The following is a 45,189-nucleotide window of genomic DNA, read 5'->3' on the forward strand; positions in this document are numbered from 1 at the left end:
GGCTCCAATACGCCGATCATCGAGTGGCCCGATTGCGCCGATCATGCACTGGCTCGATTGCGGCGATCATCCGGTGGCTCGATTACGCCGATCCCGGAATGGCTCGAATATGCCGGTCAGTGACAGCAGCCTCGGTAGAGTCGTGTGCGACGAGAAACCCGGAGGCGATGACGCATAGGAAGACATGATGACATCCACGCTTAACACCTTGATCCGCGCTGAACGCAATCAGCTGGCAATCGTTAAAATATCTCCTGAGCATTTGTAGCTCACCGTCACGGCGAATATGCCAAGGCCCCGCATGGCCACGTATCGTCGGTAGCCAGACCATCAATCTGGTCCGAAGCAATCCGCGAAATCGCCACACTCCGCGCAGTTTGAAGACTTGCAGACAAGCAACGCCTCACGCTCGCACAGTTGCTTGTAGAGGAATTTCTTCCACTTCATACCGTGAACGTTTTTTTGCGCCAGCCGCGGAAACCAATAGCCCAACAGCACCGGCAATTCGCTACGCGAGCGAAGGCGCAGCTCCTGCCACAGGTGTTTGTGCCCCGCACAGGCGCAGGCGAGCGCATGCGAAACGCAATGGATTTCAATCGTCGTGCCTGCGAGCGGATCAGCATGTGCCTTCAACAGGTTTGCGAGGTCTCCGACCTCGTCGTCGCACGATCGCTGGCGCCACGCTGCAGGCGAGGCGGCCAGTTGCAAGAAAAGGGCGCTGTCGACGCCGGGAAACCAATGCGCGAGCAGCCAGTGGGTTTCATCCAGATTCAACCCGCGGATGGGCAGTGTGTGCACGCCGGCTTGGCCGAACGCCGCCGAGAGTACCCCTGCGAGGGCAAGAACCGTGGAATCGTTGCTGTCCACAGCGTGACGCATCAACGTCGTGTAGAAGTCCATCACCGTCCTTTGTGGTTCAGACCATGGCCACCGCGTGCGTGTAGCACTTTTTTGGGCATATCCTCGCGCATGCCGTGCAACCGATACACAACTCCCGGCGCGCAATAGTCATAACCTTCTTTTCGTACTCGTCGTCGTCATCCTCGCCTACCGGGGTAAGGTCGCCCCCCTCGTCTACACCGACGAGCTGCAGGACCCCACGAGAACACGACCGGAAGCATCGTCCGCAGCCGATACACTTCTCATCATCAAGGGCGGAGACAAAGGTAGGCGTCCACATCTCCCCGCTAGGTAGCTTTACGCAAAAAATCTCGCTCATCTCCGGCTCCCAGGCGCTTCGTCGAGAGCCGCTGCCGCGGCCTTGCGCGCGTCCATCAGCGCGGCGTGAGCTTCGTGACAGAGCTGCGCAACCGTCAATATCTCTTCCCACCTAGTCGGAAGATCCTCCGAAAGGTCGTGGAGATCCATCTTGGCCTGAATGGCCCGTGTATTGAGTGTCTTCAGGCGCACCTTCAGTTCATTCGGGTCACTCATGCCCCCTCCGGTGGTAAAAGGACGCGCCTCAGTTGTCGCTGTCCGCAAAGTGGCGGTCTTGTCAACAGTGGCTTTAGCCATGAGATACCTCGTCATCCTCGGCAAAGTCGAATGAGCGCACATTTCTGGTTAGCGCCTTGCGCAACCACGGCGGTGGCGTACCTTTCAGGACATCCCTAAGCTTGATAAGGATGTCCTCAATTGGCTCCAGCTGTGGCACCTTGACTGGATGCACCTTCAGCGCTACGACGCGCGCCGCTCCTGAACCACCGATTGCGGCAACGTATAGGATCGCGCAACCGCGGATCGCGTCCAGCTTCGGTGCAAGCTTATCTTCGTCGCCGTCCTCCTCTAACTTGCCGCCAAAATCGAAGGCTTCCACGAACGCGTACCCCTCCGCCGTCACATCGAAGATAACAATGCTTTTCGCCCAGCCAAAGTGCGCGTCGACATGCAGTTTGTCCTGCGTGGCAAATGCGATTTTCATGTAATGGTTCCCTCATGATTAGCATGCAATGGTCGCGACGACCGGAATTCCTTACTCCGCGTTAGCGACTGGCGCAGCGAGGTCGAGCGACGACTGCGGCAGAGCCCAGTCGGCCGGGCGGTGGTGCGTAACTCGATCGATTAATAGATTCGCGAGTTCGAAGACGAGGTTCATCGTTCCGCGATAGCCGACCTGGCATCGATGGGCATTGCCGACCCGGTCGAATACGGGGAAGCCTATGCGCAACAGAGGCTTGCCGAGACGCGCGGCCATCTGCCGGCCGTGCGAATGCGTAATAAGCAGGTCGCAATCCGCCGCGCCTCGTTCCATGTCCTCAAGGTCACCGAGCACGACCTCGCTCGCCGGCAGTAGCGCATGCGACGCCGATGTAGTCGTGCTGACGCAGACTGGCAACTCGGCGCCGATTTCGTGCAACAGCGAACCGATTGCAAGCAGCAAATCCGGTTCTGCGCCCAAGGCCACCTTAACGCCACCTATGTAAAAATGGCTGTCGAGCATTGCATCCAGCAGTTGGCTGCGCTGCCTCTGGTATTTGATCGGGACCTCCCGGTCTGACAATCGCGCAAGGCGATGCAAGAGCCGGTCGTTCGGTTCGAGCCCTGTGAGCCGCTCAAAAATTTCGAACGGGATGCCTGCGATAGTCTCCAGTGCCTGCGCACCGTCGCGCGTTTGCTCGCCCACGCCGATGGTGAATGTCGACGCACCTGCGGCGCGTATCTGGTCGAGAGAAGTTCCGCCCAGCGTGGTCCCGCGCCAGTCGGGAGCAATGTGGCCATCGAGCGAACCGGAGACGTCTGGCAATATGATCGGAACTAACCCGAATGCCTCAATGATCTCTCGCAACTCGTCGATATCACTGGGTGACAGATGACTGCCGGGCAGCACGTTGACCTGTCGCTGCACGGTTGGCAGCGGCTCGACAAGCGCCTTCACGATTGCAACGATGGCGCGCCTGTAGCCGTCCTCGAATGCGCCAATGTAGTCTGGCGTCGATACGTACACGAGTTCGGTATTGCTCAACTCTGGCTTGCGTTTGCGCACCATCGCGAGATGACCGGCGACATCTTCCCCGTTGGCCTCAGTCAGCCCTGTCGAGCAAAGCACGATGATTTTCGGCGCCGCGCGCTTGCAGATGTTCAGTAGCGCCGTTTCGACGTTTTCAAATCCGCCCAGAATGGTAGTGACCTCATTCATTGCAGTGGTCTGCAACGGGATAGCCTCCTTGAAATGGCGCACCAACAGGACGAGGCCGAACGACGTGCAGCCCTGCGAACCGTGCATCACCGGCATGCACGCATCGAGTCCCATGGCGGCATAACTCGCGCCAAGCGGCTGGCTCATTTTTAGCGGGTTGACCGTACAGGCTTTCCCTAGTTCGACGACGTTTGCCATTGTGTCCGCACTCCGCTATGCTCAGGCCGCGACGCTGGGTCGAAGGCCCTTCGGGCAATCCCGCGCGCTTGCACGCGGCGACTGTTCTGTCATGCGCTCTGAGAACTCCATTCGCTCGCCACAGAGCCCTTCGCCTTTGTCGTCCCACGGAGCTGGAATGCGCACCTGCTGCCAGACCGGGTTGCTGATTGCGCGGTCAATCTCGTGCACCAGCTCGACGATTCCCTCATACCCGGCATATGGATGATGGCGTTCCTGATTGACATCAAGCCAAGGCACTCGCGCCTTTAGCGCGACAAACTGCGAGCGCCCGCCGGACAGCATGATGTCGGCCTGCGACTCGCGGAGCATGCCGTACATTTCGCTTGCCGTCATATTGTCGACTATGCGCGCGTCATCGCCCATGATCTCCTTGATCCTTTCCTTGTCTTTCTCGGTGCTTTTCTTCACACTGGTGCCAACGATCTCGAGCCCCATCTCTTGCAACGCCGCAACAAGCGACCAGGATTTCACACCGCCTGTAATCAGCAGCACGCGCTTTCCATCGAGGCGCGCCCGGTATGGCGCAATGCGCGCCCACGCGCGCTCCTCTTCTGCTTCAATCAAGCGATCGGCGCGTTTGATCAGATCGTCGGGCGCACCCCTTTGCACCAGCAGCTTGGCGACTTGGCGCAACGCATCGCTCACATCGCCGATTCCGTAGAAAGAGCCCTCGAAATAGGGAATGTCATATTGCCGCTGCATCTTTGTGGCAATGTTAATCATCGACTTTGAGCACACCACCATATTTACCTTCGCGCGGTGAGCGCTCGCGATGTCACTGTAGCGAGCATCACCAGAGATGCAAGCCAAGATACGGATACCCAGCGCGTCGAAGAGCGGCTTCGTCTGCCACAACTCCCCCGAGAGGTTGTATTCGCCGATGATATTGATGTCGAACGGCGTTGTGTGAGCGGGCTCACGCGAGCCGATTACATGATCGAAAATCGCCTCCCCGCCGAGTTTATTGCCGAAGTTTTTCGACCCGGCGAAACCGGGCGCGTTGACCGGTATCACAGCTTTGCCGAATTTCTTTGACGCTTGCTTACACACTGCCTCTATGTTGTCACCGATCAGCGCGGTGACGCACGTCTGATAGACAAACACGGCAGGGGGATCATATTTTTGGATAATCTCGCGAATACTTCTGAACAGCCGTCTCTCGCCGCCATAGATTACATCGATCTCACTTAGATCAGTCGTGAACGCGGTCCGATAGAGCATCGACCCGGAGGATGCCGCAGGACGGTTATCCCACGAGTTGCCCTCGCACGCAATCGGCCCGTGCACAAGGTGCGCTACGTCAACCACGGGCTGAAGTGCAATCCGAGCTCCATCGAATGCACAACCCCCAGCAGTCGCTCCTGGCGGAAGTTGCTTGGCGCAGCCTTGTCTGCGCTCCGTCTCACTTTTCGCCCTATTCTTCGCGCAACCGGGTTCGTCGAAAATATCTGCAGTCCTAGCCTTGAACCACATTGGCGAATCCTGACAATATGAGGTCCACAACTAATTGCAAGTTCCATACCACCGCGCGAACCCGCAGGCATCCGCAGCGTGCGGTATCGGGCACTGTAGTAACAGCGTCAACTTAAACCAGTGCTTTGTCGGAGTTGAACGGATTGCGACACAACATACTTATCGACCTTCTTTCAGACCATGCGCGTGCTGTGTTCCACGCGCGTCGCTTTGCATACCGAGCAGACGAAATATCGGAGCCGCCCAGGGCGTGACCTCAAGCTTCGCTTTCTTAGAAGCGGCGTAGTTTGATTCCGTGCTTGCGCAGTGCATAGCCGATCTGCCGCGCCGTAATGCCGAGCAGGCGTGCCGCCTTTGCCTGCACCCAACCGCAGCGCTCCATGGCCCAGAGCAGCCGCTCACGCTCGTCCTCAGGGATGTGCTCACCAGAGTGCATGCCGAGACCGCGGGCATCGCGCTCCGGGGCGCCGAATTTCGCGGGAACGTTCAGCGCGTTACTGACTGTAACGTCCGACGAGCGTGCCGGACGTACTGCGTCTTCTCGCTCCACATGATGCAACACCTTCGTGAGGCACCGGTCGATCTCGCAGAGAAACGAAGAACGACCAATCGTGTCATGATGCGCCATTGTCGCAGTCCGCTCAATGCAGTTTTCGAGCTCGCGCACATTTCCGGGCCAGTAACAACTCGACAGCACGCGCAACGCTTCCTCGTTGAAATGCAGAGCGCGACCGTTCTCACGATTAAAGCGGCTAAGGAAGTATTGCGCCATCTCGGGGATGTCTTCCCGGCGCTCGCGCAGCGGCGGCAACACGATGCTCACCACGTTGATGCGGTAGTAAAGATCCGCTCGGAATTCGCCCTCTCTCACCATTTGTTCCAGACTGCGATTAGTTGCAACGATGAGCCTCACGTCAACTCTCACGGGCGTTGTCCCTCCTACCCGCTCGAACTCCCGCTCCTGCAGAACGCGCAGGAGTTTCGCTTGGAACGACGGCGATATATCACCTATCTCGTCGAGGAAAAGTGTTCCGCCGTGCGCCAATTCGAAGCGCCCCTTCCGCTGAGTTTGCGCGCCCGTGAACGCCCCCTTCTCGTGGCCAAACAGCTCGCTTTCCAGCAGTGTTTCCGTGAGTGCCGCACAATTCACCGAGACGAATGGCTGGTCCTTGCGCGGGGACAAACGATAGATTGCACGCGCGATCAACTCCTTGCCGGTGCCGCTCTCGCCGCGCAAGAGCACCGTCGTTCTCGCAGGTGCGACCTGATGGACCTGCGAGAATACGTGCTGCATCGACGCAGATCGGCCGATTGCCCATTCGACTTGAATAGGAGGGGCCGCGTTCCGTCGGCGACTAATCTCCTCCTGCACGCTTTTGCGGTTCGGATTCGCCTCACGCTCAAGCAGAAGTGCCCTGCCCATTGGCGCAGCAACAACTTCCAAAAGTTGGAGATCGTCTGCGAAAGCACGCTTCCCGCCCGGATTCTCACAAAGTGCTACGAGCACCCCGAGCGGCCGTCCTTCGTGCCGGATCGGTGTCCCAAGTAGAGCGACACGCTCGGCATTGGAAACACGAACAGCCCCCGTGCGGTCGTCGAACATTGGGTCACCATCCAACTCAGACACAACCACGGCGGACTCGCTTTCCTGTATCTGCCCTACGATCCCTTCACCGGAGGGAAAACGCATACCTTCTCGCCAGTCGTCTGACAGTCCCGTGCTACACAGGCCGCCTAGCTTTCCATCCGGCTGCTCGACGGCGATGAACGCGGACCGCCAGCCTCTCGCACGCGACAGAAACCACAGCGACCTCTTCAACGCGTGCTCCGCATTACGGGATGAGGCCAGCGTTTTTAGCACTTCGGCCACTACATCGAAATCGGGAGGGCTCTCGTTGATAAGAGAATGCGACATAGATTCGGGCTCCAGCGACAACTCGCCAACGCAGTGACGGAGACGGCTCGGCACAACGGCAGAGCCATAGTCGCGTTGGTGGCAGCCGAATTCGGGATGCCGCTGTGCTCAGGCATCGCCAAACTCGACAAAAATGACAAAATCGCAGCAATGGCGTCGGGAAGCTGCAAACAGAGGCAACGATGCCCCTCCGTTCGCGGCTAGCATACTAACCAAAAAAGACGTAGGTTTCACGACAAATTCGGGTCAACGGCAACCCGCACAGTCAGTCGAGGTTCCTAGTCTCGGTCGAACGCTGCCAGCGTTGAAGGAAGGCAGAAGCGGTTTCGTTATATGAAATTTAAATCGTAAGTGCCATAGGCCTCAAATGGCAGCTCAGGTTGCATTGCACGACACAGACGCAACTCCGCGCGAGTCCTTCCAAAATGCTGTGAGAGCTGTTCAGCAGCTTGTTCGAGTGCATCCGCCCAGTTGTTCGTCGTTTCTTTTTTAGCGCGCGATCCAATGCAACGTTACACGCCTGCAAACGGTCGACACCTGTGTCATTCCGCATCGAGGCCCGATGTTTCTCGACGACATAAGTCAAACGTCACTCAGTGGGCTCCTGAATTCCCAAAGCAACGCTGCCTGCCCGCGTCAGCGTCGGGGCTGTCCATCGAAAATACCCGCCAGCAACCGTTTTGACGCGCCGAAATATCATCTCTTCGACGCAGCCACGGCGCGACGTCACCTAAACCTGACCACGCGCTGGCATCGCCGGCTGCTCTGCCGTGAATATTCCGTGCTCTGCCGAGCTCAGCTGCAGCGAGCGAAAGAGGAACCGTTGAAGTGCGGTAGCTGCGGATGTTCGGTCGTTCCAGTTCTCTTGAGTGAACAGACCGAATTCCGCCACTGGCGGCATCGGCAACCCGACAGCTTGCGGATCGATCGCGTGCATGGTGTCGCGGCGCACGTGCCAGTCGAGCAGCACTGCAATACCGAGTCCTGCCTCAACGGCCGACTGCACCGCCGACAGGCTTGTGCTCGTACACGCAACACGCCACGCGATGCCGGCGTCGAGTAACGTCGCGAAAAAAATCTCCTGCCACCGGCATGCGCCCCCGAATGCAACAATCGGAAGCGGGCCCTCGCCAAGGTCCGTGTTCCGGGTACGTGCGGCTGCCCAGCGAAGCGGATGCCGCCATGTAACTATCGGCTCCGAGTGAATCAGCGCAGGGTCGCCGATCGCGAAATCTAGTGTGTTGCTTGCGAGCCGCTGCGATAACGCCGGGCTCGCATCGACAACAATCTCCAGCGCTACGTCCGGATAGAGAGCCGAGAACTGCCGCAATGCATGGCGAAGGTGGCTCATTGCGATGTCTTCCGGAATGCCGACCCTCACCGTGCCAGAAACGTCGCCCTCAGTCAGGGCGGCGCGAGCCGCGAGGCCAATGTCGAGGAGCTTGTGCGCATATGGCAGTAGCACGTTGCCCGCGTTGGTCGGCTTTACGCCGCGCGGTGAACGTTCGAGCAAGCGTTGGCCAACCTCATCTTCGAGCCGCCGAAGGGCCATGCTGACAGCAGCCTGTGTCCGATGGAGAGCCATCGCAGCATTGCTCACGCTACCGGCTTCTACAACCGTCACGAATGTACGCAGCAGCGTGCTGTCGAGATCGCGAATCATCAATTTCCCTCATGCAGACATAAAGATTATCAGCTTATACCACGCATACCCCTGCGGTTAATATCCTACCGTCACGAGTCAGGGAACATGGATGCGAAGAAAGTTGCACGAAAAACACGCCGAATACGCACTGCGGGGAATACCCGAGTCGCTGGCGCACCCGGCCCTTCGAGCTTCGCCGTGTACCTGATCGAACAGCCGCCACCGAACTGGCCAATGCTCCGTCCAGTGAAGGAGCGATACTGCAGAAAAGCACAGCTTGACGTTGTGGCCTCCAGTCATCTCGTGCCCACGTCATGGCGCTCCTCGATGAGGAGTTCTAGGCACGCCGGCCTATCTGAGCCCGGATACGTCCACTTAACTGCAATTAGCAAACAATAGGTTGAAGCGTTGCGTTCAGCAGGTTGCACGAACCCTCTCTCGCTATGCCAGCCGAAAAAAATGCCCAAGAATGTTTGACAGTGCTGCCCTCTCATCGCACGACCACCCAGTCGCGGTTCGAGTCTAGAAGCTCGCGGGACTCCCGCGAGCCTGATGTACGCATCGAAGTTTCCCGCAGGAACGCGTCAAGGTGCCCGGCTGATCTCCTCGACGCGTTTATAGCAGCCCGGTTCGCTCGTTTCTTTGCCTTTATCAATTTCTAACCGGAGGTCACATGAGTACAGCCAACGATCGCATTTATTTTGAGCAAGTTGCTCAACAAGCTGTGGAGCAGATGTTCGCAACTTCGCCCGAAACCGCAGCGTTCCACCGTGGCGATTGGATCGACAGTGAGTACTATCGCCGCCACCTCGTAGAAACTGTATTGCGAATCCGACTCAATAACGAGGTCGACGCGTTCGCACTCTACAAAATCGGCTCCAAGGACAACACGCTCGCACAGATCCTCGCGCAATACTTGGCAGAAGGATACGGGCATGAGGGGAAATTCCTCCACGACCTTAAGAAATTCGGCGTATCTGCCAATGACGTCGACCGGATTGCCCCCCTCCACAGCACCGACAAACTGATCGGCTACCTCTATCTGAGCATTGGTCGCAACGGTCCGCTACCGACGATGGTCTGGAACTGGCTGCTCGAATGGTATACCAATCGCTACAGCAAGAGCATTACAGAAGCCGCCGCGCGGGCGTTCGGCCACGATCACGTTAAAGGTTCGCTCGACCACATTCAGTACGCAGAATCGCACAAGCACTATGACATCATTTGGATTGCCCTTCAGCGGGCAATAGGCGGCTGGGGCAGCATTGAGAGCGCGGAAATGTATCTCCGCAACTTCGTCGGCCTGATCCACGAATATTTCGATGAGTTGCGTGTGACGACCGTGCCCCGGACGGAAAGCATAACGTCGCGGGAAGCAGCCACATGACCGCCGTCATCTTGGTTGCGCCTGCGTCATCCGGTACCGCAGTTTTCGCCGCCACAGCTCGTCAAGGTATCGCCGCCCTTGCATTTGCGCGTGCCGCGACCCTTCGACTGCGAGCGTCTGTTGCGTCCTTCGCGGTGGTGGGCGCTGCGCTCGGCGTCTTCCCATGCACAGGCGAGTCACCGTGGACAGTTCAGCGCTCGCGGAGATTGCCGGGCAGCAGCGAAATGGGCACATATACCCACTGGTTAAACTGAACAAGTCGATCTTGTTGTCGAAACTGATGATACGCGGCCATATTTGCAATCCAAATCCACGCAGCTCCGGCAATGCGAACGTGGCGATGCGACGTGCCTGACCATCGTACGGTTCGTCAAATCCATATCAGCGGACTTCGCCGGCGGCGCCGAAGTGGCGAGTGTGCGCCACAATCCGGCCTCAAAGGAGACGAAGCTCCCACGCCCACCCGCCCTCCACTATCGCGAGACTGACTGCTCTCTTAAACCCCTACCAGACATGTCCGGCTCACCGCCGCAGATCGCCCCGACGCCGGGGCCGGACATCGCCAAAACGGCTCTGTGCGCTCAAATTTGATCAAGCCGAAAAAAAATATCTGAACAAGTTGCTTCCACATGAAAGCCAATCATCCTGCTAAGGGTAACCGCATAGTCGTGCTTAACCGGTGGTCCGACGGCTTCGCCGCCTATCAGCGCTACATTGATCATGCGGCGAACAAGATCGCATACGTCTGCACGCCCAACAGTGTCGCCGCGCTTGACACCTCTCGCATTGCACACGTCGAACAGCTATCTGACATCCTCGATGAAGAAGCGCTGCATGCGGCCGTGCGCGCCTGTAGTTCAGCGCTCGGCGGTATCGACAGGCTAGTCGCCTTATCCGAATTCGACCTTTTAGCGGCCGCGCGACTGCGCAATTCGTTCAATATCTCCGGCGACCTTCCCGAGACAGTCGTGCGCTTTCGAAATAGGGCCGTTACGAAGAATACTATCGCCGCAGCTGGCCTGCGTGTACCGCGGTTTGCAGCCCTGGAAGATCTGATCGTTGCCAAGGCGGCGACTACCACTGTGATGCGTTTTCCGATAATCGTGAAACCGCGATCAGGTACGGCGAACATAGGGTCACGGCGCATCGAGACCCGTCCTGAGCTCGATGCACTGTGGCCGACACTACCGCTTGCCGAGTACGATTGCGAGGAGTACATCGACGGTCCGGTTTATCACGTTGACGGCTTCCTTCTGAATGGCACATTGGTTATCGCGCGCGCGTCTCGCTACATCAACACTTATGTCCAGTTCGCTCAAGGTAAACCACTCGGCTCGGTGATGCTCGACCCAGGTCCTCTAAATGAGGCGCTGACCGCATTCTCCGTAAAATGTCTGCGCGCCCTGGATTTCAGAAATGGGCCATTCCATCTTGAGATAGTCCGGGGCTGCGATGGATTGTATTTCCTTAAGGTTGGTGCCCGCGTCGGCGAAGGAGAAATCCCATTCCTCTTTCACGATCTGTACGGTGTTGACCTGTTCGCCCTCTGGGCCGCGCAGCAGTCAGGTGACAGGGCGCGGTTAGCCACTCAGGTGCAAGCAGCGCTAGACGCGTCGGCATCGTCCGCCCGCGGTGGATTCCTCATGTTGCCGGAGCCAGTGGGCAAAGTATTCGTCGATGCAAAATTGCTACGAGAGATCCCCGCGCTTTACGATGCGGTTTTCCCCAAGCCACATCATTTCTTCGACGGCACCGGCGGCTACGCCACCCTCCTCGCGCGCTTCCGCTACCGCGCTGCATCGGGGCACGAAATCGCCACAGCAATTCACACGACATTAGACAATTTCCAATACACGCTCGCCGAGATTGCCGCGCCCCCCTTCACTGCGGAGCCAGCGGCTCCAATGGTTCATCCCGGAAGGCATTCCCCGCCGCTTCTGCCTTGCTAGACGTAGTTTCGCGCCTCCTCCAGCAGGAGCTCACGCATCCAGATGCTCGCAGGATCACCGTTATGCAGGGAAGGCCATTGGATCGCTTCAGTGAAACAGGAAAGTGGCAATGGGACGTCGACGATCCGCAGCGGGGCGACTTCTGCGAAATACTTTGCCAACCTCAGAGGAATCGTAGCGATACGGTTAGTATGAAGCAGGACTCGCGGGATCAAGTCGAAGGTAGGCACGATAACCTCTTCGCGCCTCTTGAGACCTAGATCGAGTAAGAAGAACTCCTCGATCGAAGGTCTCCGTGCACGCCCAAACCTCACTGTTACGTGTCCCATCGACATATACTTCTCGAGTGGCAGGCGGCGGGACAACTGTTTGTTCGTCGGACAGCCTACACACACGAGCTTCTCCTCAAAGAGCGGTGCTTTAGGATGAGCATCAGCCAACAACAGCTCCGGCAGGATCAAAAAATCGGCGTCCCCACGCCGAAGCAGCTCACCCGGGTCGTCATCAGGGAAAAGCAATTCGAAACCAACCGAAGGAGCCTCGCGCGATACACGCTCAATGACATTCTGAAAATAGACCAGCGTCATAAAGTCGGACAGGCACACCCTGAAGCGGCGATTCGACTTGTCCGGTCGAAACACGTCCCGCGAGATGATCGAAAGCTGGATGTGCGATAAGGCTTCCCGAACAGGTCCAGCGAGCTCCGTCGCTCGCGCAGTGGGGACGAACTCACGACCTCTCAATACAAACAGGTCGTCGCCGAAATAATCGCGTAGTCGAGCGACGGCGGCGCTCATGGCAGGCTGGCTCAGATTGACGCTTTGCGCCGCAGCCGTCAAGTTGCGCTGCGTCATCAGCGCATCCAGCGCGACGAGAAGATTCAGATCAAGGCCTTTGAATCGCATGTTCCGGTATCCGCCTTATGGATGAGACATATCGAAACAATCGATTGTACAAATTATTTGCGATAACGCAAAGTTGCGACTATTCAAATTGAATAGGGAACGTCGCAGCCCGTCTGTCGTAGTACTGATTGATCCGCAAAATCCCGCATAGTGATCCGCAGTTGGCGATCGAACCTATCGGCAGATCGAACGATACAAGGCATGCGTCCGACGCGATGGAAAGGCTGTGAACCACCCAGACTATTTGACAGAAGTGCGCAGCGACAGTGATTGTGCCGATCTTCGCCCTAAGGTTTACCTTACATTTGATGACGGACCTCATCCAGTATGGACGCCGAAAATACTTGACATATTGGCATATGAGCAAGCGGCGGCAACTTTCTGTGTCATCGGCGCATACGCAGCGGAGTATCCAGAACTGATCAAACGGATCGCCGCAGAAGGTCATGAACTCGCTAACCACACCATGACACATCCAGACCTTTCGAAATGTGAGCCGGACATCGTTCGCCGTGAAATATGGGAGGCGGATGTGCTTATCAAGGAGACGTGTCCTGCGGCAAAAGTGACGTATTTCCGGGCGCCATACGGAATCTGGACGAAAGACGCAATCGGGGAAACGGGGAAGGCTGGATTGATCGCGCTTCACTGGTCAGTAGACCCGCGGGATTGGTCTCAACCGGGTGTCAATGTGATTGTTGATGCGGTGATGGCATCAGTCCGGCCAGGCTCGATTGTGCTGTTGCATGATGGAAGCCCCCCCGGAGAGTCGAACTCCGATGTTCACACGACATCCCGCAGACAAACGACCGAGGCTCTCTCGCGTCTAATTCCTGCATTGAAGGCGCGCAGGTTCGTGATTAGTCGACTTCCTGATCGTCGATCCAAAACACTGGCCGAATGAGCACACATCTGTAACCACTAGCCTGCTTGGACTATTGGCTAGCCACTCATTGCAAACGGTTCCCTATAGTCACATCGAGAGATCTTGCACGATTCTGGCGGACAATCAAATGAAGATGTCAGGAAAAACTGACCCGTGAAAAAGGATCCACTGATATAACTTTCCGTGTCCGCCGATGGAGGTGTTGTTGCCCACCTCGATACCATGGAACGCATTGAAGGAGGTTATTAGTCGGTTGAAAGCGACAGATTAATACGATTGCATCAACAAAAAGGCGGTACACGACAGCACCCAGTCAACTCTTCCTGTCTACGGTATCGCAGTTTCACGCAGGGTCTGTCGTCGATGTGATCAAGCCAAGCAGGCGTATTGACGGATCCTAGCAGGCCTGTAATCACATCGTTTTTTGACACCACTTAGCAAACTGACCTCGATGAACATTCCTGCCGCCATCAATACGACCTCCGTTTTATTGTACGCACTTCTTTCTGCCGTTTATAAGACAGCGCAGATTCTACATACCCTACCCGCTCCAGCTGAGCAATGCAACCAATCTGCCACGAATTTTCTTCCCGACGTCGACGTCATCGTTCCGTGCTTCAACGAAAACCCCGATACTCTGCGCGCGTGTCTCGCCTCTATCGCAACGCAGGAATACTCAGGGGCTTTGAAAATCCACGTGGTCGATGACGGATCCGCCAACCGCGATGCGTTGGAACCCGTTTATCGCGACTACGAGCACGATCCAAGATTCAATTTTGTTCTTCTTCCCCAAAATGTGGGAAAACGCAAGGCCCAGATCGCCGCAATACGGGCTTCATCCGCAGAACTCATACTCAACGTCGATTCCGACACGACCTTGGCGCCGGACGTTATAAGCCAACTCATACTGACAATGAGCGATGCAGAGGTCGGCGCCGCCATGGGTCAATTGACCGCCAGCAATCGCAACGATACGTGGTTGACCCGTCTGATTGATATGGAATACTGGCTCGCGTGTAACGAGGAGCGCACAGCTCAGGCCCGGTTCGGCGCCGTGATGTGCTGCTGCGGGCCGTGCGCGATATATCGCCGCTCCGCGCTTCTCTTGCTGCTCGACCAGTACGAGACACAGATGTTCCGGGGAAAGCGAAGCGATTTTGGGGAAGATCGTCATCTAACAATTCTCATGCTGGCCGCGGGCTACCGAACAGAGTACGTTCCAAATGCGATCGCTTCGACCGTCGTTCCAGACAGACTCGGGCCGTATCTTCGCCAACAATTGCGCTGGGCGCGAAGCACATATCGCGACACGCTGTTGGCGCTACGCCTTTTACCCCGCCTAGATCGGTATCTTACGCTGGACGTCATTGCGCAGAATGCAGGCTCCCTATTGCTCGCGATCGCAATGCTCTCCGGATTTTTACAGATCGCATTGACAGAGACGGCCCCATGGAAGGCGTGCTTCGTGATTGCGTCAATGAGTATGCTCCGCTGCTCCGTGGCAGCTATGCGCTCTCGTGAGCTTCGATTTCTTGGGTTCTCCGCGCACACGCTGGTCAACCTACTGTTCCTACTACCTGTTAAGGCGTACGCCTTGTGTACACTCAGCAACAGCAACTGGCTGTCCCGCGGCGTAGCCGCCGGCGGTTGTAGCGCACACGTCGACCCGCCGGGGCACGACACTGAAACGGACACCACTATATCCACAAATGGCGGGGCTCAGCGTGACAAGCACCGTCGACACTGGGATGAGCAGGCATTAACGGAATCTGATGACGTTTTCCGAAACAGATGATCGTGTTCGTCACGAGATCTTCCTGAAGAGAACAACCATTTGGATTTCCATGTCAATGCCAACTGCAGCAATCACGTTTACAGGTGTCAACAAGTCCTACGGCGGGAAGCTCGCTGTCAATGGACTGTCCTTCCACGTAGAGCCGGGCGAGTGTTTCGGCCTTTTGGGGCCTAACGGCGCAGGCAAGAGCACGACCGCGCGGATGGTCCTCGGGATGGCGCTACCTGACGCGGGTACGATCACAGTCCTCGGAGAGCCTGTGCCTGGACGCGCGCGACGGGCACGTGCACGAATTGGCGTCGTTCCGCAATTCGATAATCTTGAACCCGGGTTCACAGTGCGCGAGAACCTAGAGATATTCGGGAGCTACTTTGGCATGAGCGCAGGTGAGATCTCGGTTGTGATTCCCTCTTTGCTCGAATTCGCGCGCCTGGAAAGCAAGGCTGATGCGCGCGTTATCGAATTATCAGGCGGCATGAAACGGCGTCTGACGCTCGCTCGCGCGCTCATCAACGACCCCCAACTACTTGTAATGGACGAGCCCGCGACGGGCCTTGATCCGCATGCGCGCCACCTCATCTGGGAACGCCTGCGCTTGCTACTCGCGCGCGGCAAAACAATTCTTCTCACCACTCATTTCATGGAAGAAGCGGAGCGACTGTGCAACCGTCTCTGTGTGATTGACGAAGGGCGCAGCATCGTCGAAGGTACTCCTAGTGCGCTGATCGAAGAGCAGATTGGGAGCCAAGTGATTGAGATATATGGCGGCAATTCACATGAACTGCGGCCGTTACTCGAGCCCCACACACAGCGAACCGAAGTGAGCGGCGAAGCATTGTTTTGCTATGCCGCTGATCCTGAGCAGGTGCGTTTGCAGTTGCGGGGGCATGCGGGTCTGCGCATTCTTCAACGCCCCGCCAACCTGGAAGACGTGTTTTTGCGGCTAACCGGCCGCGAAATGAAGGATTAGTGATGCGTGATGTATTCATGATAACTCTGCCCGGCAACGCGCTGAACTGGCACACAGTATGGCACCGCAACTACCTTGCATGGAGGAAATCTGCGCTTGTGTCGCTCCTCGGGAACCTTGCGGATCCGATGATGTACCTGTTTGGTCTTGGCCTAGGTGTGGGAATAATGATAGGCCGCGTCGACGGCACGTCATACATCGCGTTCTTGGCCGCTGGAATGGTTGCGACGAGCGCAATGACTTCTGCCACCTTTGAGACGATTTATGCGGCCTTCTCGCGAATGCATACTCAGCGCATGTGGGAAGCGGTGTTATGCACTCAACTCACGATTGGCGACGTCGTTCTAGGTGAACTTTCATGGGCAGCCACAAAAGCCCTTCTTGCCGGCGCTGCGGTGATGGTGGTTGCTGCGATCCTAGGCTATGCGGCGCTGTCGAGTATCATCTATGTCATGCCCGTCGTCGTTCTCACTGGACTCGCCTTCGCGAGTGTGGCTATGGTGCTCGTCGCCATCGCGCCCAGTTACGACTATTTCATTTTTTACCAAACCCTTGTTCTGACGCCCATGTTGTTCCTGAGCGGCGTCGTCTTCCCGATCGGTCATCTCCCCGGTGCTCTTCGGCAAATTGCGAGATTCCTTCCGCTGACACATTCCGTTGAGCTGATCCGCCCAGCGATGCTGGCACGGCCTGTCGCTAGTATCAGCCTTCATGTGGCTGCGCTTTGCGTCTACGCAGTACTGCCGTTCTTTTTATCGGCGGTTCTACTTCGCCGCCGCCTAATGTCGTGACCATTTTGGCAATCAATCCGAGCCCACGAACTTCGCAACGGACTATCTGCGCAGCGCTCACACCCTCTTTCAACCCGTTAGATTAACGCCATGACATACCCCATGCAGACAACTGAGCCATTTGTGATCGTGGGGATGCCGAGGACCGGCACTCACTACTTGGAAGAATTGCTGAATGCCCATCCGAACGTGTCAAGTAATGGTGAGTTGCTCAATCCGTATGACCCAATCTGGCCCGGTCGCGCCCGGCTTTTGCGTAGCGATCGCGAACTGCTCGAGCTAGCCTATCTGCACCATCCGACCATGACCGGGAATCCGCATTTGACACACGTCGGTTGCAAGATCAACCAGCCTCAGTTTAACGAACGTCCCGGGTTTTTCGAGACGCTGGCCGCGTGGCCACGTTTGAAGGTACTGCTCGTGATTCGACGAAACACGTTGGAATCGTTTCGTTCTTTGGTGCAAGCAAGACAAAGCGGTCAGTGGCTAAAATACGGTCCGGACAACGACGACTCACGTCCGCCTCCGCAAGTCATATTGAAAATCGAAGACTGTGAGGCTTACTTTAAGGCCGCGGACGATTTCCACCACTTAATTCTGAGCTCGTTTTCACCGTCGAGCGTGCTCACTATCAACTATGAAACTCTTCGGGACGATCCGGCCCCAAGTCTGAAGGCGGTCTCAGCCTTTCTCGGCATCTCGAATCACCCTTGCTCTGAAAACACATCTCTTAGACGTCAGGAAGTTCGATCGCTGCGGCAGACGGTACTTAACTTCGAAGAGTTGAGGCGTCACTTCGAGGGCAGTCGATACGATAGCTTTTTCGAAGCTCAAGGGGGCTGATCGGCCCGCCAAACATCAAGATTGCCCCGATAGCTTTCAATTGTCTAGCTTTTGAAGAGCATTGGCTTTATCGACTCGCAAACTCGGGTTTCGCGGTCCGCAGCCTAGCTAAACTAATTCTTGCGTTCCGAGCAGCAGATGAACTCCGATGTGTATGGCCCACTGTTCCGGTTCAGTGTTCAGCGAGTGGCGTATGAACATATTGTTATAGGGTAACTTCAAATGGCTTCAACTGTGCAATGGAGACTGTATTGGGAAAATGAGCTAGGGCTCTCGGACCACATCGAATTGTCCGAGTTCTTTCGGGCAACGTATGGACCAACTGGATCTTTTAACGCAAGACCTTTCGAGGGCAGCCGGAGTTGGGCTGGTGCGCGGCCCGAACTCCGTGCGATTGCCTACGACTCGCAAGGGGTGGCGGCTCACATGGGCTCGCTGCGCCGGTTCATCAAGGTTGGCACGGTCGATGTTCTTGTAGCCGAACTGGGACTTTACGGAGTTCGTCCGGATCTCGAAGGACTCGGCATCAGCCATTCGATCCGCGCGATGTATCCGGCACTGCAGGGCCTTCGGGTTCCATTCGCATTCGGCACGGTGCGCCATGAGTTGAAGAACCATATCGCGAGGTTGTGTCGGCATGGATTGGGAACGGTCGTCTCGGGCGTGCGGGTGCGGTCAACTCTGGCCGACGTTCGTCTAGATTTGCCCCCGACACGCACTGAAGACGTCCTTGCGGTAATCATGCCGATTGGTAGCCCGATGAGCCAGTGGCCAGAGGGGAGTGCAATCGAGCGCAATGGTCCGGAGCTGTGAAGGCTGGCGCTTCACCACAGAAGGCGGTGGAGCCGACGCCCCCATGCAATTGTCCTTATAGTAAACCGCTATCGAGGTATGTGAACTTGACACATGTAGCGAATTTCGACTTGCTGCTTCGCGAATTGAACTCCAACGATCCGTGGCGGCTGGACAGTAACCCGTTCGAATTCGAGCGCCACAGGCAAATGCTTCGATTGGCACTTGCCGAGGGCATCGTCACAAATGCACTCGAAGTCGGATGTGCGAGCGGGGCGTTCACGGAAAAGCTGGCGCCTCATTGTCGACGGCTCACCGTCATCGATATAGTTCCAGAAGCGATTGCGCGAACACGCGCACGGCTAATGGAATCGGCCAATATCACTTGGATCGTATCAGACATCCAGCGCTTTTTGGCTCCGGAAAAGTTCGATCTGATCGTTGTCGCGGAGGTTCTTTATTACCTCGGAAGCATCGCCGAGGTACGGGCCACTGTGCAGAGCTTGGCGCGCATGCTTGCGCCCAACGGGCAGTTGGTATTCGGATCGGCTGTTGACGCCAATTGCCGGCGGTGGGGCCACATCGCCGGGGCGGAAACGGTGCTCGAAATGCTACGGGAAGAGCTGACCGAAGTCGAGCGCGTGCAGTGCATCGGGCGGTCGTCCAATGAGGATTGCATGCTCGCGCGCTTCCGGAGCCCGATGGATTTTACAAATCAACCGAATTGCCTCCGTTAGAGCGGGAGATACTATGCGCATCTGCGGCATCAAACTGACACACGATGGAGCCATCGCTGTTGTGGAGGATGGAAAGCTCCTTTTTTGCATCGAACAGGAGAAGCGGCACAATAACCCGCGATATCAGGAGATCGGGAATCTCGACGTAGTTGCAACAGTGCTGAGCGAACACGGGCTGCGTGTCGATGACATCGATCAGTTTGTAATTGATGGCTGGGACGGCGAGATAGAGTCGGAATTTCGCACTCTCAGCGGCCGTACGCCTGTGATCTTGAAAGGTGCTCCCTATATCGAACGCAGGGCCGACGATCTCCTCCATCCGCTCGAACGCACCGGCCTGTTAATCGCCGAACAATCGTATTCGTATCAGAGCTACCCTCATGTTTCGGGCCATGTCGCGTCCGCGTACTGCACCAGTCCGTTCGCGATAGGCGGGGAGCCTGCATACTGCCTAGTCTGGGATGGCGGCATGGTCCCAAGACTGTACTATGTGCGACCGGACGAAGCACGCCTCGTCAATTGCCTGTTCCCAGTTATCGGCCAAATGTACGCGGCGGCTGGACATCATTTCGGGCCCTATAAGAAGGCGAGCGGCGCTGACTGGGACCTGGGCGTCGCCGGCAAGCTTATGGCATACATCGCGCTCGGGTCGGTCGACGAAGGCATCATTGCAGTCTTTCGGGAGCTTTATGAGCAACGCTTTGCCGGCGACACCGAACTTGCGCAAGACTACCGCGAGAATGTCCGCATACCAGAAAGATCTCTCGCAGCTATACGCGACTTTTTCCAAGAATGCGTTCCACAATTGGAGGCCAAGCCTCAAGAAGACATACTTGCTTCCTTTCACGTATTCCTCGAGCGTCTTCTGGTTCAAGGAATGGAGGCAGCGCTCTCACGCCATCCGATTTTCGAGCCGCGGAACTTGTGCATCTCTGGCGGATGCGGTCTTAACATCAAATGGAACAGCGCACTACGTGAGAGTCGTCTTTTTGACGCAATCTGGATTCCGCCTTTTCCGAACGATAGTGGGTCTGCGATTGGCGCCGCTTGCTGCTCGATGGCAGCGAACAAAGGCTTCCTGCCGTTGGAATGGTCGATCTATAGCGGGCCAGCAGTGAAAACTGGTGACGTGCCGCCCGGATGGACAGCGTCCCCTTGCTCCATTGCACAACTCGCCGGCGTACTCGCTGAAAATAAACCCGTCGTCTTCCTAGCCGGCAGGGCAGAGCTGGGACCCCGAGCGTTGGGCGCTCGAAGCATTCTCGCTGCTGCGACGTCCCCTGCGATGAAGGACTTCCTCAACGCGGTGAAGCATCGGGAGCATTTTCGTCCGGTAGCACCAATATGTCTTGAAGATCAGGCGATTGCCGTCTTTTGTCCCGGTACTCCAGACCCCTACATGCTGTTCGATCATCAGACGCGCGAGGAATGGCGGGAGAGGATCCCCGCCGTAGTGCATCTCGACGGATCGGCGCGGTTGCAAACCATTGCAAGAACTTCCGCGCATCCCGTGGCGCAACTCCTAATTGAATACGAAAGACTCACTGGCGTTCCTTTGCTATGTAACACCAGTGCCAACTATCATGGACGTGGCTTCTTTCCGGACGCTGCTTCAGCCTGCGAGTGGGGAGGTGTCGAACATGTATGGTGCGACGGTCTTTTATTGAGCAAGGCATGTAGCACTGGCCTGCCATCGTCAATCGACGAACCAGGTTCTGACGGCCGGTTTGAGCGGGCCGTAGCCGCACCGCTCGGGGCGTGACTTGAGTGAGTGCGTCAGGGACTTTCTTTCACGGACGAACCGCACAGACAGCGGCAGCATCCCTCAGTGTCAAGATTTTCTATATTGCCATACCGATGCCCACCACACTGCTCCGACGCCGCGATGCAGAGCGGACGCCTTTGCTTCCAACAGCGGTTTCACCCCCTATCGTAGGCAAGTATGAAGAAGACCTCCGTTTCAGATCGTCATGTGCACGGCTTCCGGATTCAGCCGGAGTCGAGAGGACGATTGCTCCGGCAAACGCCCGCCATCCTGTGGTTCACAGGGCTGTCGGCAGCTGGAAAGTCGGCGATTGCCGACAAGGTCGAGGCACTACTGCATGCGTCCGGCCAACTCACCTACATTCTCGATGGAGACTCTATCAGGCTCGGTCTATGCAAGGATCTCGGCTTTGCGGATGCGGATCGCCACGAGAACGTGCGGCGCGTGGCCGAAATTGCAAAATTGATGGCTGACGCGGGGCTCGTAGTGCTGGTGTGCCTCATTTCGCCGTTCCGTCGCGATCGGGAACTCGCCAGATCTACCGCGGGTAGGCACCGTTTCGCCGAAATCCACGTTCACGCTAGTTTGGCCGTAGCCGAAGCTCGCGATCCCAAGGGACTGTATCGGCTTGCGAGAACTGGCGCCATACAGCATTTCACCGGCATCGACTCGCCGTATGAACAGCCGACGCTCCCGGACGTATTCATCGACACATGTTCGAAGTCCATCGATGAAGGCGCGGACCTTGTGGTGAAATGGCTCAATAGCCGCTAGTTGGAGCGAGACGAGTGTGGGCACGCCGCAAAACTGGACTCGATAAACCGATGTCCATGGCGGACGAGCGGCTCGATCGACGCCAATTGTCGGAGCGGGCGAAACGTCGACACTCGCATGTTGCATACCCTCCTTCCAGCGAACCCGGTGCCAGGGAGGTGAGTTTCTTCAACCACCCATCTGATTGCACTGCGCTCACGCGGACCAAGGTAGACAGATGATTGATTACGGCAATCTCAATTGCTATCGCGGACGATCGCGGTCTCGGTTGCGCGACTCAGCGTTGCTTCCGGCAGCAAATCGGCCTCTCGGCCGTGCCGCATCGATCACCGTCTTGCTTTCACTAGTCTATTCAGTTTCCGGCTGCACAGTCGGCCCCGAATATCGCACTCCCGCGCCGCCCGCGACCGACAGCTATACACCGAAGGCCCTACCCGAACACACGGTTTCGTCGCCCGGTGCGACGGGTCTTGCGCAGCAGTTCAAGGCTGGCGGCGAGCTGCCTGCACAATGGTGGACCCTTTACCGTTGCGAGCCCCTCGACGCGCTGATACGCGAGGCCCTCTCAAATAGCCCGAATATCGCTGCAGCCAGCGCGGCGCTGCGCCAGGCGAGCGAAAATCTGCGTGCGCAAACAGGGATCGATCTATATCCCGCCATCGATGTGAAGCTCAATGCTACTCGCGAAAAGCTCAATGGCACGACGCTAGGCCAGCCCAGCCTGAACAGAATACTAAGTCTGTACAACGCATCAGTGAACGTTTCCTACAACCTGGATCTCTTCGGGGCTGCACGCCACGAACTCGAGGCGCTGGGCGCGCAGGTCGACTTCCAGAATTTGCAGCTACAGGGCACATACCTGGCGCTGTCAGCGAACATCGTCACCGCTGCGGTCAGGGAAGCTTCCGTCCGCGAGCAGATTGACGCGACCGAGCGTATCGCCGCGGATGAGGAGACTCAGCTCGGTGTATTGCGTAAGCAACTTGAGTTCGGCGGGGTGGGTCGCGTGGCTGTGCTCTCGCAGGAAACGTTGCTCGCACAAACGCGCGCTACCCTGCCGCCACTGCGGCAGTCTCTCGATCGGGCGCGACATCAGCTTGCCGTGCTCGCGGGTAAACCACCTAGCGATAACAGCGTTCCCGAGTTCAGGCTGTCGATGTTCACCCTACCGCAGACCTTACCCGTCGCCCTCCCTTCGTCGCTCGTCCGTCAACGTCCGGACATCCTGGCTGCGGAAGCCCTGCTGCGTCAGGCGAGCGCCCAGGTCGGCGTCGCAACCGCGAACATGTATCCGCAGCTTACGCTGTCCGCAAACTACGGCCCGCAATCATTAACGCCAGCGGGCATGCTGAAGTACGCGGACATGATCTGGAACATCGGCGCGGGGCTCACGCAGCCGATCTTTAACGGAGGCCAACTGAGCGCTAAAAAGCGCGCGGCGGAAGCCGCCTACGATGAGGCCAACGGGCAATACAGGCAAACGATACTGCTTGCATTCGAAGATGTCGCGGATACGCTCCGCGCACTCGATCACGATGCAGCCGCACTCGCCGCGCAAACCGAAGCGTGGCGTGCAGCCAGCAGCTCGCTCGAGCTGACGCGTGGCCAGTTTCGTGCCGGCGGTGTCAGTTATCTAGCTCTGCTCGATGCGCAGCGTCAATACCAGCAGACCATCGTCAATCTCACCCAGGCGCGCGCTGCACGCTACGCAGACACGGCCGCATTGTTCGAAGCACTGGGTGGCGGCTGGTGGAGCGACGCGGCCAGGATCCAGACAGGACAGGCGGACTCCGATATCAACCCGCAGTGAACCCTCTTTCTGCTTGCCGCGCCCCGCATGGTTTCCAATGCTGCGCGTCCAAAGGGATCTGTTCCATATCAGTTTGCCGTGCAAGGACACGACGATGACGACAAATAAACCAACAGCAAAACGGATGATCACCATGCTGATCTGCATGGGCGTTCTGCTTGGCGCGCTGATCGGTTTCAACCTGTACAAGGCGCATATGATCCGGAAATTCATGGCACACAATGCGGTGCCGGCTGCTACCGTCACGTCCGCCGTCGTGAGCTATCAGATATGGCAGCCACAGCTTGCCGCTGTGGGCAGCCTGCGTGCCGTGCGCGGTGTCGACGTGACGACTGAAGTGGCTGGACTCGTTCGCGAGATCGCATTCAAGTCCGGCGAGGAAGTCAAGGCTGGACAGGTGCTCGTGCGTCTGAACGACCGCTCGGACCGCGCGCAGCTCGCCTCGCTAAGAGCTGCCGCCGAACTCTCGCAAACCGTCTATAACCGCGACACGGCACAGTACGACATTCAGGCGATTGCCAGGGCGCAAGTGGATGCTGATGCCGCCGACCTGAGAAGCAAACGAGCACAAGTCGAACAGCAGGCCGCACTAGTCGAGAAAAAAACGATTCGCGCGCCTTTCGCGGGACGCGTGGGCATCACGACAGTCAATCCAGGCCAGTACGTCAATCCGGGCGACGCCATCGTTACGTTGCAAGCTATTGACCCCATCTACGTCGACTTTCACCTGCCCCAGCAGGAACTCGGTCAACTGCAGGTGGGACAGAGCGTCGCCGTAGCTACAAGTGCATTCGTGAGCCGCGGCTTCGTGGGCAAGATCCGCGCTATCAACCCGCGCCTCGACAGCACGACGCGCAACGTGGAGGTCGAAGCGGCCCTCGACAACCGCGAGCGCAAGCTGTTGCCGGGGATGTACGCTAGCGTAAAAGTCGATGTTGGTCACGAGCAGCGTTACCTGACACTGCCGCAAACGGCAATCACTTACAATCCCTACGGGGCAACAGTTTTCGTCATCAAACCGGGCGAGCATAAGGACGCACGCGGCAAAACGATGCCCGTTGCGCAACAGATCTTCGTAACGCCAGGACCCACGCGCGGCGATCAGGTTGCGATCCTGAAGGGCTTAGACGAAGGCGCACTAGTGGTGACGAGCGGCCAACTCAAGCTGAAGAACGGCACACCGCTCGTAATCGACAATCGCGTGTTGCCGGCAGACAGTCCTGCTCCGACGCCCCAAGAACAATAAGAGTTCCTCAGATGGATTTCACCGACATATTTATCAAACGGCCGGTCCTCGCGTCCGTGGTAAGCCTATTCATCCTCGTGCTGGGCTTACGTTCCCTGTCGACACTTAAGGTTAGCGAATATCCCCAGACCGGCACTGGCGTCGTTACCATCACCACCTCGTACTATGGCGCTAGCGCCGAGACGATGGCCGGCTTCGTTACTCAGCCGCTCGAAGCCGCGATCGCACAGGTGCAAGGCATCGATTACATGTCGTCGAAGAGTAGCACGAGTGTCTCAAGTATCACCGCGACTCTCCGCCTGAACTACGATCCGAACCGCGCGCTAACAGAGATCAACACCCAAATCGCGTCTATGCGGAACCAGTTGCCACCCCAAGCGCAACAGCCAGTGTTGACGATTCAGGTCGGCCAGACTACTGACACGATGTATATGGGCTTCTACAGCGATGTCCTGCCAAGCAACAACGTCACGGACTATCTGCTGCGCGTTGTCAAGCCGAAGCTCGATTCAATTCAGGGCGTGCAAACCGCAGAGGTTCTCGGCGGCCGTCAGTTCGCGTTGCGCGCGTGGCTTGATTCCACCAGGCTCGCAGCGCACAACGTCACGGCTTCTGACGTCTACACCGCACTCGGCAACAACAACTATCTGGCGACGCTCGGAGCAACCAAAGGCCAGATGACCAGCGTCAGTCTAAACGCTGGTACCGATCTGCATTCCGTCGAAGACTTCAGGAAGCTGGTTATCAAGCAGAAGAACGGCGCGATCGTGCGCCTAGAGGATGTCGCCAATGTTGTATTGGGTGCGGACAACTACGACTCCAATGTCGCTTTTAGTGGAAAACGCTCGGTGTTCATTGGGATCAAGGTAGCGCCCGACGCGAACCTGCTCGAAGTAGCGAAACGCGTCAAAGCTGTGTTCCCTGATCTGCAGAAGCAGCTCCCCACGGGGGTGTCGAGCGACATCGTCTATGATGCCACGGACTTTATCGAGACTGCCATCGACGAAGTGGTGAAGACGCTCGTCGAGGCACTACTGATCGTAACGCTAGTGATTTACCTGTTCTTCGGCAGCTTCCGCGCGGTGATAGTGCCCTTGTTCGCGATGCCGCTGTCTCTGATCGGCACATTCTTCATGATGCAGTTGCTCGGCTACTCCATTAATCTACTGACGCTGCTCGCGCTGGTGCTCGCGGTCGGACTCGTGGTCGATGACGCGATCATCGTGGTTGAGAATTTCGACCGACACCTGACGACCGGGGGCAAGCGTCCCTTCGATGCCGCGTTCATCGCCGCGCGCGAACTCAGTGGCCCGATACTCGCAATGACTGTTGTGTTGATTGCCGTCTATCTCCCCATTGGCTTCCAGGGCGGACTGACGGGCGCACTGTTCACGGAGTTCGCATTTACACTGGCAAGCGCGGTCACTATGTCGGGGGTGGTCGCGCTAAGCCTATCGCCAATGATGTGCTCGCGACTCTTTCATCACGAGCAGCAACCCGGACGCTTCAACCGTTTCGTCCATCAGCAGTTTGAGAAAGTGCATCGGGGTTACATGCGGCTCCTGCGCTCGATACTGGACACATGGACCGTATTCGTCGTGATGGGTGCAATACTGTTATGCGGGACCATCTATTTATTTGCGACGTCACAGTCCGAACTCGCCCCCCAGGAGGACCAAGGCATCGTACTGTCGCTGATCCAGGGACCACCCAATGCGACGATTCAACAGATGCAGATGTATGCCGACCAGGTTTTCCAGATATCTAAGCAATTGCCCGAGTATGCGCAGATGTTTCAGTTGACAGGCGCGCCGACATTGAATCAGGGCTTCGGCGGCGTGCTCTTCACGACATGGGACAGGCGCAAGAGAGGTGCCTCCGAGTTGCAACAGGAGCTTCAACAGAAGTGGAATGGCATCGCCGGCGCGCGAGTTGCTGCTTTCCAGCTTCCACCCCTGCCCGGTGCGCAAGGCTTCCCGGTGCAGTTCGTGATCAACACGACTGAGCCTTTCGATAACCTTAACGAAGTAACCCAGGCGGTTTTGCAACAGGCGCGCGAAAGCGGCATGTTCCTCTTTGTCGACTGCGACCTAAAGATCGACAAGCCCGAGACCGTTCTGATGGTTGACCGCGACAAGGTCGCCTCGCTCGGCCTTACGCAAAGCGACATGGGACAGGCGCTCGGAGCTGCGCTCGGTGGTAACTACGCGAATTATTTCTCGGTCGCCGGCCGTTCTTACAAGGTGATTCCACAACTTCAGCAGGTCGACCGAATGAACCCATCGCAGCTATTAGACTACAACCTGCGCACTTCCGACGGCAGTATGATCCCTGCTTCGACTGTCTCGCATCTGAAGTCGACGGTTGTGCCCGAATCCATCAACCATTTTCAGCAAATGAATTCGGCAACGATCTCGGCCGTAGTCGCACCCGGCGTTTCGCAGGGCGAAGTACTCGAGTTCCTGCGCAACGCCACAACCCGCGTCGCTGCCTCAGGATACAACATGGACTATTCCGGACTTTCGCGCCAATTCATGCAGGAGTCGGGCGGCTTCCTAATCACTCTGATGTTCGCAGCGGTCATTGTGTTCCTTGCACTCGCGGCGCAGTTTGAAAGCTTCCGCGATCCCATCGTCATTCTGGTATCAGTGCCGTTGGCGTTGTTCGGTGCGCTGATCTTCATTAACATCGGCGTTTCCACGCTCAACATCTACACGCAAGTCGGACTGGTCACACTCATGGGGCTTATCAGCAAGCATGGCATTCTCATCGTGCAGTTCGCGAATGAGTTACAGCGTTCAGGCCGCAGCAAGCGCGAAGCTCTTGAAGAAGCGGCAGGCGCGCGCCTGCGCCCGATCGTAATGACTACAGCCGCCATGGTGCTTGGTGTTCTGCCGTTAGTGATTGCGTCCGGCGCTGGCGCGGCAGGGCGCAACGCGATCGGGCTGGTAATATTCACGGGACTGTCGATCGGCACTCTGTTCACACTGTTCGTTGTCCCGTCGATGTACATGTTGTTAGGTGCAGAACATCACAAGAAGACAACAGCAATGACGTGACCGCCATCAACTGTGCAATTTTTCGTGCACTCCTCGCGCCGCGGCGTGGCTGGAGCAAGCGACTTGCGATGACGGTAAGGACCGCCTTCACGCGGGTCTTTGTGTCTCGCCATTGATCAGCCCCACGTATCTGAGGACACGAAGGCTCCCCTAAGATCAGGGATAGCCTAGGCTAGCGGTAAGCCTAGACATTATGTGAAACCGTTGAATTTATGAGTGAACCGGAGCACCGTTGGCGAGGCGTTAACCCGAACCAGGTGTCCGGTCGGACCGAGCAATTGCAGGAAGGCGGAGTGGCGGCGATGAAAGCTGACGATACGTCGCACCGTCATCAGAGCACGCCGCAGCGGACTAGGACGACCGCTGTCGGAACCTTAAAAGAAGGTTTGGAATGGCGCGCACAAAGACGTGTTTGCGCGCCCGCCTTGGTGCGGGGGGCGACGATTGAAGCGGTCTGCGAAGTTCTCGGCGCGGTCCGCTATGACGTAGCAGTGAAAACGGGCTCGCTTGTCCGATTGGCAAAGCGGTCGTAGCGCCACACCGTCCGATGACTCAGAATGTCTCGAAGAAATGCTGGTCCATGTAACGCATTTTCTTCCGACTTCAGGTGTCTGGGCGCTACCGCATTCCGGGCGAGAACAGATCGCCCCGTAGCCCAACCACAAGCGCGTGTATCGGCTTATCTGAGGGCATCATCTGCTGCTGCGCCGTCTCGGGGCGCTGCGATACACGTGGCAGCACGACGATCGTGTTGTTGCCGTGGACAACAGCAATACCATTCGTGCTCCGATGGCTTCAAGTTCCGGTGCGACGATGGCTCTTCCCTGTGTGTAACCTTCGAGCTGCCTGCCGCAACCGGAGGCGATTAGCTGGACTGCGACAACTCGAAGCCATACCGGTAGCGTGGCGCACGACGTGATGCTGATTGCCGTCGAGCAGCGCAGCTCGTCGAACGGATGACGTACAACGCTCTACCTACATCGACCATGGCACGCGTATCTTCGGGCGCGAACTGCCTTCCCCCCGCATCCGCTGACCACGCACGTACACTGGCCCACAGCAATTGTATGGCTCACTCGTTCGTGAAGACGATGTGCGTTTCCCCGGGGTTATAGGGCAACTCCACGCCACCAACCCGCAATCGAGTCCAGTCCGAAAGTTATATGCCCACGGGTTCTCGTCCTCAAGTTAGCCGATATCGAGCACGAGGTAACCTTTTCCAGTCGACATCCTGACGCTCGCCTCGTTGCGACATTGCCTTCACGTCTTCGCAAGCGATGTTTAGGCAACTCGGCGGCGACAAAAAATAGACGACCGGTTCTGACCTCACGATATCTTCTCACAAGTATCAATTTTATTTGTTTGATCCTGAGGTAGACGATTTGCTATCGTGGCATACACGGATACTAAAAATAAATAGCGGTTTGCCTTGACAGACAACCAAGTTATTGGCAACGAAATAAGCAATCTTTCCCTCTCTCTTATCTAAATCGTAGCGTTACTCTCAGTGATCGTCTTTTCGACGGGTAGAGGTACTCCAAAGCGAGATAATTCATGAAAAACTGCTCCGCATCTTCACAAATTGCATCACCGACTATTGACCTATTGTATGACTACGCTCCTTTCCTCGACATTTGCAAATCAGAAGGAGCAATTGGCTCGTTTTCACCCAGTTTACAGACGCCGCGGGTTGCAATCGTGGGGGCTGGCATTAGCGGGCTTCTGGCCGCGGCGGAATTGATGCGAGCAGGTGTCACCGATGTCACCGTGTTTGAAGCCCGCGATCGCATCGGAGGTAGAGTATGGTCACAAGCTTTTGATCCACGGTACCCGCATCTCATTGCTGAAATGGGTGCAATGAGATTTCCTCCGACTGCGACCGGTCTTTTTCATTATCTTGACAGGTACGGTATTTCGACGACAGCCTCTTTCCCGGATCCAGGAATGGTCGATACCGAATTGCACTATCGCGGTACTCGCCATATCTGGCGCGCGGGAGAACCGCCGCCCCCATTATTCAGAGTCGTCTACGAAGGCTGGAGAGCCTTTTTGCAGGAAGGATGCGTGATCAACGGTACGTCTCTAGTTGCTCCCGCAAAAATCACCGCAATGTTGAGGTCAGGCCGGTTTGAGAAAGCCCGAGCGGAATGGCAAACGTGGCTCGACGTGTTTCGTGACAGTTCTTTTTATGCAGCCATCGTGGCCATCTTCACTGGATCTCGCCCGCCCGGAGACATCCGCTGGGAACGGCCTGACGACTTTGAACTATTCGGTTCTTTGGGCATAGGCTCTGGAGGCTTCCTTCCCGTTTATCAGGCGGCATTCACCGAAATACTACGGCTCGTCATCAATGGCTACATGGACGATCAACGCTTGGTCTCTTGCGGAATTTCTACACTAGCTGAGTGCCTCGCAGCAGAGAAGATCGGAGAATGCACCGTTGCTGACCGGGTTCGCTTCAATGGCGTGGGCCGTATCTACAAAGAAGACGGAAAGATAAGGCTGATGACTGACGCGGGCGAAATCATGACCTTTGACCGAGTTATCGTTACCAGCAACACAAGGACAATGCAGATGGTTCACGGCCTGACCGACGACGAGACGTTTCTCAGTCGAGACGTCTCACGAGCCGTTAGAGAAACGCATCTCACCGGGTCATCAAAACTATTCATGCTTACACATGGTAAATTTTGGATCGGTAACGATTTGCCAGTCACAATTCAATCTGACAGTTTTGCGCGCGGGGTATATTGCCTTGACTACGAGCCCGATAGGCCAGACGGTCCAGGTGTAGTTTTGCTTAGCTACACGTGGGAGGACGACGCGCATAAGCTACTAAGCGTCCCCGACAAAAAGCAGCGCTGCGAGCGTTTTGTCAACGCCCTTGCTACATTCAACCCTGAACTTGCGCGCCACCTGACTCCCGTGGATGACGACTACGAGCATGCTATCCTTCACCATGACTGGTTGACTGATCCCCAATCTTCCGGTGCGTTTAAACTCAACTATCCCGGTGAAGATGTGTACTCACAGCGGCTTTTTTTTCAATTTCAGACGGCAAACGACCTTGCAACGGATACCGGCCTATATTTGGCTGGATGTGGTTGTTCATTCACCGGTGGTTGGATCGAGGGGGCGATCCAGACGGCTATCAATAGCGCCTGCGCCGTTATACGCAGTACAGGCGGAGACCTTCTACGGGGCAATCCTCTCGACGAAATACGCAGTGCCTATCACTACTGATATCGCATGCTCTGACGACACCCTATTTTGGGACACTTTATGTATTCGGAAGACTCTCTGGAATCGCTTTGTGATGGTATACGCGATGGTGAAATCTCTGCGGATGACATGCGGAAGCACGCAATTAGCGCCAATGCTAGTCAGTCGAAGCTCAATTGTTTCATTGGTAGTCGCGACCTCGATGCGCATTTCGCAAGGCCGAATGATGTGCTGAAAGGTGCACCACTCTACGGCATCCCCTTCTCATTGAAAGACAATATTTGTGCTAACGGGTTTCCAGTAACCGCCGGTACGCCAGGGATGGAAGGATGCATAGCGACACGCGATGCCATTATCGTCCGAAAACTGAAATCCTTGGGCGCTGTCGTCGCCGGTAAGAACAATATGCATGAACTTAGTTTTGGCATCACATCGGTCAATCCGAGGTGGGGAACGGTGGGCAACCCGACGGCTCCGGGATATCTGGCGGGCGGAAGCAGTGGCGGTTGCGCGGCCGCAGTGGCTGCCGGGATTGTTCCGATGGCGATCGGAACTGACACTGGCGGCTCAGTGCGGATACCGGCCGCCTTCTGTGGCATTATCGGCTTCAGGCCTACAAGCGGTCACTGGTCTTCAGCTGGAATCATTCCAGTTTCTCGCACTAAAGATTCACCTGGGCTTTTGACGCGCACGGCGAAGGACGCGTTGATGATATATGAGCTGCTGTCCACCGGTACCCGCCCGCCGGCAAAACAGATTGGTACTCCTTGCCGCATAGGACTTCCGGCGTCCATGTGGAGTGACCTCAATGAAGATGTCCGAAAGCATTGTTGGCGTGCGATCACGCGTCTGATCCGCGCGGGGTTCGAGTGCGTTGATCTGGACGACTCGGCTGTTGCCGACTTAAATAGGATCGGAACCTTCACCATTCCCGTTTACGAATTCTTCATGGACTTTCCACGCACATTGCTTTCCTTCGGTTGGGCCAACAGGATAAATACGATATTCGATAACATCCGTGATGAAGCTGTCCGCAACATCGTCCACAGCAACCTCAGTGCGCAACTGATCTCTGCGGCGGATTATTCTTTTGCGATTCAGAATGTGGGCCTTTTGCGTCAGCAAATGAAAAACCTGTTCACCACCCAAGGTATCGATTTTCTCGCATACCCGACGGTTCCACGCAGCGTTCCCCACTGTAGCGATGCCGGGCGGCCCGAACTTTTCTCGGAGGTGATACGTAATACCGACTTGGCCAGCAATGCCGCGATGCCCTCGGTTACGCTTCCTGTTGCTCCGGATGGTGCATTGCCCGTTGGTTTGAGCCTTGACGCACCACGAGGTCAGGACCGCCGCCTCTTGACTATGGCAACGTCTGTAGAAGACGTTCTGAATTCGTCGTAACACGACTGCCATCTTCACTGCGAAATGTTTCATGCGCAGGCAGCAGCAAACGATTCGCACACCGTTTCGGAGGCGGTAGCCAATGCAGATTTCATTGCAAAGAATAAACACTCTCTTTGACGCCGGTAGTTTTGTCGACCATCACCCTGTCGAGAGAAGTCATTTCATCTGCGGCGAAGGGTCTATAAATTCCGTAAGAACGTTTCTGGTCATGAATCGGGGACGAGACTGTGAATTCAGAGGAAGCGGACAGTGGCGCACCGCCACGCAGATTACAAAGACCGTAACGATAGCCCGGGACAGTTGCGCCCCATTGATTTACGTTCAGGACCGTCCCGGAGGGACAGATAGTTTCGATACCACAAAAGTTCTTTCATCGGACATGTCGAAACTGCTTTTATCACCAACTGGAATGGGCAGAGTCAGTGCATCTCTCGCGGAGTTGGCCGAGAAGAATTTGCTAATTTCCGCCATACTCGGCCCGACCTCAGGCCCCTTGGCCTTACCACTGATGCTGGCTGACTTGGTGTTGATGACCAAAAAGGGCGCCTTGTGCATGGGTCGCCCCGATATGGTGAAGGCCATGCTGGCTCAGGATTCAGATCTCTATTCGCTAGGTGGAACAGACGTTCACAGCAAGCACTCAGGTTCAGTTCAATTGGTATTCGAAGATGAAGAAGACCTATTCGGATGTGTAAGGCAGTTGCTTCACGTCAGCGCCAACCGCGGAGCGAACCGTGGTCTGGGATATGAAGAACCCGAAGCAGCTGATTTCAAGAGCTTGATTCCATCGGATCATCGTACGCCCTATGACATGCATCAGTTGCTGCATTCTTTCGTCGACAAGGACAGTTTCACCGAAATTAGCCCCGAATACGCAAAGGAAGTGTTGACAGGCTACGCGACCATTAAAGGAAGCGCGGTCGCTATCATTGCCAACAATCCCCGCTATAAGGGCGGTGCCATTCACAGGCAATCCGCTACCAAAATAGTCAAAATGGTTGGTGTGGCTGAGAAAGTCCGGATACCGATCATGTTTATTGCTGACATCCCTGGATTTATGATAGGCCGAGAGGCCGAAAATAGTGGGATTTTTTCTGCAGCGGCAGATTTGTTCAGGGCACACGTTCGAAGCAAAGTACCTAAGTTGCTGCTCATTGCAAGAAAAGCGTACACGGGAGGCGTGTATGCTATGTGCGGCCCTGGCTTTAACCCAGTAGCAGTCTTGGCTTATCCGCAGGCTCACATTGGTGTTTTCGGTCCCGATACGATGACAAAAGTCATGCCAGAACTTGATGAAACGACAAGAGACATAATACAGAAGCTGACCGACGAAATCGTAAATCCCGAACTGTTGAAGGCCAGTGGACTGATCACCGACGTCATTGAAATAGAAGATACCCGGGAGCAGGTTTCGAGATACTTGTTCGCGGAAGCAGGCAGATCTTGAGTCGGATGTTCTGATCGCGGGACAATGCGCGACTTGCCAGACTATCGTGTCCAAGTCGTAGCACTGCCGCGATCAAACTTCTTTGGACTGTTGCCGCGCCACGGTCATCCGGCACTGCGTCATGATAACCAGCGATTCGATGTACGCATGTCACGTTCATCGCGCTAGGCGGGGTCCACGCACTATCAACAAGATTGCGCTGCGTGTCAGGCTCAGCAGGACGATGCCCAGGACAGATGCGTTTGGCACGCCGACTTGTAACCTGCATAGTGCGACTGCTTTTATGCCAAGGATTGCAGTTCAGCTGCCGATGCAAAAACCGGCCGCTTTTGAACTGCTCCGATCGGATTGTGTGGTGTCTACACGCGCACCGACTTCACTGTGGCGCCTTTGCGCACGTCGAGCGTGCCTCCCGGATTAGTTCTATTTGAAGAAATGACGTGCACAAAACCTGCCGCTGAACTAGGGGAGATGTAACATATACACTATTGTCATTCGCGCTGCGGGACCAAAGTCCTGGGCGAGGAAGCCGGACTCGCCCGACTTCCGCGTCCGGGCCCGGTGACGGGTGCGACAGCGCGCCCGTCGCGCGGGCGCGGCCAGACACGCGCTTGGTCCGCAAGTGGTCGATCGCCGCACTCACGATTTCTCCCTGAAGAGCGTCTCGATGGCAATATCGTGCGATGCGCCGTATGAGACGATTTTGCGGAACCGGGTGAATCGCACTGATGCTCGACGATCCGGCAAGCCGCTTGAGCAGTTGGTCGGCAAAAGCGCCCAACAAAAAGTGGCGATAGTCGCGCTATCGTCGCTAAGTCAACCCCGGACTAGAATCCTGTTGCTCGCACCGTAGCGCAATCCATCGAGAAACACAGCCACCAACCTCCGGGCATCGGGCGGATCGGGACATTCAAGCGGAGCGCACAGGGCGGCTACCGCGCACAAAACTTCTTCGGGCCGTATTCCCTTGCGAATATCGCCCGAATCTGTGGCGGCATCAAGAAGGCTCTGAACGACAGGCCGGAGTCGGTCAAGAAAATAGGTCGGCAATGCCCGGAACGCGGCATCGCCCGAATTCAGAGCCGCGGCGAGACCGCGTCTCCTCGTCACAAAATCGACGTAGCGTTCAATCCATCCTACTAATGCGTCGCCAGCGCCAAGCGTGGCGGCAAGTTCAAAGCCGGCATCGGCGCAGGCATCCACCTCACTGCACAACGCGGCTACAACTAGATCCGAACGTTGGGGGAAGTGACGATAGATTGTCCCTATAGCGTCATTGGAAGGCACGCAACGATGAGCTGCTTTGCAAATACCATGCACGCGCTGTGTCTCATGCTAGCCCACGAGCCGAGGTGAGCGTGAGCGTCACACTGTCCGCTGCTTGTAGATGGCGTGCTGCGCAAGCCGGCGCCGGTTTTCCCGGCAGTTGGCGGCGGATCGCCCACATGACAAGCGTACCCCAGGAGCCGATGATCAACACCACGCGCCACCCGGTCGGTGACTAACGTTGCGCGCAGGCACTAACCACCATGCGAACAGTGTGAGCGGCAGGCACTGCTCTTTGGCGAGTTCGTCGATATAAGGATCAGTCACAACCAGGAGATGTTCGCGTCGATGCCCGCGATCAGCGCCGCAGATAAATTACACACGGACGGTCGTGGGCAATTCATCAGAAAACTCTATCGAATATAGAAGCAGCGAGACCGTAAGGTCGTCTTGCTCCTAGAGCGGTTGGCGAGGCGGACCAACCAAAAGGCGCCGATGAAGAGACGCATTTAGCTGCTTCTATCGATATCCACTCCTTCAAGATTTGGGGCGTCTTCCTGGACGAATCTGGCGATGCTTGCATCGTATTTCGCGCCCCTGCCCCCCAAGGCAACCGTCGCTCGCTGCGCGCTGAGAAGCAACTCCTTAAGAGCAAGCTTGATCGTAGATGGGGTGTCGAATCTGCCCTTCGGTCCCGATAGAGTCAGAGCGCCTACTAGCTGACCGGTTGAATCGAACACCGGCACCGATGCTGATGTCGTTTCAGGATCGCGTTCACCGTATGAGACCGCGCACAATTGTTCCCGCACCCGATTCCAGCGCGGATCTGACGATTCAGTGAAAGCGAGCAGTACTTTGCCGGAGGCGCCGTTGTCAATCGCGAATTCCTCCCCAATACGTATCGCTACTCTCACGCTTCTCGAAGGCTCCACGCGGTACAGAACTAAGCGCTGGTCACCTTGCCGCACATAGAAAGATGCCGTCTCGCCCAAGTCCCGACTGAGCTGCTGAAGGATCGGCTCCACCACTGGACCGACTTGAAAAGACCGCTGGTAAAGCATTGCGAGCCGTAGCGGTTGAGGTCCGATAGAGTACTGACCGTCATTCAACTTCCGGATAAATCCGCCGTGCTCTAAAGCGCCGAGCAACCGCAAGACCGTACTTTTGTACAACCCGGCACGGCGCGAAAGCTCGGTTAGCGTCAACTGGTCGTCGGTCGGGCCGAATGCGCTCAGAATAGCAAAAGCTCGGTCAAGAACCGCGACTCCGCTGCTTGTCTTCGATGCGTCGACTGAACGCTGCCCGTCGTCGGGCCCAATGCCAGTCATTTCTTCCCCTTTGGTCAATTGCCGTCACTTTACGGTTTCGCTTGACAGAACTCAAGTTTCACTTTGGCATCGAGGGTTTACCCTTATTAACGAGATTAATCCGACCATCTAGAGTTCTATCACGTAGACCTAGGATCTATTGTATAGAACCATGGAGTTACTCTTGAATACCCCGAATCCCGAAGTGTTGATCAGCGAGGTCGGGCCGCGCGACGGATTGCAGAGCGTTAAAACCGTGATGCCCACTGCAGCGAAGCTGCGATGGATCTCCGCGCTCGCCGCTGCGGGTCTTAGGGAAATTGAAGTGGGTTCATTCGTGCCGACGAAGCTGCTGCCGCAGATGGCTGACATTCGTATAGTCGTCGCGCATGGGCTGTCTATTCCGGATTTGCGCGTCGCGGTTCTCGCGCCGAACCTGCGTGGTAGTCAGCGCGGTTTCGAAGCTGGCGTGCACAAGGTCACGCTTCCCGTGTCAGTGACCATAGAACACTCGCTGGCCAATATGCAGAAAACCAATGAGCAGATGATCGAGGAAGTGCGCAATATCGTCGCGCTTCGCAACGAACGGTTTCCAAACGTAGAGATAGAGGCCGGCATTTCGGTTGCCTTCGGCTGCACGATCGCCGGCACTGTGACCGATGACCAGACGATGCGCATGTGTTTGGCAATGGCCGAGTGTGGTGTTGATGAAATCGGCCTGTCCGATACGAGCGGCTACGCGAACCCGACCCAGGTTCGCCGGCTGTTTCGCCGGCTCCAAACGGAACTTGGCTCAAAGGCTGGCGGTGCACACTTCCATAACACGCGCGGACAGGGACTTGCCAACGTCGTCGCAGCGCTTGAAGTCGGCGTGACGACGATCGACTCCAGCCAGGCGGGTCTCGGCGGCTGCCCCTATGCGCCGGGCGCAACCGGCAACATCGTGACTGAGGACTTGGTCTTCCTGCTGGAAGCCATGGGCTATGACACGGGCGTGGACATCGACAGGCTGATCGCCGCGCGTGCCATTCTCGCCGATGCGTTGCCTCGCGAAGCGTTATACGGACACTTGCAGGACGCGGGGCTCCCCAAAGGATTCGCGTATGCAGACGGCCACGCACCCCGTGCGCCGCAACCGGAAGACTACCGGATCAGACTAGCGCAATGAGCAAAGTGCGAGCCAACCAAGATTTGCCGTATAGCGGCGTACGCGTCGTCGAGATGACGCACATGGTGATGGGGCCCACATGCGGCATGGTGCTGGCGGACCTCGGCGCGGAGGTGATCAAGGTCGAACCCATTTCCGGCGACAGCACGCGCGCTTTGCGCGGGTCCGGGGCGGGCTTCTTCAGCACGTTCAACCGCAACAAGAAGAGCATCGCTGTCGACGTAAAAGATCCGCGCGGCGTGGAAATCATTCACAAGCTGCTTGCAGGGGCGGACATTTTCAGCGAGAACTTCAAGAGCGGCACGATGGACAAACTTCGCCTCGGTTATGCTGCACTGTCCAGGATCAATCCGCGTCTCATCTACGTGTCGCATAAAGGGTTTCTGCCCGGCCCATACGACCATCGCACCGCGCTGGATGAGGTCGTGCAGATGATGGGCGGCCTCGCTTACATGACGGGACCGGAAGGCAGGCCGCTGCGCGCCGGAACGAGTGTCAACGACATCATGGGAGGCATGTTCGGCGCGATCGGTGCGATGGCGGCCCTCGCACAACGCGAACGCACCGGCCGGGGTCAGGAAGTGCAAAGCGCGCTGTTCGAGAACAATGTGTTCCTCGTAGCACAGCACATGATGCAGTACACGGTGACCGGTACTGCCGCGGCGCCGATGCCAAGCCGCATTTCAGCCTGGGGCATCTATGACGTGTTCTCGGTGAAAAATGGCGAGCAGATCTTTCTTGCGGTCGTCTCCGATACTCAATGGGCGCCGTTCTGCGACGCTTTCGGGCTGGCGGAGCTCAAGTCGAATGAGCGGCTAGCCTCCAACAATCTGCGCGTGCAGGCCCGCGAATGGTTGCTGCCGCAGCTTCAAAAACATTTGGAAGCGTTCACCGCCACGGAGATCAGCGCGATCTTCGAGCGCTGCGGGCTGCCTTATGCGCCGATCATGAAGCCGCAGGACCTTTTCGATGATCCGCACCTGCTCGCTACCGGCGGACTCGCCCAAGTGACTTTGCCGCCTGACGCCAGCGATGCGGGGCAAGCCATCGCGACACGGACTGCGCTGCTGCCCTTGACGCTCGGTGGTGAGCGCCTGCATCTACGCGCGCCGCCGCCTTCGCTCGGTCAGGATACTCAGGCGCTTCTGACAGATCTCGGATACACGGCTGAGGATCTCGGACGATTGGTCGAGGCTGGGATTGTCAAGTGTCGGGACGCCCAGCCTCACGATGCGTCGAATCCTTCGGCGAACGAACTCGCCAGCGCCTGAACCAGCGAAGCAAACAAGCAGTCACTGTTCCGCAGAGGCCGGGCCTCTGCACGCCGCGATTTGTCCGGAGACGAGGCATGGCATTAAGTTCATCGAATATCGCCACAGGCCGCGCGGCGGATTCCACCCTCGAGCACTCCGCGGTCAGAAAAGCCGCGCGGCGCTTCATTCCGCTACTGGCGCTTGCGTACTTCTTCAACTATCTCGATCGCACCAGCGTCGGTTTCGCGGCGTTGACAATGAACCGCGATCTGGACTTGACCGCCACGCAGTTCGGCTGGGGGGCTGGCATCATGTTTGCGGGGTATTGCTTGTTCGAGATTCCGAGTAACCTCGCGCTGTACCGCTTCGGCGCACGGCGCTGGCTCGCCCGCATCATGATCACGTGGGGGCTGTTCGCAGCGGCAACGGCACTAGCTGTCGGCCCGAAAAGCTTCTACGCGATCCGGCTGATGCTTGGCATCGGCGAGGCCGGTTTTTTCCCCGGTGTGATCTTTTTTCTCGCGGTCTGGTTTCCGCCTGCCTATCGCACCCGAGTTCTGGCTTGGTTCACCGTCTCCACGCCGCTCTCGTCGCTCGTGGGGGGGCCGCTCTCGGCTGGCCTGCTGCACATGGACGGTGTCTTGGGACTAGCTGGCTGGAGGTGGATGTTCGTCGTTCAAGGACTGCCCGCGTGCGTCCTCGGTTTTCTGGTACTGAAAATGCTGGACGACAAGCCCGCCGATGCGAAGTGGTTGTCGCACGACGAACGGCAAGCTCTGCAGGGGGCGTTCGATCGAGAAGACACGTCAAGTCGGAAGAAGAAGCATTTCGTTGCGGCATTGAAGGACGTGCGAACCTACATTCTGGCGATGATTTCCTTCGGCTTCACGATGGGCTCTTACGGCATCGGTATCTGGCTCCCTCAGATGCTGAGGGCTCACGGCATGAGCGTGGCAAAGACGGGCTGGATGTCGGCAGTGCCTTACTTCTTTGCTACTGTTGCGTTGCTCTGGTGGGCCAAACGAGTCGACAGTCGCGGCGGGCCGATAGCGAATCTGGCCGCGGGTCTGCTGATCGGCGCAATCGCGCTCGGCGTCTCGACGTACTTTCATCAACTGCTTCCGACGATGGCCGGCCTAACGCTCGCGCTTATCGGCACGATTGCCGGGCGAACGATCTTCTATACGCTCCCAACCAGCTTCCTTTCAGGCCAAGCGGCCGCCGGTGGGCTCGCTTTCATCAACTCGTTCGGCGCGCTTGGCGGCTTTGTCGGACCGTATCTCATCGGCTATCTGAAAGACGGTTTCGGTACGTTCTCGGCCGGCATGATTGGCCTGTCAATCGCGCTGGGCATCACGACATTGCTGACACTGTCACTTCATGCGTTGGCTTCCGGAGAACAGGCATGAAAAAATCACATTCGCCGCGGCGTCGGCAATTGCTCGGCACTGCCTCAGCTTCCATGATTCTCTCCCCTGTTACCGGGCGCCATGCGTTTGAAAGAGAGGAAAAGCACCTCATGAGCACAACGAGCAATTACCTTCCCGTTCGGGCCGACTGGCTCGCTCGCGGCACCGAAGCCGCGCTCGAACCCGACATGCCGATCATCGATGCGCATCATCACTTCTACGAGCGCCCAGGATGGACCTACCTTCTGGACGAGTATCTCGAGGACGCGCGCTCGGGACATAACATTACTGCCTCGGTGTTCATGCAGGCGCTGACACGGTATCGCCCGTCTGGTCCCGAGGCACTGCGCCCTGTGGGAGAAATCGAATATGTTGCAAGCGTTACGACTCCTTTGCAGAGCGGCAAGCCGCAGGTTGCAAAAGCCATGGTCGGCTACGCTGATCTTCGCCGCGGATCAGCGGTGCGCGATGCTCTCGAGGCAGAACTGCATGCTGGCGATGGCAGATTTCGTGGCGTTAGGCACCTCGTTACTTGGGATGCCGACCGGACCCTTGTCAATCCATTATCGGCGCCCCCGCGAGGGCTGCTGCTCGATCCGGACTACGGGGCGGGAGTCGCACAACTAGCTTCGCTTGGACTGTCATACGACGCGTGGTTATTCTTTCCGCAGTTGCCGGAGTTGTACGAGCTGGCCAAGTCGAATCCTCATACGCCTTTCATCATCAACCATTGCGGCGGCGTTCTCCGGATCGCCAGCTATGCAAAGCAGCGCGAGGAAGTATTCGATGCGTGGTCCCGTTCAATGCGCACACTCGCCGAACTGCCGAATGTCTATGTGAAGGTGGGTGGCCTTGGTATGCGCATCAATGGCTTCGAGTTCGAAAAGGGCGAACGCCCACCCTCGTCGGACCAATTGGCACAGGCGTGGAAGCCATGGATCTATACGTGTATCGATGCATTCGGTGCGGCCCGCTGCATGTTCGAAAGCAATTTCCCCGTGGACAAGGGCTCTTATCCCTTCAGCAACGGTTGGAACGCCTTCAAGAAGTTGACTGCGCAAGCGAGTCCCGCAGAGCGCGAAGCATTGTTTCGGGGCACGGTCACCAAAGCCTACCGCTTCGAATGAGTGCGTCCGATCGATCAGCGCGGCCGGGCCCGGAAGCATCGTCATCACTGTCGGCCCAACAGCTGCGTTGACAGCCTTTGTGTGTATGACAGGACCGGCGCGATAGCCGTCTGATGAAGCCGACTTGGAAGGAACTACCGTCCTTGCCAAGGACGCCATGCTGGCAGTTCAACTGCCAGCATCGGTACGTCTCGGACGCTTTTTGTCATCGTAGCAAGAATTTTCACCATCTGCAGTAGCAGTTTTCGGGTTACTTGCCGCCCATTTCCCTTTCTGTAGCATCGGGCATGCTCAGTTCTCCGCAGCAAGCTAACGGTAAGCCTGCCCCTAGGTTCTCTCGAATCCTCTCCCGAGTTCCCAGTCTGTTATTCGGCGATCATATTCCAACTGTTCCCACCGGGCCGCATGCACGTAATGCTTAACAACATCATCTCCCAGGACATCCCGCAGCCAGGCTGAATTTGATGCAACATCGATCGATTCTCTTAGCGTTTTGGGAATATCCGGAAGATCGCGATCACGGTACGCGTCACCATGACATGGACCGGGCAGTTCGAGGTTCTCGGCAATCCCCGCGAGGCCGGCCGCGATCAACCCCGCGAAGGCCAGGTATGGATTGAGATCCGCGCCTCCGATCCGACATTCGACCCTAGCCGCGTACGAGCCTTCGCGGCAAACCCTGAAACCAGCCGTACGATTGTCTGGGCTCCAGACCGCCTTGGTCGGCGCGAACGTCCCTTTTTGAAATCGTTTATATGAGTTAACGTATGGCGCTAAAAACAGCGTGATGTCTCTCGAATACTTCAGAAGACCCGCAAGGTAGTGGCGCATAACATTGGCCATGCCATAGGGCGAATTTCTGTCAAAAAAAAGCGGAGCTCCATCTAGTGTCCACAGGGAGGAATGAATGTGGCTGGAAGAACCTGCCAACTGGTAGTTCCACTTGGCCATATACGTAATGGCTCTATTCTCCTGGGATGCAATTTCCTTGGTGCCGTGCTTAATTAGCGTATGTTGGTCAGCCATCACTAGCGGATCGGCGTAGCGTACATTGATTTCGCCCTGCCCAGGCCCCGATTCCCCTTTCGAGCATTCGATCGCGATTCCCGCACCGTGCAATCCGTTCCTTATCCGACGCATGACCGATTCCTCTCGCGAGGTCGACAGGATATGGTAGTCTTGGTTGTACGTTCCAGAGGTTAACAGGTCGCGAAATTTCTTCATCGATATATACTCGTAAGACTCATCGAATAGGTAGAACTCTAATTCCGATGCGAAGCACGCGGCCATTCCCCTCTCGTTCAGACGACGAAGCTGCTCCTGTAGAATCTGCCTCGGCGAATGAGCAACGGGCTCCTGACACTGGTCGAAAACATCGCAAATTACCAACGCCGTCGCTTCAAGCCAAGGAATGCGCCGCAATGTCGAAAGGTCGGGCTTGAGCACAAAATCGCCATATCCAGCTTCCCAACTTGAACACGTGTACCCTGCCACCGGTTCCATCTCGATATCATTGGCCAACAAGTAATTGCAGGCATGCGTTTCCAGATAGCCATGCTTAACGAAAAAGTCCCCTTGAAACCGCTTCCCGACAAGCCGACCTTGCATGTCAACCATGCAAGCGATAACTGTATCAATAGCACCCGAAGCAACATCCGTAAGCGGCTCGGCAGGGCCGGTCCCCGATTCGCGCGCGCGTGGGGCATGATGTGAGAGCGTGAGGAGGTCCGGGTAGATCACGTGAGATCGTTCCATGATCGTGGACACGATCTTCTGGATCTACCGGGTCAAACGGCTGGCGGGGGCGGAGGGGCCGGATTCAGTTTGACGGCCACGTTCCAGGGAAGCAACTCGTCGATGCGGTTGACCTTGTGGTCCGCAATATGAGTGAGCACGTATTCGAGATAGGCACGTGGGTTGATTTCGTTGAGTTTGCACGTACCGATGAGACTGTACATCGCCGCCGCACGCTCACCGCCGCTGTCGGAGCCGACGAACAGGTAGTTTTTCCTGCCCAACGCTACACAGCGCAGGGCATTTTCCGCGAGCACGTTGCTGATCTCGGCGCGTCCGTCCTCGCAGTAGAACGTGAGTGCCGCCCAGTGGTTCAGCGAGTAGTTGATCGCGCCCGTGAGCGTGGACTTCTTCGACAGCGTCGCAAGCTTGGCCCTGATCGTCGATTCGAACGTGTTGAGCAGCGGCTTGCTCTTCTCCTGCCGCACACGGAACCGCTCATCGGGTGGTTTGCCGCGAATGTCGGCTTCGATGCTGTAGAGCTCGCCAATCATCTCGAGCAGTTCCCGGGTATCTGGAGTCGGTGTACGCTCGTGAACGTCGTATATGTACCTCCTCGCGTGATCCCAGCACGCCGCTTCGTGCACGTCGCCGTTCGCATACAGGTGATCAAAGCCGGCGTAGGCATCCGCCTGCAAGATTCCCTTGAAGTTGGCGAGATGCGTTTGCGGATGAACACCCTTGCGGTCCGACGAGTACGTGAACCAGACTGCCGCAGGTTCCGCCGAGCCCGAGCGTCGATCGTCGCGCACATAGACCCAGAATCGGCCGGTTGTCGTCTTCTGGTTGCCCGGTGTGAGAACGGGAACCGTCGTGTCGTCGCCATGAAGCTTGCCGGCAGCCAGCACGTAGCGCTGGATCGCCTCGACCAGCACCATGCAGAGCTCGACGATCTGGCCGATCCAACGGCCCATGCTGGCGCGATCAAGCGTCACGCCGTCGCGAGCCGCGATCTCCGACTGGCGATACAGAGGTTGGTGATCCGCGAACTTCGATACCGCGATATCGGCCAGCAGGCTTGGATGCGCGATGCTGCGCTCGATCGGCAGGCCCGGCATCGGCAGTTGTTCGATATGGCCACAGCCGGGGCAAAGCAATTTGCGCCGGGTCGTGCGGATGACCTTGAATGCGGCGGCTACGCGCGCGAGCTGTTCGGATACGTCCTCGCCCAGGGAATGCATGTTCGTCGCGCATCTGGGGCAGAGCGGATCAGGCTCGAGTACGATCTCCTCGCGCGGCAGATGTGGCGGGAGCGGCTCTCGCGAAGCCGATTTGCTGGCCGGCGCATTCGGTGTCCTGTCTCGCTGGTTACGCGCCTCGGCAGCACCACGGCCGCCCGTCAGGTCCTCCAGCTGCGCCTCGAGCTTGTCGATCTGCTTCGCGAGTTGCTCGGACTTGCGCCCGAAGTGGATCCGCCTGAGCTTGTCGATCTGCGCCTTCAGGCGTTCGATCTCGTCATCTCGCGCGGCGAGTTCCTGCACCATCTTCGCGATCGATGCCTGGTGCTCAAGCAGCGATGCCTGTTGCGCGAGCACCATGGCACGGAGCTCGGCGACGTTATCGGGCAGCGGCGCTTGATCGGGCATGCGTCGCAGTTTACGAGCCTTCCTCGCGGTTTACAACATCGAGAGTGCGGCGGTGCGTCGTGGCTGTCGCCAGTCGATGCCCTCG

General features: G+C 57.0%; 34 protein-coding genes. 21 read left to right on the plus strand and 13 right to left on the minus strand.

Features of this window, described 5'->3' with window-relative positions; translation table 11 throughout:
* Positions 1–330 precede the first annotated feature (330 nt).
* The 8 genes from AB3X86_RS34410 to AB3X86_RS34445 form a co-directional block, all read right to left on the minus strand.
* A complete protein-coding gene (locus AB3X86_RS34410) occupies positions 331–900 on the minus strand; it encodes a nitrogen fixation protein NifQ (RefSeq protein WP_018435008.1) in 570 nt (189 codons plus the stop codon).
* A gap of 16 nt (positions 901–916) precedes the next feature.
* Positions 917–1,219 carry a ferredoxin III, nif-specific gene (fdxB, locus tag AB3X86_RS34415; RefSeq protein WP_368593712.1) on the minus strand — a complete coding sequence of 101 codons (303 nt, stop codon included), beginning with the start codon at positions 1,217–1,219 and terminating at the stop codon, positions 917–919.
* On the minus strand, positions 1,216–1,434 hold the full coding sequence (locus AB3X86_RS34420) for a CCE_0567 family metalloprotein (protein WP_026228605.1): 219 nt from the start codon (positions 1,432–1,434) through the stop codon (positions 1,216–1,218). The genes fdxB and AB3X86_RS34420 overlap by 4 nt, the downstream gene beginning before the upstream one ends.
* A gap of 73 nt (positions 1,435–1,507) precedes the next feature.
* A complete protein-coding gene (nifX, locus tag AB3X86_RS34425; RefSeq protein WP_368593713.1) occupies positions 1,508–1,921 on the minus strand; it encodes a nitrogen fixation protein NifX in 414 nt (137 codons plus the stop codon).
* Positions 1,922–1,972: 51 nt separating this feature from the next.
* Positions 1,973–3,334, minus strand: a complete 1,362-nt coding sequence (gene nifN / locus AB3X86_RS34430; RefSeq protein WP_368599413.1) for a nitrogenase iron-molybdenum cofactor biosynthesis protein NifN — start codon at positions 3,332–3,334, stop codon at positions 1,973–1,975.
* Positions 3,335–3,355: 21 nt separating this feature from the next.
* The gene (gene nifE / locus AB3X86_RS34435) at positions 3,356–4,849 is read right to left on the minus strand and encodes a nitrogenase iron-molybdenum cofactor biosynthesis protein NifE (RefSeq protein WP_368599414.1); all 1,494 of its coding nucleotides are present in this window, start codon (positions 4,847–4,849) and stop codon (positions 3,356–3,358) included.
* 271 nt (positions 4,850–5,120) lie between these two features.
* Complete coding sequence (nifA, locus tag AB3X86_RS34440; protein ID WP_368599415.1) at positions 5,121–6,764, minus strand: nif-specific transcriptional activator NifA; 1,644 nt, start codon at positions 6,762–6,764, stop codon at positions 5,121–5,123.
* A 730-nt stretch (positions 6,765–7,494) separates the two neighbouring features.
* Positions 7,495–8,427 (minus strand): LysR family transcriptional regulator, encoded by a 933-nt coding sequence (locus tag AB3X86_RS34445; protein ID WP_368599416.1) that lies wholly within the window; start codon positions 8,425–8,427, stop codon positions 7,495–7,497.
* 655 nt (positions 8,428–9,082) lie between these two features.
* On the opposite strand from AB3X86_RS34445, the gene AB3X86_RS34450 reads away from it, so the two are divergent.
* Together AB3X86_RS34450 and AB3X86_RS34455 are read left to right on the plus strand one after the other, a co-directional pair.
* Entirely contained in the window at positions 9,083–9,796 is a 714-nt protein-coding gene (locus tag AB3X86_RS34450; protein WP_368599417.1) for a hypothetical protein, read from the plus strand.
* A 629-nt stretch (positions 9,797–10,425) separates the two neighbouring features.
* Positions 10,426–11,745, plus strand: coding sequence for an acetyl-CoA carboxylase biotin carboxylase subunit family protein (locus AB3X86_RS34455; protein WP_368599418.1), 1,320 nt, complete (start codon positions 10,426–10,428; stop codon positions 11,743–11,745).
* Here the strand turns inward: AB3X86_RS34455 and AB3X86_RS34460 are convergent.
* The gene (locus tag AB3X86_RS34460) at positions 11,742–12,650 is read right to left on the minus strand and encodes a LysR family transcriptional regulator (RefSeq protein WP_368599419.1); all 909 of its coding nucleotides are present in this window, start codon (positions 12,648–12,650) and stop codon (positions 11,742–11,744) included. The two genes, AB3X86_RS34455 and AB3X86_RS34460, sit on opposite strands and share 4 nt — an antisense overlap.
* A 226-nt stretch (positions 12,651–12,876) precedes the next feature.
* Between AB3X86_RS34460 and nodB the strand changes: the two genes are divergently transcribed.
* From nodB to AB3X86_RS34535, 15 genes are all read left to right on the plus strand, one after another.
* Entirely contained in the window at positions 12,877–13,554 is a 678-nt protein-coding gene (gene nodB / locus AB3X86_RS34465) for a chitooligosaccharide deacetylase NodB (RefSeq protein WP_368599420.1), read from the plus strand.
* 433 nt (positions 13,555–13,987) lie between these two features.
* Positions 13,988–15,331 (plus strand): chitooligosaccharide synthase NodC, encoded by a 1,344-nt coding sequence (gene nodC, locus AB3X86_RS34470; protein ID WP_368599421.1) that lies wholly within the window; start codon positions 13,988–13,990, stop codon positions 15,329–15,331.
* A gap of 49 nt (positions 15,332–15,380) precedes the next feature.
* Positions 15,381–16,301, plus strand: a complete 921-nt coding sequence (gene nodI / locus AB3X86_RS34475; protein WP_368599429.1) for a nodulation factor ABC transporter ATP-binding protein NodI — start codon at positions 15,381–15,383, stop codon at positions 16,299–16,301.
* 2 nt (positions 16,302–16,303) lie between these two features.
* Positions 16,304–17,092, plus strand: a complete 789-nt coding sequence (locus AB3X86_RS34480; protein WP_176112455.1) for an ABC transporter permease — start codon at positions 16,304–16,306, stop codon at positions 17,090–17,092.
* 102 nt (positions 17,093–17,194) lie between these two features.
* Positions 17,195–17,935, plus strand: coding sequence for a sulfotransferase (locus AB3X86_RS34485; RefSeq protein WP_281375199.1), 741 nt, complete (start codon positions 17,195–17,197; stop codon positions 17,933–17,935).
* 222 nt (positions 17,936–18,157) lie between these two features.
* On the plus strand, positions 18,158–18,748 hold the full coding sequence (locus AB3X86_RS34490) for a NodA family N-acyltransferase (protein ID WP_176112457.1): 591 nt from the start codon (positions 18,158–18,160) through the stop codon (positions 18,746–18,748).
* 80 nt (positions 18,749–18,828) lie between these two features.
* Positions 18,829–19,464 (plus strand): nodulation methyltransferase NodS, encoded by a 636-nt coding sequence (nodS, locus tag AB3X86_RS34495; protein ID WP_368599422.1) that lies wholly within the window; start codon positions 18,829–18,831, stop codon positions 19,462–19,464.
* A 13-nt stretch (positions 19,465–19,477) separates the two neighbouring features.
* Positions 19,478–21,226: a nodulation protein NodU gene (nodU, locus tag AB3X86_RS34500; protein WP_176112459.1), complete on the plus strand. Its 1,749-nt coding sequence runs from the start codon at positions 19,478–19,480 to the stop codon at positions 21,224–21,226.
* Between the two features lie 180 nt (positions 21,227–21,406).
* Positions 21,407–22,003 carry an adenylyl-sulfate kinase gene (gene cysC / locus AB3X86_RS34505; RefSeq protein WP_368599423.1) on the plus strand — a complete coding sequence of 199 codons (597 nt, stop codon included), beginning with the start codon at positions 21,407–21,409 and terminating at the stop codon, positions 22,001–22,003.
* A gap of 217 nt (positions 22,004–22,220) precedes the next feature.
* Positions 22,221–23,813: an efflux transporter outer membrane subunit gene (locus AB3X86_RS34510; protein ID WP_368587022.1), complete on the plus strand. Its 1,593-nt coding sequence runs from the start codon at positions 22,221–22,223 to the stop codon at positions 23,811–23,813.
* 94 nt (positions 23,814–23,907) lie between these two features.
* Positions 23,908–25,059 (plus strand): efflux RND transporter periplasmic adaptor subunit, encoded by a 1,152-nt coding sequence (locus AB3X86_RS34515; protein WP_368587023.1) that lies wholly within the window; start codon positions 23,908–23,910, stop codon positions 25,057–25,059.
* Between the two features lie 11 nt (positions 25,060–25,070).
* On the plus strand, positions 25,071–28,118 hold the full coding sequence (locus AB3X86_RS34520; protein WP_368599424.1) for an efflux RND transporter permease subunit: 3,048 nt from the start codon (positions 25,071–25,073) through the stop codon (positions 28,116–28,118).
* A gap of 1,554 nt (positions 28,119–29,672) precedes the next feature.
* Positions 29,673–31,361, plus strand: a complete 1,689-nt coding sequence (locus tag AB3X86_RS34525; protein ID WP_368599425.1) for an FAD-dependent oxidoreductase — start codon at positions 29,673–29,675, stop codon at positions 31,359–31,361.
* A 39-nt stretch (positions 31,362–31,400) separates the two neighbouring features.
* Positions 31,401–32,744: an amidase family protein gene (locus tag AB3X86_RS34530; protein ID WP_368587026.1), complete on the plus strand. Its 1,344-nt coding sequence runs from the start codon at positions 31,401–31,403 to the stop codon at positions 32,742–32,744.
* An 82-nt stretch (positions 32,745–32,826) separates the two neighbouring features.
* A complete protein-coding gene (locus tag AB3X86_RS34535) occupies positions 32,827–34,194 on the plus strand; it encodes a carboxyl transferase domain-containing protein (RefSeq protein ID WP_184228242.1) in 1,368 nt (455 codons plus the stop codon).
* Positions 34,195–35,010: 816 nt separating this feature from the next.
* Here the strand turns inward: AB3X86_RS34535 and AB3X86_RS34540 are convergent.
* Together AB3X86_RS34540 and AB3X86_RS34545 are read right to left on the minus strand one after the other, a co-directional pair.
* Positions 35,011–35,397 (minus strand): hypothetical protein, encoded by a 387-nt coding sequence (locus tag AB3X86_RS34540; RefSeq protein ID WP_227717676.1) that lies wholly within the window; start codon positions 35,395–35,397, stop codon positions 35,011–35,013.
* A gap of 572 nt (positions 35,398–35,969) precedes the next feature.
* Positions 35,970–36,788, minus strand: a complete 819-nt coding sequence (locus AB3X86_RS34545) for an IclR family transcriptional regulator (protein ID WP_184228284.1) — start codon at positions 36,786–36,788, stop codon at positions 35,970–35,972.
* Positions 36,789–36,951: 163 nt separating this feature from the next.
* On the opposite strand from AB3X86_RS34545, the gene AB3X86_RS34550 reads away from it, so the two are divergent.
* The 4 genes from AB3X86_RS34550 (at position 36,952) to AB3X86_RS34565 (ending at position 41,724) form a co-directional block, all read left to right on the plus strand.
* A complete protein-coding gene (locus AB3X86_RS34550; RefSeq protein ID WP_018434980.1) occupies positions 36,952–37,935 on the plus strand; it encodes a hydroxymethylglutaryl-CoA lyase in 984 nt (327 codons plus the stop codon).
* A complete protein-coding gene (locus tag AB3X86_RS34555) occupies positions 37,932–39,206 on the plus strand; it encodes a CaiB/BaiF CoA transferase family protein (protein WP_368587791.1) in 1,275 nt (424 codons plus the stop codon). Before AB3X86_RS34550 ends, AB3X86_RS34555 begins: the two co-directional genes overlap by 4 nt.
* A gap of 77 nt (positions 39,207–39,283) precedes the next feature.
* Positions 39,284–40,597, plus strand: coding sequence for an MFS transporter (locus tag AB3X86_RS34560; protein ID WP_368587790.1), 1,314 nt, complete (start codon positions 39,284–39,286; stop codon positions 40,595–40,597).
* Positions 40,594–41,724 carry an amidohydrolase gene (locus AB3X86_RS34565; RefSeq protein WP_368599426.1) on the plus strand — a complete coding sequence of 377 codons (1,131 nt, stop codon included), beginning with the start codon at positions 40,594–40,596 and terminating at the stop codon, positions 41,722–41,724. Before AB3X86_RS34560 ends, AB3X86_RS34565 begins: the two co-directional genes overlap by 4 nt.
* 327 nt (positions 41,725–42,051) lie before the next feature.
* Here the strand turns inward: AB3X86_RS34565 and AB3X86_RS34570 are convergent, their stop codons facing one another.
* Together AB3X86_RS34570 and AB3X86_RS34575 are read right to left on the minus strand one after the other, a co-directional pair.
* Complete coding sequence (locus tag AB3X86_RS34570; protein ID WP_368599427.1) at positions 42,052–43,491, minus strand: glutamine synthetase family protein; 1,440 nt, start codon at positions 43,489–43,491, stop codon at positions 42,052–42,054.
* Positions 43,492–43,511: 20 nt separating this feature from the next.
* Positions 43,512–45,104, minus strand: coding sequence for an IS66 family transposase (locus tag AB3X86_RS34575; protein ID WP_368599428.1), 1,593 nt, complete (start codon positions 45,102–45,104; stop codon positions 43,512–43,514).
* Positions 45,105–45,189 lie beyond the last annotated feature (85 nt).

The sequence above is a fragment of the Paraburkholderia sp. BR14374 genome, from assembly GCF_040948685.1.
GTDB classification, from domain to species: domain Bacteria; phylum Pseudomonadota; class Gammaproteobacteria; order Burkholderiales; family Burkholderiaceae; genus Paraburkholderia; species Paraburkholderia youngii.

Bases quoted from the DNA above. Each gene is read 5' to 3' on its own strand.
- AB3X86_RS34410 (WP_018435008.1), bottom strand. From the start codon at position 900: ATGGACTTCTACACGACGTTGATGCGTCACGCTGTGGACAGCAACGAT.
- fdxB (WP_368593712.1), bottom strand. From the start codon at position 1,219: ATGAGCGAGATTTTTTGCGTAAAGCTACCTAGCGGGGAGATGTGGACG.
- AB3X86_RS34420 (WP_026228605.1), bottom strand. From the start codon at position 1,434: ATGAGTGACCCGAATGAACTGAAGGTGCGCCTGAAGACACTCAATACA.
- nifX (WP_368593713.1), bottom strand. From the start codon at position 1,921: ATGAAAATCGCATTTGCCACGCAGGACAAACTGCATGTCGACGCGCAC.
- nifN (WP_368599413.1), bottom strand. From the start codon at position 3,334: ATGGCAAACGTCGTCGAACTAGGGAAAGCCTGTACGGTCAACCCGCTA.
- nifE (WP_368599414.1), bottom strand. From the start codon at position 4,849: ATGTGGTTCAAGGCTAGGACTGCAGATATTTTCGACGAACCCGGTTGC.
- nifA (WP_368599415.1), bottom strand. From the start codon at position 6,764: ATGTCGCATTCTCTTATCAACGAGAGCCCTCCCGATTTCGATGTAGTG.
- AB3X86_RS34445 (WP_368599416.1), bottom strand. From the start codon at position 8,427: ATGATTCGCGATCTCGACAGCACGCTGCTGCGTACATTCGTGACGGTT.
- AB3X86_RS34450 (WP_368599417.1), top strand. From the start codon at position 9,083: ATGAGTACAGCCAACGATCGCATTTATTTTGAGCAAGTTGCTCAACAA.
- AB3X86_RS34455 (WP_368599418.1), top strand. From the start codon at position 10,426: ATGAAAGCCAATCATCCTGCTAAGGGTAACCGCATAGTCGTGCTTAAC.
- AB3X86_RS34460 (WP_368599419.1), bottom strand. From the start codon at position 12,650: ATGCGATTCAAAGGCCTTGATCTGAATCTTCTCGTCGCGCTGGATGCG.
- nodC (WP_368599421.1), top strand. From the start codon at position 13,988: ATGAACATTCCTGCCGCCATCAATACGACCTCCGTTTTATTGTACGCA.
- nodI (WP_368599429.1), top strand. From the start codon at position 15,381: ATGTCAATGCCAACTGCAGCAATCACGTTTACAGGTGTCAACAAGTCC.
- AB3X86_RS34480 (WP_176112455.1), top strand. From the start codon at position 16,304: ATGCGTGATGTATTCATGATAACTCTGCCCGGCAACGCGCTGAACTGG.
- AB3X86_RS34485 (WP_281375199.1), top strand. From the start codon at position 17,195: ATGCAGACAACTGAGCCATTTGTGATCGTGGGGATGCCGAGGACCGGC.
- AB3X86_RS34490 (WP_176112457.1), top strand. From the start codon at position 18,158: ATGGCTTCAACTGTGCAATGGAGACTGTATTGGGAAAATGAGCTAGGG.
- nodU (WP_176112459.1), top strand. From the start codon at position 19,478: ATGCGCATCTGCGGCATCAAACTGACACACGATGGAGCCATCGCTGTT.
- cysC (WP_368599423.1), top strand. From the start codon at position 21,407: ATGAAGAAGACCTCCGTTTCAGATCGTCATGTGCACGGCTTCCGGATT.
- AB3X86_RS34510 (WP_368587022.1), top strand. From the start codon at position 22,221: ATGATTGATTACGGCAATCTCAATTGCTATCGCGGACGATCGCGGTCT.
- AB3X86_RS34515 (WP_368587023.1), top strand. From the start codon at position 23,908: ATGACGACAAATAAACCAACAGCAAAACGGATGATCACCATGCTGATC.
- AB3X86_RS34520 (WP_368599424.1), top strand. From the start codon at position 25,071: ATGGATTTCACCGACATATTTATCAAACGGCCGGTCCTCGCGTCCGTG.
- AB3X86_RS34525 (WP_368599425.1), top strand. From the start codon at position 29,673: ATGAAAAACTGCTCCGCATCTTCACAAATTGCATCACCGACTATTGAC.
- AB3X86_RS34530 (WP_368587026.1), top strand. From the start codon at position 31,401: ATGTATTCGGAAGACTCTCTGGAATCGCTTTGTGATGGTATACGCGAT.
- AB3X86_RS34535 (WP_184228242.1), top strand. From the start codon at position 32,827: ATGCAGATTTCATTGCAAAGAATAAACACTCTCTTTGACGCCGGTAGT.
- AB3X86_RS34545 (WP_184228284.1), bottom strand. From the start codon at position 36,788: ATGACTGGCATTGGGCCCGACGACGGGCAGCGTTCAGTCGACGCATCG.
- AB3X86_RS34555 (WP_368587791.1), top strand. From the start codon at position 37,932: ATGAGCAAAGTGCGAGCCAACCAAGATTTGCCGTATAGCGGCGTACGC.
- AB3X86_RS34560 (WP_368587790.1), top strand. From the start codon at position 39,284: ATGGCATTAAGTTCATCGAATATCGCCACAGGCCGCGCGGCGGATTCC.
- AB3X86_RS34565 (WP_368599426.1), top strand. From the start codon at position 40,594: ATGAAAAAATCACATTCGCCGCGGCGTCGGCAATTGCTCGGCACTGCC.
- AB3X86_RS34575 (WP_368599428.1), bottom strand. From the start codon at position 45,104: ATGCCCGATCAAGCGCCGCTGCCCGATAACGTCGCCGAGCTCCGTGCC.